Origin of the sequence: uncultured Brachybacterium sp. (genome assembly GCF_947500705.1) — a bacterium.
Lineage (GTDB): Bacteria > Actinomycetota > Actinomycetes > Actinomycetales > Dermabacteraceae > Brachybacterium.
In genome coordinates, this window is the sequence record NZ_CANMSY010000002.1 from 628,426 (window position 1) to 677,707 (window position 49,282).

The 49,282-nt window shown below is 70.4% G+C and carries 43 protein-coding genes and 1 pseudogene (1 of these 44 cut by a window edge); 23 read left to right on the top strand and 21 right to left on the bottom strand.

Translation table 11 applies throughout. The annotated features are described in order from the left end of the window. Positions 1 to 263 carry the 3' portion of a formylglycine-generating enzyme family protein gene (locus tag Q0937_RS05950; RefSeq protein ID WP_299300803.1) on the top strand. The gene continues 595 nt to the left of window position 1, outside the view, so the window shows 263 of its 858 coding nt (coding positions 596-858); the start codon falls outside the window, past its left edge; it ends in the stop codon at positions 261 to 263. A 221-nt stretch (positions 264 to 484) separates the two neighbouring features. On the opposite strand, the gene Q0937_RS05955 is transcribed toward Q0937_RS05950, so the two are convergent. The 3 genes from Q0937_RS05955 to Q0937_RS05965 form a co-directional block, all read right to left on the bottom strand. Next, complete coding sequence (locus Q0937_RS05955; RefSeq protein ID WP_299300805.1) at positions 485 to 1,768, bottom strand: alpha/beta fold hydrolase; 1,284 nt, start codon at positions 1,766 to 1,768, stop codon at positions 485 to 487. Next, positions 1,765 to 2,853, bottom strand: a complete 1,089-nt coding sequence (locus tag Q0937_RS05960) for a LacI family DNA-binding transcriptional regulator (protein ID WP_299300807.1) — start codon at positions 2,851 to 2,853, stop codon at positions 1,765 to 1,767. The genes Q0937_RS05955 and Q0937_RS05960 overlap by 4 nt, the downstream gene beginning before the upstream one ends. Before the next feature lie 144 nt (positions 2,854 to 2,997). Next, positions 2,998 to 3,744 carry a GAP family protein gene (locus tag Q0937_RS05965; RefSeq protein ID WP_299300810.1) on the bottom strand — a complete coding sequence of 249 codons (747 nt, stop codon included), beginning with the start codon at positions 3,742 to 3,744 and terminating at the stop codon, positions 2,998 to 3,000. A 103-nt stretch (positions 3,745 to 3,847) separates the two neighbouring features. Here Q0937_RS05965 and Q0937_RS05970 point away from each other — a divergent pair, with 103 nt between their 5' ends. The 4 genes from Q0937_RS05970 (at position 3,848) to Q0937_RS05985 (ending at position 8,256) form a co-directional block, all read left to right on the top strand. Then, positions 3,848 to 5,206 carry a sensor histidine kinase gene (locus Q0937_RS05970; RefSeq protein ID WP_299300812.1) on the top strand — a complete coding sequence of 453 codons (1,359 nt, stop codon included), beginning with the start codon at positions 3,848 to 3,850 and terminating at the stop codon, positions 5,204 to 5,206. Further along, positions 5,203 to 5,964, top strand: a complete 762-nt coding sequence (locus Q0937_RS05975) for a response regulator transcription factor (protein WP_299300817.1) — start codon at positions 5,203 to 5,205, stop codon at positions 5,962 to 5,964. Before Q0937_RS05970 ends, Q0937_RS05975 begins: the two co-directional genes overlap by 4 nt. 248 nt (positions 5,965 to 6,212) lie before the next feature. Continuing rightward, positions 6,213 to 7,784: a DHA2 family efflux MFS transporter permease subunit gene (locus Q0937_RS05980; RefSeq protein ID WP_299300820.1), complete on the top strand. Its 1,572-nt coding sequence runs from the start codon at positions 6,213 to 6,215 to the stop codon at positions 7,782 to 7,784. A 4-nt stretch (positions 7,785 to 7,788) separates the two neighbouring features. After that, on the top strand, positions 7,789 to 8,256 hold the full coding sequence (locus tag Q0937_RS05985; RefSeq protein ID WP_299300823.1) for an ATP-binding protein: 468 nt from the start codon (positions 7,789 to 7,791) through the stop codon (positions 8,254 to 8,256). Positions 8,257 to 8,281: 25 nt separating this feature from the next. On the opposite strand, the gene Q0937_RS05990 is transcribed toward Q0937_RS05985, so the two are convergent. The 8 genes and pseudogenes from Q0937_RS05990 to Q0937_RS06030 form a co-directional block, all read right to left on the bottom strand. Then, positions 8,282 to 9,274, bottom strand: coding sequence for a TRC40/GET3/ArsA family transport-energizing ATPase (locus Q0937_RS05990; RefSeq protein WP_299300826.1), 993 nt, complete (start codon positions 9,272 to 9,274; stop codon positions 8,282 to 8,284). Then, the gene (locus Q0937_RS05995; protein WP_299300829.1) at positions 9,265 to 9,549 is read right to left on the bottom strand and encodes a cory-CC-star protein; all 285 of its coding nucleotides are present in this window, start codon (positions 9,547 to 9,549) and stop codon (positions 9,265 to 9,267) included. Before Q0937_RS05995 ends, Q0937_RS05990 begins: the two co-directional genes overlap by 10 nt. Before the next feature lie 56 nt (positions 9,550 to 9,605). Beyond that, positions 9,606 to 11,324, bottom strand: coding sequence for a carbon starvation protein A (locus Q0937_RS06000; protein WP_299300832.1), 1,719 nt, complete (start codon positions 11,322 to 11,324; stop codon positions 9,606 to 9,608). Positions 11,325 to 11,471: 147 nt separating this feature from the next. Beyond that, on the bottom strand, positions 11,472 to 12,938 hold the full coding sequence (locus Q0937_RS06005; RefSeq protein WP_299300835.1) for a DUF1990 domain-containing protein: 1,467 nt from the start codon (positions 12,936 to 12,938) through the stop codon (positions 11,472 to 11,474). 48 nt (positions 12,939 to 12,986) lie between these two features. Then, the gene (locus Q0937_RS06010; protein ID WP_363323207.1) at positions 12,987 to 13,664 is read right to left on the bottom strand and encodes a DUF5701 family protein; all 678 of its coding nucleotides are present in this window, start codon (positions 13,662 to 13,664) and stop codon (positions 12,987 to 12,989) included. 32 nt (positions 13,665 to 13,696) lie between these two features. Then, positions 13,697 to 14,245, bottom strand: a pseudogene (locus Q0937_RS17985) (VOC family protein). Further along, positions 14,211 to 14,996 carry an endonuclease/exonuclease/phosphatase family protein gene (locus Q0937_RS06025; protein WP_299300843.1) on the bottom strand — a complete coding sequence of 262 codons (786 nt, stop codon included), beginning with the start codon at positions 14,994 to 14,996 and terminating at the stop codon, positions 14,211 to 14,213. Before Q0937_RS06025 ends, Q0937_RS17985 begins: the two are co-directional and overlap by 35 nt. Before the next feature lie 252 nt (positions 14,997 to 15,248). Next, positions 15,249 to 16,343 (bottom strand): 3-deoxy-7-phosphoheptulonate synthase, encoded by a 1,095-nt coding sequence (locus Q0937_RS06030; protein ID WP_299300846.1) that lies wholly within the window; start codon positions 16,341 to 16,343, stop codon positions 15,249 to 15,251. Positions 16,344 to 16,761: 418 nt separating this feature from the next. On the opposite strand from Q0937_RS06030, the gene Q0937_RS06035 reads away from it, so the two are divergent. The 3 genes from Q0937_RS06035 (at position 16,762) to Q0937_RS06045 (ending at position 19,963) form a co-directional block, all read left to right on the top strand. After that, entirely contained in the window at positions 16,762 to 18,705 is a 1,944-nt protein-coding gene (locus tag Q0937_RS06035; protein WP_299300849.1) for an aconitate hydratase, read from the top strand. A gap of 145 nt (positions 18,706 to 18,850) precedes the next feature. Next, the gene (locus Q0937_RS06040; protein ID WP_299300852.1) at positions 18,851 to 19,063 is read left to right on the top strand and encodes a CsbD family protein; all 213 of its coding nucleotides are present in this window, start codon (positions 18,851 to 18,853) and stop codon (positions 19,061 to 19,063) included. 243 nt (positions 19,064 to 19,306) lie between these two features. Then, entirely contained in the window at positions 19,307 to 19,963 is a 657-nt protein-coding gene (locus Q0937_RS06045) for a dihydrofolate reductase family protein (RefSeq protein WP_299300855.1), read from the top strand. Positions 19,964 to 20,422: 459 nt separating this feature from the next. Here Q0937_RS06045 and Q0937_RS06050 read toward each other — a convergent pair whose 3' ends face one another. Both Q0937_RS06050 and Q0937_RS06055 read right to left on the bottom strand, forming a co-directional pair. After that, on the bottom strand, positions 20,423 to 21,943 hold the full coding sequence (locus tag Q0937_RS06050) for a hypothetical protein (protein WP_299300858.1): 1,521 nt from the start codon (positions 21,941 to 21,943) through the stop codon (positions 20,423 to 20,425). Positions 21,944 to 22,033: 90 nt separating this feature from the next. After that, positions 22,034 to 23,227: a MalY/PatB family protein gene (locus tag Q0937_RS06055; RefSeq protein ID WP_299300861.1), complete on the bottom strand. Its 1,194-nt coding sequence runs from the start codon at positions 23,225 to 23,227 to the stop codon at positions 22,034 to 22,036. A 284-nt stretch (positions 23,228 to 23,511) separates the two neighbouring features. Between Q0937_RS06055 and Q0937_RS06060 the strand changes: the two genes are divergently transcribed. Next, complete coding sequence (locus Q0937_RS06060; protein ID WP_299300994.1) at positions 23,512 to 24,915, top strand: FAD-binding oxidoreductase; 1,404 nt, start codon at positions 23,512 to 23,514, stop codon at positions 24,913 to 24,915. Positions 24,916 to 24,929: 14 nt separating this feature from the next. On the opposite strand, the gene Q0937_RS06065 is transcribed toward Q0937_RS06060, so the two are convergent. Next, the gene (locus tag Q0937_RS06065) at positions 24,930 to 25,460 is read right to left on the bottom strand and encodes a Dps family protein (protein ID WP_299300864.1); all 531 of its coding nucleotides are present in this window, start codon (positions 25,458 to 25,460) and stop codon (positions 24,930 to 24,932) included. Between the two features lie 291 nt (positions 25,461 to 25,751). Here Q0937_RS06065 and Q0937_RS06070 point away from each other — a divergent pair, with 291 nt between their 5' ends. Both Q0937_RS06070 and Q0937_RS06075 read left to right on the top strand, forming a co-directional pair. After that, positions 25,752 to 26,066 (top strand): MGMT family protein, encoded by a 315-nt coding sequence (locus Q0937_RS06070; protein WP_299300867.1) that lies wholly within the window; start codon positions 25,752 to 25,754, stop codon positions 26,064 to 26,066. Between the two features lie 27 nt (positions 26,067 to 26,093). Beyond that, a complete protein-coding gene (locus Q0937_RS06075; protein WP_299300870.1) occupies positions 26,094 to 26,867 on the top strand; it encodes a pyrimidine reductase family protein in 774 nt (257 codons plus the stop codon). A 323-nt stretch (positions 26,868 to 27,190) separates the two neighbouring features. On the opposite strand, the gene Q0937_RS06080 is transcribed toward Q0937_RS06075, so the two are convergent. Then, a complete protein-coding gene (locus Q0937_RS06080) occupies positions 27,191 to 27,841 on the bottom strand; it encodes a VOC family protein (protein WP_299300873.1) in 651 nt (216 codons plus the stop codon). Between the two features lie 223 nt (positions 27,842 to 28,064). Between Q0937_RS06080 and Q0937_RS06085 the strand changes: the two genes are divergently transcribed. Further along, positions 28,065 to 28,670 carry a flavin reductase family protein gene (locus Q0937_RS06085; RefSeq protein WP_299300875.1) on the top strand — a complete coding sequence of 202 codons (606 nt, stop codon included), beginning with the start codon at positions 28,065 to 28,067 and terminating at the stop codon, positions 28,668 to 28,670. Between the two features lie 55 nt (positions 28,671 to 28,725). Here Q0937_RS06085 and Q0937_RS06090 read toward each other — a convergent pair whose 3' ends face one another. The 4 genes from Q0937_RS06090 to Q0937_RS06105 all read right to left on the bottom strand — a co-directional run bounded on the left by Q0937_RS06090 (position 28,726) and on the right by Q0937_RS06105 (position 32,699). Next, positions 28,726 to 29,688, bottom strand: coding sequence for a sucrase ferredoxin (locus Q0937_RS06090; protein ID WP_299300878.1), 963 nt, complete (start codon positions 29,686 to 29,688; stop codon positions 28,726 to 28,728). A gap of 13 nt (positions 29,689 to 29,701) precedes the next feature. Continuing rightward, positions 29,702 to 30,934, bottom strand: coding sequence for a cupin domain-containing protein (locus tag Q0937_RS06095; RefSeq protein WP_299300881.1), 1,233 nt, complete (start codon positions 30,932 to 30,934; stop codon positions 29,702 to 29,704). Beyond that, positions 30,931 to 31,182: a BatC protein gene (locus tag Q0937_RS06100; protein WP_299300884.1), complete on the bottom strand. Its 252-nt coding sequence runs from the start codon at positions 31,180 to 31,182 to the stop codon at positions 30,931 to 30,933. The genes Q0937_RS06095 and Q0937_RS06100 overlap by 4 nt, the downstream gene beginning before the upstream one ends. Positions 31,183 to 31,388: 206 nt before the next feature. Further along, complete coding sequence (locus Q0937_RS06105) at positions 31,389 to 32,699, bottom strand: ABC transporter substrate-binding protein (protein WP_299300887.1); 1,311 nt, start codon at positions 32,697 to 32,699, stop codon at positions 31,389 to 31,391. 349 nt (positions 32,700 to 33,048) lie between these two features. On the opposite strand from Q0937_RS06105, the gene Q0937_RS06110 reads away from it, so the two are divergent. The 6 genes from Q0937_RS06110 (at position 33,049) to Q0937_RS06135 (ending at position 40,066) form a co-directional block, all read left to right on the top strand. Continuing rightward, a complete protein-coding gene (locus Q0937_RS06110) occupies positions 33,049 to 34,062 on the top strand; it encodes a LacI family DNA-binding transcriptional regulator (protein ID WP_299300889.1) in 1,014 nt (337 codons plus the stop codon). Further along, positions 34,062 to 35,075: a sugar ABC transporter permease gene (locus Q0937_RS06115; RefSeq protein ID WP_299300892.1), complete on the top strand. Its 1,014-nt coding sequence runs from the start codon at positions 34,062 to 34,064 to the stop codon at positions 35,073 to 35,075. The genes Q0937_RS06110 and Q0937_RS06115 overlap by 1 nt, the downstream gene beginning before the upstream one ends. Next, positions 35,075 to 36,016: a carbohydrate ABC transporter permease gene (locus Q0937_RS06120; RefSeq protein ID WP_299300895.1), complete on the top strand. Its 942-nt coding sequence runs from the start codon at positions 35,075 to 35,077 to the stop codon at positions 36,014 to 36,016. Before Q0937_RS06115 ends, Q0937_RS06120 begins: the two co-directional genes overlap by 1 nt. Positions 36,017 to 36,084: 68 nt before the next feature. Continuing rightward, a complete protein-coding gene (locus Q0937_RS06125) occupies positions 36,085 to 37,671 on the top strand; it encodes an extracellular solute-binding protein (RefSeq protein ID WP_299300898.1) in 1,587 nt (528 codons plus the stop codon). Positions 37,672 to 37,757: 86 nt separating this feature from the next. Beyond that, positions 37,758 to 39,131: a glycoside hydrolase family 32 protein gene (locus Q0937_RS06130; protein ID WP_299300901.1), complete on the top strand. Its 1,374-nt coding sequence runs from the start codon at positions 37,758 to 37,760 to the stop codon at positions 39,129 to 39,131. Then, on the top strand, positions 39,128 to 40,066 hold the full coding sequence (locus tag Q0937_RS06135; protein ID WP_299300902.1) for a carbohydrate kinase: 939 nt from the start codon (positions 39,128 to 39,130) through the stop codon (positions 40,064 to 40,066). Before Q0937_RS06130 ends, Q0937_RS06135 begins: the two co-directional genes overlap by 4 nt. Positions 40,067 to 40,332: 266 nt before the next feature. On the opposite strand, the gene Q0937_RS06140 is transcribed toward Q0937_RS06135, so the two are convergent. Further along, entirely contained in the window at positions 40,333 to 43,773 is a 3,441-nt protein-coding gene (locus tag Q0937_RS06140; RefSeq protein ID WP_299300905.1) for a DEAD/DEAH box helicase, read from the bottom strand. Positions 43,774 to 43,981: 208 nt separating this feature from the next. Here Q0937_RS06140 and Q0937_RS06145 point away from each other — a divergent pair, with 208 nt between their 5' ends. Beyond that, on the top strand, positions 43,982 to 44,257 hold the full coding sequence (locus Q0937_RS06145; RefSeq protein WP_299300908.1) for a hypothetical protein: 276 nt from the start codon (positions 43,982 to 43,984) through the stop codon (positions 44,255 to 44,257). A gap of 81 nt (positions 44,258 to 44,338) precedes the next feature. Here the strand turns inward: Q0937_RS06145 and Q0937_RS06150 are convergent, their stop codons facing one another. Next, positions 44,339 to 45,523: a Fic family protein gene (locus Q0937_RS06150; protein WP_299300911.1), complete on the bottom strand. Its 1,185-nt coding sequence runs from the start codon at positions 45,521 to 45,523 to the stop codon at positions 44,339 to 44,341. 583 nt (positions 45,524 to 46,106) lie between these two features. Between Q0937_RS06150 and Q0937_RS06155 the strand changes: the two genes are divergently transcribed. The 4 genes from Q0937_RS06155 to Q0937_RS06170 all read left to right on the top strand — a co-directional run. Beyond that, entirely contained in the window at positions 46,107 to 46,346 is a 240-nt protein-coding gene (locus Q0937_RS06155; RefSeq protein WP_299300914.1) for a type II toxin-antitoxin system ParD family antitoxin, read from the top strand. Further along, positions 46,343 to 46,663 carry a type II toxin-antitoxin system RelE/ParE family toxin gene (locus Q0937_RS06160; RefSeq protein WP_299300917.1) on the top strand — a complete coding sequence of 107 codons (321 nt, stop codon included), beginning with the start codon at positions 46,343 to 46,345 and terminating at the stop codon, positions 46,661 to 46,663. Before Q0937_RS06155 ends, Q0937_RS06160 begins: the two co-directional genes overlap by 4 nt. A 190-nt stretch (positions 46,664 to 46,853) precedes the next feature. Next, a complete protein-coding gene (locus Q0937_RS06165) occupies positions 46,854 to 48,473 on the top strand; it encodes a competence protein CoiA family protein (RefSeq protein WP_299300920.1) in 1,620 nt (539 codons plus the stop codon). Between the two features lie 147 nt (positions 48,474 to 48,620). Next, a partial coding sequence (locus Q0937_RS06170) for a transposase (protein WP_299300923.1) occupies positions 48,621 to 49,282 on the top strand: 662 nt, incomplete at its 3' end.

A 49,282-nucleotide genomic window follows, 5' to 3' on the forward strand; every position in this document is an offset into this window, starting at 1 on the left:
TCCTGGGGACCGCGCCCGTGCGGTCCTTCCCGCCCAACGGCTTCGGCCTGTACGAGGTGGCGGGGAATGTGTGGGAGTGGTGCTCCGACCGCTGGGAGTCGGGCCAGACGGCGTCGCTCACCGGCGATGTGCGGGTGATGCGCGGCGGCTCCTACCTGTGCCACGACTCGTACTGCAACCGCTACCGGGTCGCCGCCCGCTCCTCGACCGCCGCCGAGGACGCGAGCGGGAACAAGGGATTCCGCCTCGCGGTCGACGCCTGAGCCGAGCGCACCGGCCCCGCCGAGGCAGGCCGTCCCTCCACCCGGCGCCGCCGGAATGCGCCGCCGGAATGCGCCGCCGGCGTGCGACGTGACGCGAAAGGTTCCATGCTGGAGGAACTTTTCTCGTCCCCGCCCGCGGGGCGCCCCAGCGGCGCGCGTCCGGCAGGGAGGGGTGCGGTCACGCGCCGGCCGGGGTCCAGCGCCCGCCAGGGCGACCGCGCTCAGGCCGCGCGGCGCCCCGTGGCGAGGTCGAGCAGGTGGTCCAGCACCGCGTCGCCGCCGGCCCGCAGGCCGTTGTGCTCGTACTCGCTGGTGACCCAGGGGCGCAGACCGGGCAGCAGCGCCGCCGTGGCCATCGAGTACTCCCGCGGCACATAGGCGTCGTCGTAGTAGACCGCGGCGGCACCCGGGACGGCGCAGCTGCGCAGGGCGTCCTGGTCATAGAGCTGCGGCCAGTCGTGCTCGGCCAGCAGATCCGCGGCCTCTGCCCACATCTCCAGCTCCGGGTCCTCGGCGAAGAGGTCGCGGTGGATGTGCTCCCCGCCCAGCAGGGTCGGGTCCTCGCGCACCTCGGCCGGCATCATGCGGTCCGCCGCCCAGCGGGTGGCGGTGCCGTCGGCCCAGCAGCTCTCGTGTATCACCGCATAGAGCGGGTTCCGGCCGCCGAAGGGCAGCGCGGCGCCGAGATCATGGGCGAAGGCCGGCGAGGCGGGGTCGAGGTCCAGCAGGTAGTGGAGCCGTTCCGCCCCCTGGGAGGCGCCGAGCAGGTGGCCGAGCCGGCGCAGCCGCTCCACCCCCACCCGCTGCCCGTCCGGGAGGCGGAGGCGCCCGGCCTCCGCAGCATCGGCGAGGCGGCGGAAGCGGTCGCGGTCCCCGGGGAAGCGGGCCCAGTAGCGCTCGCTGCGCCCGATCATGCCCTGCCAGGTGGTCGCATAGACGTCGTCCATATCTGGGCCCACCGTCGGCAGTCCGCCGGTGAACAGCGCCTTCTCCACGCTGCCGGCGGCGGCGCTGAGGTAGCGCAGGGTGGTGAAGCCGCCGAAGGACTGCCCCAGCAGCGACCAGGCCCGGACCCCGAGCTGCTCGCGCAGCGCCTCGGCGTCGGCCACGATCGCGTCGGCCCGGAAGTGGCTGAGATAGTGCGCCTGCTGCGCGGCGGTGGCATCGGCCAGGGTGGCGGCGCCCGGGATCGCTCCCTCGGGCAGCGCGGTGTCGGGGCCGACGGGGGTGGAGCGGCCGGTGCCGCGCTGGTCGAGCATCACCACGCGGTGCTCGCGCAGGGCGCGGGGCAGCCAGGGCGTGGAGCCGGGTGAGAGCGGGCGGGGCGCCTCGGAGCCGGGGCCGCCCTGCAGGTAGACGAGATAGGGGCGATCCTCGCCGCCATCCTCGGCGATCACCCGGGCGAACACCTCGAGCTGTGCGCCGGTGGGATCGGCGTGGTCCAGCGGGACGCTCAGGGTCACATCTCGCAACTGCAGGCCGGGCAGGGTCCAGGTGGCGCTCATAGCTCTCGTTCGTCGTCGCGGGTGGTGGCGCCGGGAAAATACTGCCAGTCGAAGGTGTACAGGGCGCCGGGGCGGTCCTCGCGGTCGATCGCACGGTCGATGATGATCGCGGAGAGCCGTGCGAACACGTCGTCGACGCCGTAGTAGCTGATGGGGCAGAAGTACTCGGAGTCCGCCGGGATATCGCCGATGGCGAGGAATTCGAGGTCCTCGGGTATGGCCAGGCCTCTCCGGGAGGCGGCGACCTGGAGCGCGACCGCCTGGTATCCGGTGAAGCAGATGACCGCCTCCGGGCGGTCCGGGCCGCTCAGCCAGTCGAGGGCGGAGACGTAGGTGTCGCGGTAGCCCTCGGGGCTGACGCGCACCAGGGAGTCGCTCGGGCCGTCGCCGTGCTCGCGCGCTGCGGCGAAGAAGGCGGCCGTGCGCGGATGGGCGAGGGTGCCGCCGGGGCGGTCCCCGAGGTCGGGGGCGAGCAGCTGGACTCGATCATGGCGGGCACGCAGCCGAGCGTAGGCGTGGCCGATCGCACGGTTCGGCGAGGACGCGACGACGTCGAAGTCCTCCGGCTCCATGATGGTGCTGAACGCCACGATCCCGGTGTTGGTGGAGGCTGCGAGGCGCTGCACCAGCCCCGGACCCTTCTCGATGAAGTCGATGTTGGTCAGCAGCGCGGCGTCGGCGGAGGCGCCCAGCAGGTAATCGAACCAGCGCTCGTCGGCGAGCACCAGCGTGGAGAGATCGTGGGGCAGGGCGCCCTGGCGGACCTGCGCGGTCAGCTGCACGCCCCAGGGGTCATCGAGCAGGCCGAGGGCGAGCACGATGCCGCCGCCCCGCCCGGTGCGCATGGCCTGGGCGTGACGATTGGGAACGTAGCCCAGCTCGTCCGCGGCCGCACGCACCTTGGCCTTGGTGGCGGCCGAGCCCGCCGAACGGGAGCCGCCGCGGCCCGAGAGCACGAAGGAGGCGGTCGCGAGCGAGACCCCCGCGGTCCGGGCGACGTCGGCCAGGGTCACGGGGCTGCGGGGCACGGGAGACCCGGATCCGGCCGCTGCCTCGGCCCGGAACTCGCGCGCGGAGCGCGTCATCGGATTCTCCCCTCGCGATGCATCTCGCGGGAGGCCCGCGACAGGTGACAGATGCCCGGAGTCTACCGGCCGGTCGTCACACTCGGGAGCGCGCCCAGGCACGGCGCGCCGCACTGCCGGCCACCACCTGCTGAGGACCTCGGGTCAGGCCCCACCGCCGGTGAGCCAGCTGAGCGCCGGGCCGATCGTGTTGAGCAGGATGATCACGCCGATGATGCCGACGACCCAGGAGAAGGCGCTGGTCGCATTCTTCACCGCCCAGTCGTGGGCGCGGTCCAGGAAGGCATCGGCCCGATCTCCGAGCGCGGCGCGGATGCCGCACAGCACCACGCCCGGCACGATCATCACCGCGCAGTAGGCCACCAGGATGAGGCCGCCGCCGGCGAGCCCCACACCGCTCTCGGCGATGATCCCCATCGCCGCGAGGTAGGGGATCATCGAAGCCGCTTCCATCAGCCCGGCGGTGAGGGCGAGGCCGATCAGCAGTCCGGGGCGGCCGGAGGCGCGGCGCGCCCGCTGGGTCCACTTCCGGGCGGAGGCCTCGGGGTCACCGCCGCGCTTGGCGACCGCCTTGGGATCGATGCGGAAGGAGTAGACCACCAGCAGCGCCCCGATCAGGGCGAGCACCACCAGCACCGGCGGCGAGGCCAGCAGATGCCCGAAGGACTCGATCAGCGGCAACAGCCCGGCCAGCAGCGCGATGCCCAGCACCAGGTAGAACACCCCGATCACCACCAGGAACAGCAGGGTGCGGCCGGCGACGCGGCGTGCCCCGCCCTCCCCCACCACCAGCAGGATCACCGGGATCACGAGCGTGCCCATCGAGGTCGAGTCCACCAGGGCGAGCACCAGCAGGCCCAGCGGGCCCGCGACATCCATCAGTGAGTCCATGGGTTCCATGGTGGCGCGGGCAGCCCGGCACGATCCTCCTCCCTTGGGAGGAAGTGCGTCGGGCACGCACGAGCTGCGGAGCACGGCCACGTAGCCTCGCACCATGACCAGTGCCCCGGCCCCGCTCAGCAGCTCGCCCTCGCGCGCGGCCCCGCTGCTGTTCGCGACGGAGCCCCACGGGGCCGAGAGCCTCGGGCAGCCGCCGATCGGGGTGCGGGACGTGCTGGTCGTCGCGGTCTACGCGGTGATCGCCCTGCTGCTGGCGGCCTCCGGCACGGAGAACTCCGGGTTCCTGATGCAGGAGCGGGCCTGGCCCATGGAGGTCTCGGCGGCACTGATGCTGGTGGCCTGCGGGAGTCTGCTCTGGCGCCGCCGGCGACCGATGGTGACGCTCGTCGTCGCCGGGCCCCTGAGCGTCGCGGAGATCCTGATGGGCGGGCAGATCTCCGCGTACTTCCTGCTGTTCGAGGCGCTGTTCGACCCGGTCATGCACGGCAGCCGCCCGCTCGCGGTGCGGACCACCTGGGCCGCGATCGTGCTCGGGGCGGCCGGGATGCTGGGCGTCCTCTTCTCCGGCCTACCCGGCGAGGCGGTGTTCATGCTCGCGGTGCTCATCGTCCTCATGGTGACCACCCCGCTGCTGTGGGCCTGGGAGGTGCGTCATCATCGCGACGCCCGGCGGACCGCCGAGCAGCTCGCGGGTCTCGAGCACGAGCTCGCCGCCACCCGCGCCGCCCATGCGGTGGAGACCGAGCGACGCACCATCGCGCACGACCTGCACGATGTGATCGCCGGGCACCTCAGCGCCGTCTCCCTGCACACCAACCTCGCCTCCTCCCTCGAGGACCCGGCCGCCCGCGATCGCTCCCTGGCCACCGCCCGGGACTCCGCCCATGCCGCGCTCCGGGACCTGCGCTCGATGATCGGGATGCTCTCCACCACCGAAGCCGGGGCCCAGCCCGAGGTCACCCTGGACTGGCCCTCGCTCACCGCCCGCCTCCACGGCCGCGACCCGGAGGCGCAGGTCAGCATCGATCCCGCAGTCGAGAGCCCGACCCTGGTCGACCCCGCGGTGCAGGCCGCGCTGCTGCGGATCGGCGCCGAGGCCGTCACCAATGCGGTGCGCCACGGGGAAGCTCCGATCACGCTGGACGTCCGGGTGGAGGCCGCGGCCGTGGTGCTCGAGCTGCGCAACCGCCGGTCGGAGGCGTCGATGCCGGGCACCGGCGTGGGCCGTGGCGCGCTCTGCCATCGAGCTGCCGCCGTGGGTGGCAGTGCGAGCTCGGAACCTGTCACCGCCGGAGGGCCGGGAACGGACTCCGCCTCCTGGCGGGTGCTCGCGCGGCTGCCGGCGCGGGCCGCGGTCCCCGCCGCAGCGCCACTCGGCGAGCAATCACCCGACGCTGACGAGACCTCTTCCCGCACCACCCCCGATACCGTCTCCGAGGAGCCCCGCCCGTGACCACCCCGACCGCTCCCGACACGAGCACCCCACCGGCCCCGATCCGGGTGCTGGTCGCCGATGACCACCCCGCTGTGCGCTCGGGGCTGGTGGCGCTGCTGGACTCCGCTGCGGACATCACCGTGGTCGCCGAGGCGGCCGACGGGGAGGCTGCGGTGGTCGCGGCCCGTGAGCACCGCCCGGACGTGGTGCTCACCGACGTGCGGATGCCGGGCGCGACCGGTATCGAGATCACCCCGTGCCTGCGGGAGACCGGTGCGAACGTGCTGGTGATCTCCGGCTTCGACCTTGATGACTATGTGCTCGGCGCGCTCGCGGCCGGGGCCGACGGGTACCTCGTGAAGACCGAGGACCCGCAGCGGATCCTCGCCGCGGTGCGGGACGTGCACCGCGGTGATGCGGTGCTCTCTGCCGCCGCGACCCGGGCCGTGGTCGGGGCGCTGCGCGGGCGCGGGGTGGAAGCCGCGAGGGCGGGAGTGGGAGAGGGAGCAGGAGTCGTTCCCGCGGGAACGTCCGAGGCATCGCTGGGGTACGCCCCGGGCCGCACCGCAGGCTCCGTCGGCCCCACCCCGAGCTTCACCGGCCGCGAGGAGGACGTGCTCACGCTGGTCGCCCAGGGGCTCACCAACCAGCAGATCGCGAGCACGCTGTTCGTCGAGATCACCACCGTCAAGTCGCACCTCTCCCATGCCCTGACGAAGCTGCAGCTGGACTCTCGCGTCCAGGCCGCGCTGTGGTGGCAGCAGCACCGAGGCTGAACTCGCCCGCCAGCCCCCCACAGCCCACCACTCCGCGACGTTGACGCGGCAGGGCCCAGGGCGCGTCATATATCACCGTGACGAGAAGGGCGTCGGCGTGGAAGGATCTCACTGGTCGCGGATGGTGTTCCGTCGGCCGTACCGAAGGGTGACCTGACTGCTCCGCCCCCGCGCCCCCGCTCGGGTGCGTGCGGACGTGCGGGTTCCGGCCCTTCGGCCCCTCGATGAAGAAAGCTTCTCCTGCTCTCATGACCACGCAGACCCCCACCCCCACCGGAGAGTTCCCCGCGGTCCAGTCCCCCGGCATCGTCGCGGGAGGCTCCTGCGCCGCCGAGGCCGAGTTCGCCACGCGCGACGGCGCCGACGACCCCCGCACCTCCGTGGTCGACGGACACGCGCCCAAGGATGTCAAGGTCGCGCCGAGCATCGCGGTCTTGGTGGTCTCCGCCTTCGTGATGATCCTCAACGAGACCCTGCTGTCGGTGGCGCTGCCCACCCTGATGGAGGACCTCTCGATCACCGCAGTCACCGCGCAGTGGCTCTCCACCGGGTTCATGCTCACGATGGCCGTGGTCATCCCGACCACCGGCTTCCTCATGAAGCGTCTGTCGGTGCGGCACGTGTTCCTGGTCGCGATGCTGCTGTTCCTGGCGGGCACCGCGATCGCGATGCTCGCCCCCACCTTCCCGGTGCTGCTGGGCGGCCGCGTGATCCAGGCCGCGGGCACCGCGATGGTGCTGCCGCTGCTGATGACCACCATCCTGGCGCTGGTGCCGATCACGTCACGAGGCCTGGTGATGGGCCTGGTGGGTGTGGTCATCTCCGCAGCGCCCGCGCTCGGTCCCTCCACCTCCGGGTTCATCCTCGAGCACGGCACCTGGCATCACCTGTTCCTGCTGATGCTGCCGATCATCGTGATCGCCCTGGTCATCGGGCTGCTCTTCATGCGCAACTACACCGAGCCGGAGAAGGTGCGCCTCGACGTGCTCTCGGTGATCCTCTCGGCGATCGGCTTCGGCGGCCTGATCTACGCGCTGGCCTCGATCAGCCAGATCGTCTCGGGCACCAGCCGTCTGGTCCCGCTGCTGGCGGCCGGGATCGGCGTGCTCGCCCTGACGGTGTTCACCCTCCGCCAGCTGCGGATGCTCTCCCGCGGCGACGAACCGCTGCTGGACCTGCGCCCGCTGAAGGTGCGCACCTTCACCGTCTCGGTGATCGTGATCCTGATCGGCTTCGCGACGATGCTCGGCACCGTGGTGGCGCTCCCGCTGTACATGACCGGCGCGCTCGAGATGACCACGCTGGAGATCGGCCTGACCATGCTGCCCGGTGCGGCGGCTTCGGGCCTGCTCGGCCCGCTCATCGGCGCCCTGTACGACCGGGTCGGTCCGCGACCGATCGTGGTGCCGGGCATGGCGCTGATGGCCCTGGTGAGCTGGCTGGAGGTGTTCCTGCTCGATGGGGACGCCACCCAGGGCCTGATCATCGCGCTGAACGTCCCGCTGGGCATCGGCATGGCGATGGTGATGACCCCGCTGCTGACGCTGTCGCTCGGGTCTCTGCCGCGCTCGCTGTACGGCCACGGCTCGGCGATCCTCAACACCCTCCAGCAGCTCGCCGGAGCGCTCGGCACCGCGGTGTTCATCGCGCTGCTGACCCTCGGTGCGGCCGTCGCCGCAGGGTCCGGTGTCTCGGCGCAGGCCGCTCAGGCCAGCGGCGTCTCCTGGTCGTTCGTCTTCGGCGGCGTGATCACCACCGTCGCGACCGTGCTGGCGTTCACGCTGAAGGCGACCACCGCCCAGGACGAGCTCTCCGCCTGACGCGATGAGCAGGGTGATCTTCATGTGCGGGCCGGCGGGCTCAGGCAAGTCGACCGTCGCGCGCGGCTTCGAGGCCGGCGGGATGGTGCGGCTGTCCGTGGACACCGTGGCGTGGTCGCGGGGGTATCGCACGATGCCGCTGCCGGACGAGGTGCAGGCGGAGATCGTCGACGAGCTGCAGCAGCGGCTGGTGGCCTGCGTCGCGGCGGGGCAGGACGTGGTGCTGGACCTGTCGTTCTGGTCGCGGGCGATGAGGGATCGGTGGCGGGAGCTGCTCGCCCCGTCGGGCGTCATCCCGGAGATCGTGCGGGTGGTCGTATCCCGGGAGACGGCGCTCGCCCGGGTCGCGGCGCGGGCCGTGGGCCACAGCGACGATTTCCGCCTGCCGCGCGAGATCGCGGAGATCTACTACGACCACTTCGAGCCGCCGACGGACGATGAGGGCCCCCTCACCGTGGTCCGTGCGGACTGACACAGAGGACCGATGACGGTGCGCGTCAGAGCAGCGCCGCGAACCGCTCCAGGGCGGCCGGGCCCACCACGTCCTCCTCCCCCAGCGGCACCTCCTGGAGCGGCACGTGGGGCAGGGCGGCACGGAGGGTCGCCAGGTGCTCCTCCTCCAGCGCCCGGCGCCTCTCGAGGAACTCCCCGCGGCCGGCCGGGGAGCGCTTGTTGACGATCAGGGCGCCGATGTCGACGCCGGTGCGGGTGAGCTCCTCGTGCAACTCGATGGTCTCCAGCACGGGCAGGCGTTCAGCGGCCAGCACGATCGCGAAGGACGAGAGCTCGGCGTCCACGAGCACCTCGCGGAGCCCGGCGAGGCGGTCGCGGCGGCGCAGCAGGATGGAGCGGATCTCGTCGTCCCGCTCCTCGATCGGGTCGCGTGGGGCGGTGCTGCCCAGGAGCGTCTTTCCGCGGTCGCCGTCCAGCCCGCGCATCGCGGCGCCGAGCTTCGCGGACTTGTCTCGGCGCTTCAGCAGCCCATCGGTCCAGGCGGTCATCACCTCCGGCAGGGCCATCAGCCGCGCGGTGTGCCCGGAGGGGGCGGTGTCGAAGACGACCAGGTCATACTCCCGGAGCCCGGTCTCCACGAGCTCCGTCATCCGCTCCAGCACCGCGGCCTCGTGCGTGCCCGGGGAGCGGCGCGAGAGGTCCATGTGCTTGTCGACCTCGCCGGCGAGATTCTCGGGCATGAGGCGCTTCAGGGTGTGGGCGACGTCCTTCAGATGACGGTCGGTGGTGGCGTCGGGGTCGATCTCCAGGCCCATCAAGAGCCCGCCTGCGCCGTCGCCGAGCGGGGTGGCGCGGTCGCCGATCTTCTGGCCCCAGAGGTGGCCGAGGTTGTGGGCGGGGTCGGTGGAGACCACGAGCGCGCGTCGGCCCCCGCGGGCGGCGGCGAGAGCCACGGCGGAGGCGACGGTGGTCTTGCCGACGCCGCCCTTCCCGCCCAGGAACAGCACGCGGCGCTCGGCGGCGAGGGTCAGCAGCATCGGTAGTTCTCCAGCGGTGAGCGCTCCATGCCCATGCGGCGATGCCAGTCATGGAAGCTGTCGTAGAGCACGGGCAGCAGCTCGGCGGTGTAGTACGCGGCGGGATTCGGGACGCCCAGCATCTCGCTCATCACGAGCATCCGGAACAGGTCGTCCTCGTCGCGCCTCGCGCGGGCGAAGGTGCGCCGGTAGGGGGCGACGTAGAACTCGTGGAGGCCGTCGCTGAAGGCGCGCCAGCGCTGGGCGAGCCGGACACGGGTGCGTGCGGGAGCCACCCCGCCGGCGGGCCTGTCCGGGGACCCGCCGACGGGAGTGCGTGGGGAGGTCGGAGTCACTCGCGGGCGCCGCCGTCGGCCGAGACGGCGTTCCGTTCGTCCTCGTCGTCCACATCGGGTTCGGGCTCCGCCCCGTGAGCGCGCTTCAGGGCGATCGCGGATTCGACGATCACCCACACGGCGGCGACCACGATGATCACGTCCATGATCAGCAGCAGCCAGTTGCCCTCGCGATAGAAGGTGCCCAGCTGGATGATCGCGGCGTACACGCTGACGAACAGGACGAACAGCAGCGGGATCATGATCGGCAGCACCGGGCGACGCTTGCGCATCAGCATCACTGCGAGGATCGCGAGGGTCAGCCCGGCGAGGATCTGGTTGGTGGTGCCGAACAGCGGCCAGATGATCATGCCGCCGGCCCCGTCGGCCCCTGCGCTGAAGGCCAGGCCCAGGCACACGGCCAGCACGATCAGGGTCGCCACCAGCGTCCCCAGCTTCACGCCGACGATCTGCCCGATCTCCTGGACCACGAAGCGCTGCAGGCGCACCCCGGTGTCCATCGTGGTGGCGGCGAAGAGCACCGCCATGGTGGCCAGGATCGTCGCCGAGAGCGAGGTGGGGATGCCGAGGCCCTGATTGAGGATCGAACCGCCACCCGTCACGAAGGCGGCGACGCCGCCCTCGTTGAACGCGGAGTACACGGCTTCCCAGTCCGCGAGGGTGCGGAACCCGGCGGTGGTGGCGATGATCGCGCCGAGGGCCAGCAGGCCCTCTCCGACCGCGCCGAAGTAGCCCACGAAGCGGGCGTCGGTCTCCTTGTCCAGCTGCTTCGAGGAGGTGCCGGAGGAAACCACGCCGTGGAAACCGGAGACGGCGCCGCAGGCGATGGTCACGAACAGCAGCGGCATGATGCCGGGGGTGCCGTCGGGGACGTTCGCGTTGAGCGCGGGGGCGACCACCTCGGGGCGGAAGATCAGCACCGCGCCGTAGAGCAGGCCCAGTCCGATGAACAGCTGCAGGCCGTTGATGTAGTCGCGCGGCTGCAGCAGCACCCACACCGGCAGCACCGAAGCGATCGCGGCGTAGACGAACAGCACCACGATCCAGAACGCCCCGGCGGACAGGCCCAGCACGGTCTCCGGCAGCACCACCGGGAAACGGTCGCCCAGCAGGATCAAGCCGTACAGGGCGACCACGCCGATCACGGAGATGACCGGCAGGCTCCACTTCAGGCGGTAGATCGCCTGACCGATCAGCACGGCCACCACGAGCGCGCCCCAGGTGGGGAGCACGGCCGTCGGGGTGGAGACCAGCAGACCGGAGATGACCACCGCGAAGGCCGCGTTGACCATGAGCAGCAGCAGGAAGATGACCACCAGGAACAGGCGGCTGCCGCGCTTGCCGATGTAGCGCGCCGACAGGGTGCCGATCGACTGGCCGCGGTTGCGGACCGAGGCCCACAGGGCACCGAGGTCGTGCATGCCGGCGAAGAAGACGGTGCCGAGGGTGACCCACAGGAAGGCGGGCGCCCAGCCCCAGATCACGGCGACGGCGGGGCCGACGATGGGCGCGGCGCCGGCGACCGAGGTGAAGTGGTGTCCCCACAGGATGAACTTGTTGGTGGGGACGAAGTCGACGCCGTCCTGCAGCTCATGGGCAGGGGTGCGGAAGGAGGCGCTGAGCTTGTAGACGCGCCTACCGAGGAATCGGGAGTAGAGCAGATAGCCGGCGATCATCATGGCGATGCCGACCACTGCGAGGATCAGGGAGTTCATGGGGGCTCTCCTGTCGAGGGGCGGGGAAGGGACCACGGCGACAGGGGCGCAAGGGCGGCTGACGGGCGGAGCCGCCGGTCACCGGTCACGTCGTCATCGCACGCGATGGGACTCACGGTAACCGACCGGCGGGCTGCTGTGGTCGCGTCAGCCGGGCGGGTTGCGGAGCGCCCGGAGGTAGCGGCGCGTGATGAGCTCCTGGACGAGCCGGAAGACCGGCGCGCCGAGGCGGGCGTACCAGGCAGCGGGCCGGGAGACGACGTCGAGGTGGAAGCGCACGAGACCGGTCGCGGTGCGGGTGACGGTGAACTGCTCGATCCCGGATTCGGGATGGCCGGGCAGGGTGCCGTAGGCGAAGCCGGCGCGGTCCGGTTCGTCGATCACCCACAGCACGCGACAGGGCACGGTGAGCTGGAACGGCCGACGGCCGAGGTGCAGGCGCACCTCGGTGCCCTCCTGCAGCGGAGTGTGGGTGGCGCTGAGCTGCAGTCCGGCTCGCCGATGCACCACCCAGCTGCGCAGCGCCGAGGCGGCGCGCTCGAAGTCCATCCCGCTGACCACGGTGCTGCGATGGTCCCTGCGGTATCCGGCGGACGGATGCTCGAGGGCATCGAGGGGCGCGGTGAGGGGCAGCTGGGTCAAGGGGATGTACAGGGAGGAGGAGACGACGGCTTTCGAGCGTCCGGGGCGGAGGCGGTGGAGCCTGGCGGCGAGCGGCGGCGGAAAGGCGTCGATGACGGAGTCGAGCAGGAGCGTCCGATGGCCCTCGTGCATCATCTCGTCGGCCCACGCGGAGTCGTCGCGGTCGATCGCCGGGCTGAGGGGGCGGGGTGTCCAGCCGTCGGCCCAGGGCTGCGTGGTGAGGGTCAGGGAGAGGTCCGTCCCCTCCTCTCCGCTGCCGCCGCTCGCGCCGAAGGATGTGCGCTGACTGGACCAGTCCGGCGACAGATCGACTTCGAAGGAGCCGTCCACGATCGACAGGAGCGTGCGGTCGAGGTCCTCGAGCAGGTCGCGGGAGCCGGAGTCGCAGGCATCGCAGCCGCAGTCCGGCACTGTGCTCACGGCCACCGCCGGATCGCCGATCCCGACGACCAGCCCGAGGATCAGCGCGTCGCTGCCCGTGATGTCGATGCTGCCGGCCGCGTCCTCGGGTGCGGTGCGGGCGAGGACGAGCGGCAGTGCACCCGGCCGATGGGGGCGCAGCACTGTGGTGCGATGGAGCTCGAGACGCGGCGGGGCGGCCCAGCGGACACCCGCCCGGAGGTCGCCGCTCTCCATGTCCTCGCGGGTCGCCCAGGCCCGGGAGGTGAGCACCCGCGTCCAGGCTTCGGCCCGCGCCCAGAGGATCCCGAACTTGCCCGGGTCGAGGCAGCGGCTGTATTCCTCCTCGAGGCTGTCACGCTCCTCCCCGTCGGTTCCGAGATGGGGGTCCTCCCAGCTCGGGGTGTCCGCACCGGTTTCCGCGAAGGCCTCCTCCACGTCTGCCAGCAGCTGCAGGAGGCCATCGGTGAATGGCGGGCCGGCATCGGCCCACTCCTCGGAGGGGTCCTCGGCGATCTCGCACAGGGAGGCGTGATCGGCCTCCCACCAGGTGGGTGCGGGGGTCGTCGTCATGCCTGGAACCTACCGTGACCCGCGCCGGATCTCTCCCGGAATAACGCGTCAGCCGACGCTGATGCGCCCCGCGGCGGAGGCGATGCCGAGCCAGGTGTGGCGGTTGTTCCACCAGCACCAGCCGAGTTTCGGGGCGTCCTTGCGGTCCTTCCCATCGCGGCCGGTCCCGTTGGAGATCCAGAGCGCCGCAATGCGGGAGTCGAAGCTGCCGCTGGGCTTCTTCAGGCGTGAGCCGATGGTCATGAAGCAGTGGTTCCGCTCGAGGATCTCCGGCTGCTGGAGCACCAAGTGGAGGCCCTCGGTGAGCAGCAGCGGGGTGCGGCCGCGGGCGGTGAGCTCGGTGAGCGCCTCCGCCGGGGAGGCGTTCTCGAACTCATCCCCGCGATCCAGGCCCTCGACCAGGTAGAGCGTCTCGCCCGCCAGCTCGATCCCGGTGGGGGCGAACTGGTCCACGTCGGTCATGTCCTCGACCACGAAGCCGGGCTTCTCCCCGCGCCGCATCAACGGGGCGAGGGCCGATGCCGGCACGAGCGCCGGATCCAGTGCGAGCAGCGCATCGCTGCGCGCACCGCCGAGCTGCGCCGCGGCATCACGCAGCTGCTGCGCGGGCAGGCCTGCGAGGTCGTGGACGCCGAGATCGATCAGGCGCTGGGCCTGGGCGGTGAAGGTGGGCAGAGCGGTGGCGGTGATGGAGGCTCCTTCAGGGGCGCGGCGGGGAGGGAACAGTCCTCAACGGCGCCCGCCCCAGCGTTATTCCCTCACCACTGCGCGTCCCACGGCTCGCCGGGCCGGTAGCTGCCCACCGACCACTGATGCCCCTCGGGGTCCAGCACCTCGAAGCGGTAGTTGCCCCAGGGCGTCGTGGCGGGTGCCTGGACCACGGTGGCCCCGGCGTCACGGACCCGGGCGAAGAGGGCATCGACCTCGGCCTCGCTGTCGAGGGACAGCACCGGGGCGCGGCCGGTGGAGCCCTCGACCAGGGGCGAGGCGGTCTAACCGTCGGCCGCGGCCTGGACCATCAGCACAGCGTCATCGAGGCGCAGCTCGGCATGGTCGAGGCTGCCCTCCTCAGCGCCGTAGCTGTTCACGAGCTCCATGCCGAACGCGTCGGTCAGCCAGGCCACGGCGGCGGCCGGGTCGCGGTACAGGGTGAACAGGGACAGGGTGGCGGGCATCGGGGCTCCTCGACTCGGGGGCTCCAGCAGTGGCGGGAGCATCCCCCACGCTAGGAGAGGCCGAGGACGGTTCCTGTCCGCGAAGAGCTGCTCGGTCTCAGCGCAGGGCGACCAGGGCCTGCACCGGCGCATGGTCGGAGGGGAAGGCGCCGTGGCGATCGGTGGAGATGTTGATCGCGGCCTCGAGGATCATGAACTCCTCGGTGGCCAGCACCCAGTCGATGCGGTCGCCGCCCTCGACGGGCTCCTCGTAGCCGGGGAACGTGCCCCAGGCCGGGGTGAGCTGCTCCTGTGCGGCGTCCCAGGTGTCGAGGGTGGGGCCAGCGGTGACCAGCGTGGAGTACGCCCCCGAATCGTGGGCCGCGGAGTTGAAATCGCCGGTGACCAGGGCAGGCAGTTGATCCAGTTCGCCGCCCTCGAACAGGTCGATCATGGCCTGAGCGCTCTCGATCCGGGCCGGCTCGGACTCGTGGTCGAAGTGGGTGTTGATCATCGCGAACTCGCGCCCGGTGGCCAGGTCCTCCATCCGCGCCCACACCACGATGCGGTTGACGTTGTTGCCCCAGGTGGCCGAGCCGATCTGGTCCGGGGTGTCGGAGAGCCAGAACTGGTCCCACGCCGTCACCCGCAGGCGCTCGGGATCGTAGAAGATCGCGGAGTGCTCCCCGGTGCTGCCGCCGTCACGGCCGTAGCCGATCATCTCGTGGCCTGGCAGCGCCTCGCGGATCGCGGCCAGCTGACCGTAGACGGCCTCCTGGACGCCGAGCAGCGTGGGCCGCTCCCGCTCGAGCAGATCGATCATGATCGGCCGACGGCTCGGCCAGTGGTCGGGATCCCCCATCTGGGTGGAGTCGGAGTTGTCGTAGCGGATGTTGAACGCCATCACGTGCAGGCGGTCGCGGCGGCTCCCCCGGCGGCGACGGTGCCGAGGCCGATCAGAGAGCGTCGGGCGAGGAAAGGGGACATCGGCACATCTCCTGGGGACGGGGTCATGTGTGCCCTGCCGACCCTAAACCGCAGTGCCCAGGCCCGACAGTCCCCGTCGCGGGTGTCTCCGCGATGTTCATCGGCGCGGCATGCGGTGCTCATGTGCGACCCGGGGCAGATTCCTCGCAGCGGCACTCCCCCGCGGCCCTCATGCGATCGCACGGCGACGCCGCACCCCGTCGGCGAGCGCACGCAGCACGCCCTCCGTGGCCTCCCAGCCCATGCACTTGTCGGTGACCGACTGGCCGCGCACCAGCGCGGCAGGGCCTGCGTCGACGTCGAGCTGCTGGGCTCCGGCGATCAGGTTGCTCTCGAGCATCACCCCTGCGACGGCAGCGCCGTCCACGGCGATCTGGTCGGCGAGCATCGTGGCGACCTCGGCCTGGCGCAGATGGTCCTTGTTGCTGTTGGCGTGGCTGGCGTCGATCACCAGGCGCGGGCTGAGACCCCGAGAGACGAGGCGCTCGGTGGCGGCGCGCACCGGACCGGGGCCCCAGTTCGGCCCGTCGGCGCCGCCGCGCAGGATCAGATGGGCATCCGGGTTGCCGGTGGTGGAGACGAGGCTCGCCCTCCCGTCGGCCCCGATGCCGAGGAAGGACTGCGGTGCGGAGGCGGCCGTGATCGCATCGAGCGCGACCTGGATCCCGCCGTCGGTGCCGTTCTTGAAGCCGATCGGCATCGACAACCCGGAGGCGAGCTGGCGGTGAATCTGAGATTCGGTGGTGCGGGCTCCGATCGCGCCCCAGCTGATGAGATCGGCGATGTACTGGGGGCTGATCGGTTCGAGGAACTCGGTCGCGGTGGGCAGGCCGAGCGCGGTCACCTCGCGCAGGAAGGTCCGGGCCCTGCGCAGACCGGTCGCGATGTCGTGCGAGCCGTCCAGGTGCGGGTCGTTGATCAGACCCTTCCAGCCCACGGTGGTGCGCGGCTTCTCGAAGTAGGTGCGCATCACCAGCAGCAGCTCCTCCCCCACCTCGTGCTGGATCGTGACAAGGCGGCGCGCGTAGTCGAGCCCGGCCTCCGGGTCATGGATCGAGCAGGGGCCGGCGACGACCAACAGGCGGTCGTCGGTGCCCGCCAGCACGGCGCGCACCTGGTCGCGGTGGCTCTCGACCTCGGCGGCATGGGCGGCATCGAGCGGGAGCTCGGCCAGGAGCTCGGCCGGGGTGGGCAACGGGGTGTAGCTCGCGACGTGCCGCTCAGGGGAGGCGACGGGGGCGGGGGCTGCGGCGAGAAGAGTCATGGGTCCTGTCCTTCATGGGGGCGGACCCGATGCTCAGAGCCCGCCGGGAAATGGCGAAGGGCAGAGCGTGTGCTCTGCCCTTGTCGGCTCTGGAGAGGTTGGGGACGCTACACGGCCGCCGGCCCCTCCAGGGCCGACATCGCATAGGTAAACCAACGGTTCTGCATGCGCTGAGAGTACACGCCGCGCCATGGGGTGCACATCGGTGTCCGTCAGCCGCCTACGCCGATTGTGCGCTGGGGACCGATGTCGGCCCGTCGCATCGGTCCACAGCGCACAATCGCGGGAATCCTGCGCGCCTCGCGGGGTCGGGCATGGCGCCGGCGAGCCATGGCGTTCTGCGGGCCGTCGGCCTACGGTAGAAGGAGGTCCGCCGACGGGCCTCGACGGCGGGCCGCTCTCCGAGGAGGACAGTGCCATGCCCCGCAACGTCGCCCAGAAGCTGATCGCCGCCCATCTGGTGGAGGGGTCGCTCGAGCCCGGAGCCGAGATCGGCCTGCGGGTGGACCAGACCCTCACCCAGGACGCCACCGGCACCATGGTGATGCTCGAGCTGGAGGCGATGGGCCTGGATCGAGTGCGCACGGAGCTGTCGGTGCAGTACGTCGACCACAACCTGCTGCAGACCGACGAGAAGAACCCCGACGACCACCTGTTCCTTCAGTCCGCGGCCGAGCGCTTCGGGCTGTGGTTCTCCAAGGCCGGCAACGGGGTCTCCCACCCCGTCCATCAGGCGCACTTCGGCCGTCCGGGCGCACTGCTGATCGGATCGGACTCCCACACCTGCGCCGCCGGCGCGCTGGGCATGCTCGCGATCGGCGTGGGCGGGCTCGAGGTCGCGATGGCGATGGCCGGCCAGCCGCTGTATGTCACGCTGCCGCAGATCTGGGGCGTGGAGCTCACGGGAGTCCTGCCGGACTGGGTCAGCGCGAAGGACGTCGTGCTGGAGATGCTGCGCCGCCACGGAGTCAGCGGCGGCGTGGGCCGGATCATCGAGTACCACGGCTCGGGACTCGCCCAGCTCGACGCGATGGACCGGCACGTCATCGCCAACATGGGCGCCGAGCTCGGAGCGACCGCCACAGTGTTCCCGGCCGACGACGCCGCCCGCACCTACCTCGAGGCCGTCGGCCGCGCCGAGCAGTTCGAGCCCTGGGAGGCCGACGAGGGCGCGACCTACGACCTGACCGAGCACATCGACCTGGCCGCGCTCGAGCCGCTGATCGCCCGGCCCTCCTCCCCCGGCAACGTGGTGCCGGTGGCGGAGGTGGCCGGAGAGCCTGTGAATCAGGTGGTCGTCGGCTCTTCGGCGAACCCGGGCCTGCGGGACTTCGCCGTGGTCGCCGAGATCCTCGATGGCCATCAGGCCCATTCACGCGTGTCCGTGGACATCAACCCCACCTCGCGGGAGGTGCTGGCGGATCTGATCTCGGGCGGCTGGCTGGGGGCGTTGGTCGCCTCCGGCGCCCGGATCCACCAGTCCGGCTGCATGGGCTGCATCGGGATGGGGCAGGCCCCCGCGAGCGGGCGCAACTCCCTGCGCACCATGCCGCGCAACTTCCCCGGCCGCTCCGGCACCGAGGAGGACGCGGTGTGGCTGTGCTCCCCGGAGACCGCGGCGGCCGCGGCGCTGACCGGGAGGATCACCGATCCGCGCACCCTCGAGGGCAGCCACGACCTCGCATACCCGCGGCCCACGCTGCCCGAGAGGTACGCGCAGGTCGGCGACATGCTGATCCCGCCGCTGCCCGAGGAGGAGGCCCGCTCCGTCGAGCTGGTGAAGGGGCCGAACATCTCCTCTCTGCCGGACTTCACTCCGATCGCGGACCGCCTGGCGCTGCCCGTGCTGCTGGCGATGGGCGATGACGTCTCGACCGACGAGATCCTGCCGGCCGGCTCGCAGGTGCTGCCCTTCCGCTCCAACATCCCGCGAATCGCGGACTTCGCCTTCACCCGGATCGACAAGAGCTATCCCGAGCGGGCAAGGGGCACCGAGGGCGGACACGTGGTGGTGGCCGGGAAGAACTACGGCCAGGGCTCCTCGCGCGAGCACGCGGTGATCGCCCCGCGCCACCTGGGGCTGCAGGCCGTGATCGCGGTGAGCTTCGCCCGGATCCACTGGCAGAACCTCGCGAACTTCGGGATCGTGCCGCTCGAGTTCGAGGACCCTGCGGATCTGGAGTCGATCGCGGTCGGTGATGAGGTGGTGCTCGAGGGCGTGCACGCGGCGCTCCGGGGCGGCCGCTCGCTGACCGCCACCGTCGGGGGCCGCGAGGTGCGTCTGGTCCACCGGCTCTCGGAGCGCCAGGTCAACATGGTGCTCGCCGGGGGACGGATCCCGCTGACGGCTCAGGGGGTGTGAGCCCTCGCCCGGCGGGTACCGGGCGTCGTCGCGACAGGCTCGCGGGACACGTCCGACCGGGAGGTCGGTGGTCCTCCGGCCCACGGATCTACACTCGCCACCACCGCGCGCCACCCGCGCGGACCCTCGACACAGGAGGTATGCGATGAGCACCGATGAGAAGTTCGAGAACGCGAAGGACAAGCTGAGCGGCCAGGCCAAGGAGGGCTTCGGCAAGGTCACCGGCGATAAGGAGACCGAGACCGAGGGTCAGGCCCAGCAGGGCAAGGCCGAGGCCAAGGACAAGCTCCAGGACGCCCGCGATTCCGTGAAGGGCGCCGCTGAGGGCGCATTCGGCGACAACGACAAGCGGGACTGATCCGGCGGGGCGACAGCCCGACCTGCAGGCAGTTCCCGGTGGCGGCTCCACGTGGTGGGGCCGCCACTGGCATGTCTGAAGGCCCTGCGTGCCGCCTTCAGCGCTGAGGGCGAGGATCACGGACCAGAGGCGTCACGCAGCAGTCGGCGAAGGCGTGCTTCTCTGCGTGTGCTCCACGAGGTGACAGGTGCCGCCCGCCAGGAGCAGGATGGGCGGTCCGGACCCCTCCGAGAGGACCCCGCCATGACGCAGCGCCTGCGCGTCCAGAACTTCACTGTCTCCCGCGACGGCATCGCCGCCGGTGCGGACCAGACGCTCGAGCAGCCCTTCGGTCACGACGTGAATCCGATGGAGCTGATGAGCTGGGCTGCGGGCACTGCGAGCTGGTCCAACCGCCTGGACTCCGGCGGCAGCCGGGGCTTCGAGGACCGCCTGACCCGCGACTTCACCCACGGCATCGGCGCCGAGATCATGGGCCGTCACAAGTTCGGCCCCAGATCCGGCCCCTGGCCCGACGAGACCTGGGAGGGCTGGTGGGGTGAGGAACCACCGTTCCACACCCCTGTCTTCGTGCTCACGAGCCATCCGCGCCCGCCGCTGGTCAAAGGCGAGACCACCTTCCACTTCCTCGACGCCACCCCGACCGAAGCGCTCGAGCAGGCGAAAGCGGCAGCGGGCGGACTGGATGTGCGGCTCGGCGGCGGCGTCACCACGTTGCGCGCCTTCCTCGCCGCAGACCTGATCGATGAGCTGCACGTGGCCATCGCACCGATCGCGCTGGGGACGGGCCTGAAGCTCTGGGACCGGCCGGAAGAGCTCGAAGATCGCTTCCACCTGGAGCAGATCACCGCCGGCAGCGGCGTGACGCACTGCTTCCTCTGGCGACGACGAGTCGCCTGAAACCACCACCGGAATTTAAAAGCACCACCGGAATTCTGTCTCTGGTGAGCTGTGCACACCGCATAGCCGTTCACCGCTCACAGGAGATAGAAATCGGGCGGCCTGCCCCACCTGGTGGCTGTCATGCGGGCAGCCTGCCCCGCCTGGTGGCCTGCGGGTGGGCAGCGGGCTCCGTTCATGCACCGGTCATCTCGGCGTTCTCCTCCCCCGCCACGGTCACGGCCCACCACCGGCCCGGACATCGTGCCCGGGCTGCGGCTGGAGGAGGTGAGCATGGCGGACCAGGCGGCGACCTTCGCCGCGCTGCTGGGAACAGAGATCCCTCAGGCCGACGGAGCACCGGTGCAGGAGCTGTTGCGCATCGGGGAGGCAGGCATTCCGGCAGCTCGACATGAGCTCGAGCGAGCTACTCGCTGGAGCTCTGCCCCTGCGGCGGAGCACAATACGTCCGGCGGGCACTCACCCCGGCCCGTCGAGCTCCTCCAGCATCTCCAGCGCGCCGAAGGCCTCGACGATCACCTCGACGGTGCCGTGGAAGCGGAGGTCCTCCCCGTCCGGGGAGATCTCCCGGACCAGCAGCCCGTAGGTCGCGAGCGTCGCCAGGTCCCGCTCGGTCTGCCAGTACCGCTGGATCTCGTCCATGTCGGGGTCACCGCCGAGGTCCGCCGGGACCAGGTCACGGTCGAGCGCGACGCGGATCGTGGCCGGGAGTGCGAGTCCGCCGGGCGAGATGGTGTGCATCAGAGCCGCGAAGGTGTCAGGGCCGCCGAACAGGCCACCCTCCTCGGGCTCCTGCTGCAGGGTGTCGAGGATCAGCAGCATGAGCAGCGCCCGGGAGAAGCGGACGAAGGCCGCAGGGTCCTCCGTCTGCGGGACCGCCGGCGTCAGCCCGTGCCCCGGCGTGACCCGGGTGCTGCTCAGCTCCAGCCAGCCGCCGCTGACCAGGGCATTCCAGGGGCCGACGATCGGACCGACCTGCCACATCGTGGTGAGCTTCTGCTCGCCGAGGTCGAGCTGCCATGCCTCGACCAGGGCGCGGACATCGGCCATCCGCAGCGCGCCGGTGGAGGTGATCCGGCGGCCCTCCCCCACGTGCTCGAGCAGCCGCACGGCGCCGCGCACCAGGGGGATCTCGGCGTAGACGGCAGCCGCTCCGGCCGGGTCCTCGCCGACGTCGACGGAGCTCTCCAGGGCCCCTCGCGACAGCCCGTCCTGCGGGAGGAACCAGGGCCAGCCGAGCGCCTCCGCACCGGCGGAGGCCGCAGGGTCCGTGCTCACCGGTTCCGGTGCCGGGGCATGGGAGAAGAAGGCGGAGCCGCTGCCGGCTCCGAGCGCTGGGCTGCGAGCACCGGGGACGTAGGGACGGGAGGGGTTCCGCAGCTGCCCGGTGTCGCTGAGCTCATGGCGTTCTACCACGGTGAGCTCTGTGTTGTACCAGGTCATGAACTCTTCCAGGGTCTCGGCGTCGTCGAGCTCGACGCCGAGGGTCTGGGCGTAGGTGAGGATGTTCCCGGAGAAGGTACGACGGGAGGGGTCGTCGGCCGCTTCGAGCGTCGTGAACTCCAGATCCGTCAGGAGCGCCCGGGCGTCATCGGCCGTGAGCCCTTCGGGGTGTCGGCGGCCGGTCTCCTGCAGGAAGCCGAGGAACTGTCCGAGCGCCGGGCCCTGCGCCATGACCATCTCCCGCGGCTGGACCACCTTCCGGGGCACCACCTCGGTGAGCAGCACTTCGATAAGCTCCTCGGTCCAGTAGGTGGGGTCGGGGCTGTCCAGCTGCTCCGCCTTCAGGCGCAGCAGCTGCTCGACATGGGACGCTTCCGAGTCGGCCTTCTCCACGGCGATGTCAGCCCGGCGCGACAGCACGAACTGTGCGAGCAGCGCCTCGACATCCCGCTCCCAGCGGCGATCGCCGGTGGTGTGCCGGTCGCGGCTGAGACCTGTCTGGTGATGGTCTCGTCGTGTTCTGCGCTTCTTCGGCATGTCTCCATGATGACCGATGACGGCCGGAGGGTCACCGCGCGACAGGGAGCGCACGACGCACTCTCCCCATAGGCACACTCCGCGCAGGAATCAGGTGATGACGAACTCGTCGCCGCTCTGCTCCGGCTCGAGCGCCCGGGCGATTCGGGTGATCGCCTCGATGAGCAGCGGCTGCGGCATCGCGTAGATCAGCCGCACGTGCCCGGTCCCGGCGGCGCCGCAGTCGGTCCCGTCGGTGCATTCCACGCGGGCGTGCTCGAGCAGGTGGTCGTGGAGGGAGCCGGTGATGCCGTAGGCCCCCAGGTCGAGCCAGGCGACGTAGGTGCCTTCCATCGAGCTCAGCCGGGCCCGGGGCAGCAGGGTGCGGACCAGCTCGGTGAGGGTGTCGCGGTTGCGGCGCAGGTAGGTGACGATGTCCTCCAGCCAGTCCTCCGCCTCGGAGTAGGCGGCGGAGGTGGCGGCCAGGCCCAGGTTCGCGGCGCCGTGGCGGGCGAAGTGACCGACGGCGGTGAAGTGGTCGCGGTCGGCCTCATTGCTGGTGATCAGGTGTGCGCACTTCAGGCCCGGCAGGTTGAACGCCTTCGACGCGGAGACGGCGGTGATCGTGTGACCCGCGGCGGCCTCGCTGAGCGAGGCGTACGGGAGGTGCCGGCCCTCGAGCACGAGCGGCATCCAGATCTCGTCGGAGAACACGCGCCCGCCCCTGCGGTCCACCAGGTCGATCAGCGGCTCCATCTCCTCACGGGTGAAGACCCTGCCGGTGGGGTTGTGGGGGTTGCACAGCACCAGCAGCTCGCCGCCCGCGTCGAACGCGGCCTCGAGCGCGGCGAGGTCGTAGCGGTGGCGGCCAGAGTCGTCGCGGAGCATCTCGACCTCGATCACCTCGCGTCCCGTCAGCGGCGGGACCTCGAGGAACGGCATATAGGACGGGGTGGGCACGATGATCTTCGAATCCGCGCGCAGGAAGGTCCCGATCACGGCTTGGAAGATCGAGATGACGTCCGGCATCTCGTGGATGTGCGAGGGATCCACGGCCCAGCCGGTCTGCCGCTGCAGGAAGGCTGCGGTGGCCTCTCTCAGCTCGGTGGCGAGCCGGGCGGGCAGGTAGCCGAACGCTCCCCGCTCCACCTCGGTGTGCAGGCGCTCGGTGACCGCCGCGGGAACCCCGAAGTCCATCTCGGCGACGAACGCACCGATCACGTCGCCGCCCCGAGCCCAGCGGGTGGCGCCGGCGGCGACGAGATCGTCCTGGGTGATGGCGTCGAGCTGCTCGATGCTGGGCACGGGTCCTCCTTCGTGACGGCGTGCGCGGGCGGTGCTATGGGTGCTCGTGAGCCTATCCAGCTCCCGCGCATCCCGAGAGCGGCAGCCGCGGCCAGCCGAGCGGTCGGTCCATTGCTCCCCCGTACCGGCAGGAGTACGGTCAGGAGCAGGATTCACGCAGTCCACGGCGGTTGCCGCGGGTGGTTCCGGTCCGGCTGGCCGGCCACCAGGATGAGGACGTCCGCGTTTCACCCGCCCAGGTCGTGGGCGAGGCTCGCCCACCGGTGCAGGGAGCTCTGGCAGTGATGATCGACGGATATCGGGTTCCCGAGGCGAGGCCGGCGCTGCTGCGCCTGCGCGACCGCCTCGAGGGCGACTTCATAGAACCCGGCGACGAGGCGTATGACGAGGCCCGCGCGGTCTGGAACGGGATGATCGACAAGTACCCGCTGGCGATCGTCCGCGCCGCGTCCGTGGCCGACGTGGCCCCCGTGCTGGAGACCGCCCGGGAGACCGGGCTGCCGCTCGCGGTGCGCGGCGGCGGGCACAGCATCGCGGGCCTCGGCACCATCGATGACGGGATCGTGCTGGATCTCGGCGGCCTGCGGGAGGTGACCGTGGACCCGGAGCACCGCCTGGTGACGGCGGGACCCGGCGCTCGGGCCGCCGACGTCGACGCGGCGACCGCCCCACACCGCCTGGCGGTGCCGCTCGGCACGGTGTCCACCCCCGGGATCGCCGGGATGACGCTGGGCGGCGGCGTGGGGTGGCTGGTGCGACGGGCCGGGCTGGCGCTGGACCGGCTGGTGAGCGCCGAGGTGATCACCGCTGCCGGCGCGCACCTGACCGCGAGCACGAGCGAGAACCCGGATCTGTTCTGGGGCCTGCGCGGAGGCGGAGGCAACTTCGGTGTGGTCACCTCCTTCACCTACCGGGCGGTGCCGCTGCCGGAGACGGTGCTCGGCGCGACCCTCTTCTACCAACCCGCCCGCTGGCGGCGGGCGCTCGCGGCGTTCGAGCGCTGGAGCCGCGGCCTGCCCGATACGCTCACCACGATTCTCACGGTGATGGTCATGCCCGAGGACCTGGGCATGGGCGACGAGGCGTGGCTGATGATCCGCTGCGCCTATGTGGGCGATGACGTGAGGGCGGGGACCCTGCTGCTGGACCGCCTGCGCCGGGCCGCCCCGCCGGACGACCAGACCTCGGGCCCGATCTCCTGGCCGCAGTGGCAGAGCGCCATGGACGGGCTGTACCCGGACGGCGCCCGGGGGTTCTGGCGCAATGCGTCCTTCTCCCGGATGGACGAGGATGCGTTGGATGCGCTCACCGCGATCGCCTCGGCGATCCCTGGCAGGGGCACCGCCGTGGACATCCACCACCTCGGCGGGGCCTTCGCGCGCGTGCCCGAGGACTCCACCGCCTTCCCCACTCGCAGCTCCCGCTTCTGGATGGCCATCAACGGGTTCTGGCAGGACGCGGAGGAGGATGCTCGCCTCACCGCCTTCGCCGAGCAGGCCCAGGCGGTGATGGACCAGCTCAGCGAGCACGGCGAGTACGTGAACTTCCGGGCCCGCGAGTTCGCCCATCCCCTCCCCGACTACTCCCGCCGCATCTACGGCGAGGAGACCTACCGCCGGCTGCAGCGGGTCAAGCAGCACTACGACCCCGGGAATCTGTTCCGCGGGAACTACAACGTGGCGCCGTAGGGGCAGGCGCGACCTCAGCTCGTCTTCGGGGTGCGGGTCTCCGCGCTGATGAACCAGGCCTGCTGCTCGAGCTGCTCGAGGATGCCGTGCAAGATGTCTGCCGAGGTGGGGTCGGCGTCGTCGACCTCGTCGTGGACGTCGCGCATGGTGCCGACGACGCTCTCGATCGCCTTGACCACGAGGTCGATCGCGTCATGGGTGAGCACCTCGCCCTGCGGGAACTCGGGCAGCGAGCTCTGCTCGGCCACGACGGCCGGGCGGGCGTCGGGGGTGGCGTGGAGGGCACGCATGCGCTCGGCGACCTGGTCGCCGCTCTCGCGGGCGATGGCGACGACCTCATCGAGATTCAGATGGAGGTCGCGGAAGTTCGGTCCCACGATGTTCCAGTGCGCCTGCTTGCCCACCAGGTGCAGCGCGGTGAGGTCCACGAGGACGGCCTGGAGATTCTTGGCGAGAGCTGCGGGGGCGAGGAAGCCGCTCTCGGCGTTCTCGCGCTTGGTGCGCTTCGCGCCGGCGGGGGCGGGGACCTTGACGGTGTCGTTCATGGGAACTCCTCCAGGTGGATCAGGTCGGGGAATGGATCATGTCGGGACACTGCCCGGACTGCCTTCCACGTTATGGAGCACGGGAAGGTACAGCAACTAACCGGGCCGAACGGTAGAACCGCGATGAAGGAGGGCTGGGGCCCCGCCAAGCCGGCCCCGACCCTCAGCGGAATGACCGACGCAGCCCGTGGGCGCCGCGGTGGGCATACAGTTCCAGGAGGAGCCTGCTGCGGCCACGCCCTGGTCGGGATGCTCGGCAGCCATGGAGAAGGTCGTGGAAGGGACGGTGCCGTGGAGGATCCCGCCGCTGCCGTTCACGGTGTCGCCCTCACGATCCCGCCGGGCGAGGTGATGACCTACGGGGAGATCGCCTTCGCGACCGGTCTGCACCCGCGCCAGGTGGGGCGGATCGTCGGCCTCCTCTCCGAGTCCATCCCCTGGTGGCGGATCATCCGCGCCGACGGCGCACCCCCGACCTGCCATGACGGGACCGCGCCGTCCCTGCTCGCCGCGGAGCAGGTCCCCTTCCGCGGGGCCCGGGTGGATCTGCGTGCGCTGCGCCAGCACCACGCCGCTCCCCCGCGAACCCCGCAGTCCCCGGCCTGAGCCGCCCGATCCGACAGGAGATTCCCGATGGTCTCGATCCAGTCGCTCTGGCCCACCCCGGGCGTGGAGCTCACCGATGAGCAGCTGCTGGAGCTCTACGCGCCGCCCGTCGGCCCCTGGCTGCGGATGAACTTCGTCGCCAGCCTTGATGGCGCCATCACCCGCGACGGGCTCTCGGGTGGGCTCGGTGATGAGGCTGATCATCGCGTCTTCGAGCTGTTGCGGCGGTGGGCGGACGTGGTGCTCCTCGGGGCCGGGACCGCGCGCACGGAGGGCTACGGCGCGATGCGGCTGCCCGAGGCGGCGGAGCGCTGGCGGGTGGAGCAGGGCCTCGCCCCGCAGCCCGTCTTCGCGCTGGTGACGCGGCGCCTGGATCTCGACCCGGCCTCACCGATCTTCACCGACGCCCCGGTGACGCCGCTGCTCTTCACCGTGTTCGACGCGCCGGCGGAACGTCGGGCGGCCCTGTCCGAGGTGGCGGAGATCGTCAATGCCGGCGAGACGGTCCTGGATCCGGCGATCGTCCGAGCGCAGCTCGAGGCCCGGGGCCATACGCGGATCCATTCCGAGGGCGGGCCCACACTGTTCGGGGCGTTCCTGGAGGCGGGCGTCGTGGACGAGCTCTGCCTCACCCTCGCCCCGACCCTCGAGGCGGGCTCCGCCATGCGCATCACGCAGGCGCCGCAGTCGGCGCCCACCGCGATGGAGCTCGCCGGGGTGCTGCGCGGCGGCGACGAGCTGCTGCTGCGGTACACGAAAAGCGCGGACGCAGGTCCGGACGCACAGGGCGCCACGGGCTGAGTCCGCTGGGCGGGTAAGTGGCCTGCGGACCCGCCCTCGCGGGGAGGCGCCCCGGGCAGGATCTGCTCGGGCTCGGGCAGCTCGAGGCTGACGTCGACCGTCCAGCGTTCCTGGCGCCGGTCGTAGCGTCCCGCGATCGCGGCATGCAGACTCAGATGCTGACCGCGCTCGGCCAGGTCGGACAGCAGCGGCGCAAAGCGGTTCGCGTTCTGGCGGGCGAGGACGCCGACATGCCGCCCCTGGATCCATACCGAGACGGCGCGGCCCGGGTCGTGGGGGTTCAGCGGGTCGAGACTGAGTGCGGCGGAGCGCTCGACCTCGCCTCAGATCGTGATCTCGCGACCGTCCTCGGTGCGCAGCTCGAGCACGAACCGGGAGCCCTGCGCCTGTCGGATCGCGGCGACGCCGTCGCCGAGGCCGAGGGCGTCGGTGGACTTCTGCTGCGGGCCGGGGTTGACCTCGATGCGCTCGAAGGAGACCAGCTCGATCGAGGGCAGGTCGCCGAGGCCCGGGTGTTCGGTGGTGCCCCAGTCGATGAGGAAGGGGACGCCGTAGTTGCGCGGGGCCGCGGCCTGGGTGAGCCGCCACTGCAGCTCGGTGCCGTCGGCGGTGCGGCGGGAGAGGTCCTCGACGTCCCCGGGGTCGAAGCCGGCGGCGCGGGCGCGCTCGACGACCTGGTCGATCCCCTCGGGGTGCACGGCATAGGTGATGAGGGTGGGCTTCTTCAGCCGGTTGATGCTGAAGGTCTTCGGCAGCTCCTCGCCCTCCCGCTCGGGGTCCGGGCCGATCAGCTCGATGTAGTGCGGGCGCGGCTCGCCGTTGACGGTGAGGGCCACGAGCGCGTTGGCGGTGCCGGTGGGGTGGGTGCCGCCGGGGGCGGCGGTGATCCCGGTCAGATCGCGGAACCAGTCCACGCTCTCGGCCAGGTCGGGGCCGGCGATGACGATGTGGTCGAGCAGGCGGGGGATGCTCATGAGCGCTCCTTGGGAGGGTCTGTGGGAAGGTCAGGATCTCGGGATCGCCGAGGAGTGCAGGATGCGGCGGGCTCCGCCGGAGAGGGCACCACCACTGCTGGTGCCGACGTTACCTTCTCCGCACTGACGATGCCTCCGCTCCCGCTGTCCTCACCGCTCGAGCCCGCACCGTCGCCCTGCCCCCAGGGCGAGGTCGGCTGGTCGTTCGCGACACAATGAGCCGATGACTCATTTCTATCGGCCCTCTGAGGGGCACCGCCTGCCCCACGACCCGTTCAATGCGATCGTCGGGCCGCGTCCGATCGGCTGGATCGGCACGCTGGACGCCGAGGGCCGCCGCAACCTCGCGCCGTACTCGTTCTTCAATGCGCTGAACTATCTCCCGCCGCTCGTCGGGTTCTCCAGCAACGCGTGGAAGGACACGGTCGCGAACTGCCAGGACACGGGCGAGTTCACCTGGAACCTGGTCACGCGCCCTCTGGCCGCGCAGATGAACGCCTCCGCGACCACCGCCGCGGTCGACGAGTTCGACGCCGCGGGGCTCGAGGCCGCCGCGTCGAGAGAGATCGCCGCGCCCCGGGTGGCCGCGTCCCCGGTGACCTTCGAATGCCGCGTCACCCAGATCATCGACCTCCGGACAGCTTCCGGGGATGCCTCCGGCTCCTGGTTCGTGGTCGGCGAGGTCGTGGGCGTCCATATCGAGGAGTCGCTGCTGGTCGAAGGGGTCTACGACACCGCCGCGGCGGAGCCGGTGCTGCGGGCCGGCGGGCCGAGCGCGTACTTCGGGATCGACCCGGCCCAGAAGTTCGACATGCGCCGGCCGGACTGAGACCGCGGCGCGGCCCGGTGCCGCGGGGGCCGGACGGTCCGTCCGCGCGCCGTGGTCACCGCTGGCGAGGAGCGTGGGCGCCCGCGGGGACGATCTCCATCGAGACCGCCTCGAAGCGGCGCACCGGGAAGGGCACCCGGGCGCCGCAGGTGCTCAGCAGCGGCTCGGTCCAGCGCTCCTGCAGGCCCACCACGATCTCGTCGAGGCCGTGGCGCAGGCGGACCGTGGTCGGCTCATCGCCGGCGCCGGGGGTCTCCGCGAGCAGCGTGACCGCCTCCACGCGCTGCTCGCCGAGCTGCGAGCGGGCGTGCTCCTCTGCCGCCTGGACGGCGAGGCTCATCGCGCTGCGGCCGCGGAAGTGCTCGGGCACCAGCAGTCCGCGCTGGTAGGCGGCGGCGATGTCCGGAGCGTCCTCAGCAGGGACCCGGCCGTAGTACAGACCGTGAGGGAGCAGGATCATGGTGGCGGCGAACCGGTCCCCGCCCAGATGCGAGCACTCCCAGGTCTCCTCGGGGTAGGCCTCGGCGAGCGCTGCGGCGACGGGCCGGCCGCGCACCGCACAGCAGCGGTCGTGCCGGGCATGGGTGCACACCAGGAAGGCGGGGCGCTCGGACGGCTCCCCGGCCGAGCCGTCCAGCGGCAGCTCCAGCAGCTCCGCGGGATCCTCGACGGTGCCCCAGCGCATCTCCTCCCGGCCGGGCCGGGTCTCGGCGATCGCCCAGCGCATCGTCGTGCGCTCGCGTCTCTCGTCGGCGCGGAGCCCGAAGCGGCGGATCGCCACCGGGCGCAGACCGGCGGCCTCGGCGCGTCGCGCGATCGCGCGACCGAGCTCCCGGTCCAGAGCGGAGTCCAGGAAGGCGTGCGGTCCCCAGGGGCTGTCGATCTCGACCAGCAGCCAGCGTCGGCCCAGCCCGCCGGTGGCGCCGAGGGCATCGCCGCGTTCGCGCGAGCGGTCGCTGCAGGGCGCCCAGTCCGGGGCTGTGGGCACGGGTGCGGAGGCGGGTGCCGGCGGCGTCATCGAGCAGCGCGCCTCACTGCGGCACCACCACGCCCTCGCGCAGCAGGCGCCGGGAGACCACGAGGGAGGAGTCGGCGTCCAGGCCCGGCAGGGCACCGGCGCTCTGGGGGGCCTCGCGCAGGGCCCGGACGGCCGGAGCCGCCTCTGCGGGCAGCGTGATGGTGCTGGTGCGCAGGTGGAGGCGGATCTCGTGCTCGTCCTCCTCGATCCGTGCGGTGAGCGCCTCCCGCCAGGTCAGCAGCACGTCAGCGCCCAGCTGCGCCATCGCGTCGATGGTCGCCAGCGGGCGGACGGGCTCGGGCCGGGTCGCCTCCGCATGCGCGCGATGCATCGCGCGGGCGACGTCCTCGACTCTCGTCCGGTCCAGCAGGGCATGGGCAGCGGCGAGCGTGGCGCGTAGGTCCTCGGCGAGCGAGGCGGGGTCGGCGTGGTCCACCCCCAGGGCCAGGGAGCGGCGCAGCTCGGGGTCCTCGCCGGCGCGCTCGAGGAGCGTGCGCAGTAGGTCGTGGCGGGTGGTGGCGCGCAGGCCGATGGTGAGGTGGATGGACGTGCCGCCCTCGGCGACGGCGGAGTGCAGCCAGCCGCGCGGCAGGTAGAGCACATCGCCCGGCTCGAAGACCTGGTCGATGTGCGGCGCCCGGCGGGCGGCCTCGGCGACCGCCTCGCGGTGCTCGGTCCACGGCTGATCGGCGAGCGGATGGGGGTGGACGGGCTCGTGGATCCTCCAGCGCTTCGCACCGGCGATCTGCAGGACGAACACGTCGTGGGTGTCGTAGTGGGGGTCGAAGCCGCGCGAGGAGGCCGGGGTGACGTAGGCGTTGACCTGTGCGGGGTGGCCCAGGTCGGTGACCAGGTCGCGGGCGAACTCCCCGATCGGGGCCCAGGTGCGGTGCAGGCCCTGCAGCACCAGGGTCGCGCCGGCGGCGAACTGCTGCAGCACCTTCGCGGAGTCCAGCTGGTCGCCCACCTCGGCGCCGGTCCCACCGGAGGAGGTGAACAGCGAGGGGCTGAGCACGGTGCCCTCGACGGCCATGCGCACGAAGGGGGTGCGCAGGGCGCGGTGCGCGATCAGCTCATCGACCGCCTCGGCGCTGAAGAGATCCTCGAAGCCGCCCGGGCTGCGGGTCAGCAAGGGCCGTTCGCCCCAGTGCTCGCGCGTGAACTGCTCCCCCGACATGCCGGTCAGGCGCCGGAGCGCGGGGCGGTCCTCCACCCCGCGCTCCGGCTGCGATGCCGTCTCGCTCATGCGGTGCCGTCGGCGCCGCCGTCGTGACCCTGCGGATTCGCGCCGCCGTCGGCCGGGCCCTCACCGCCTGCGGTGCCGTCGGCGCCGCCGTCATGACCCTCGGGGTTGGCGCCGCCGTCCGCGGGGCCCTCGCCGCCGGCGGTGCCGTCGGCGCCGCCGTCATGGCCCTGCGGGTTCGCGCCGCCGTCGGCCGGGCCTTCTCCGCCCGACGGGCCGGTGGTGCTGATGTCCTCGTCCTTGATGCTCATGGTGTCCTCCTCGGACGTCGGTTGCCGGCGCTGTGCCGCCGGTCACGACCGTACCGCGCCCGGGTGCCGTGCACGAGGGCTTCGGGGCGACGCGACCGCTCGGTCACCAGGTCGGTGGCGGTGCAGGGCGGCGGCAGGCGGGACGCCGCGCGGCGCAGGACCGGTGCTCGCCATGGAGCGGGCGGGGTCGCGCGGGCCGGGTGAGCTCATAGGCCACCGGAGATCTCGTCCACGAGACCCTGGCCCGCCTCGGCGGGTGTGGAGCGCCCGGCGAGCACATCCTGGCCCCACCGGATCAGGACGTCCTCGAAGCTGCTGGCGCCCTGCGGCGTCAGGGGCGGAGGCGGGCCCTGCTCCGAGGCGGTGGCCGCGAGGTACTCGACCGCCTTGCGGTCCGAGGGCGTCAGCTGCTCCTCGATCGCGGCCCGGACGGCGGTGTTCGCCGGCACGCCGCGCTCGGTGCCGGTGATCCGGCCGGCCTCGGGGTCGTTGACCAGGAAGTCGACGAGATCTCGCGACAGCTCGGGAGCGGTCCCGTCGGCCATGACGACCCAGTACATCGAGGCCTGGTGGGCCAGCTGCGCCTCCGCGGCCGCTCCGGCGAGCGAGGGCAGGCGCAGCAGCTCGACGCTCTGCCCGGTGGCGTCGTCGAAGGCGGTGACCTGATTGGAGGAGTAGATCGCCAGGGCGGTGCGGCCGGTGGCGAAGAGGCGCTGGTCCACCGGCGCGGAGACGTCCTCGACCGACAGCTCGGCAGTCGGGGTGGCGCCGGCCTCCATCGCCTCCTGGGCTAGGGCGAAGAAGGCGGTGGCGACATCGGCGTCGAACCCGAGTCCGGTGTCATCGAAGGTCTCCGCCCCGGACTGCCGCACCCACACCCGGAACGCCGCATCGCGCCCGCTGGGATCCGTCAGCCCGAAGGAGCCCTCGGGGAGCTTCGCGGAGAGCTCCGCTCCGAGCGCGATCATCTCGTCCCAGGTCCACGTGGTGTCATCGGGCAGCTCCATGCCCGCCAGCTCGAAGACGGCGGGATTCGCCATCACCACCGGCGCGATGGTGCCCGCGTTGACCGCGAACAGAGATCCGTCGACCTCTCCCACCTCGGCGGCGCCCTCATCGAAGCCGCCGACGTCGAAGCCGAGCTCCGTCAGGTTCGCCAGCGCCCCTCGTTCGACGTACTCCAGCAGGTACTTCTCGTCCATCTGGACCACGTCCGGGGGCGTGCGGGCGGCCACCTGGGTGGCCAGTTTGTCCCAGTACCCGCCCCACTCGCCCGGTTCCCCCACGATCTCGAGCCCGTCCTGGCGGGCGGCGAAGACGTTCAGCGCCGCGGTGGTGCGCTCGGTGCGCACCTGATTGCCCCACCAGACCACGCGCTGCGAGGCAGCGGACTCCTCCCCCGCCGTGCGACCGGGGCCGCAGGCTCCGAGCAGGGCGAGCGGCGGCGCCACCAGGCCGGCAGCGAGCAGTCGTCGGCGTGTGGTTCCCGGAGTCTCTGATCGGTTCGCGCAGTGCATGATGACCTCTTCCTGCCGGGGTGGGGTCTGGTGCTCTCGAACCGCCGGTCTGGCCGTCGGGGCACGCGAACCCTCGGTGTAGATAGCTTAGCTAAGCACAACACGGGCAGGAGGACGCTGCTGTGCGCGAAGGGATGATGCCGGGCCGCGGCAGGGGCCCACGGCGGGCTCCGCCACGCGCCGGACCGCATGGCCGGACTCGCTTCCACCACCCAGAGGAATTCCCCCGGGGCGTGGCCACCGCTTGACAGATGGAGCGGCGTCGATCATTCTCTCCGTCATACGAATAACGTCAGCGCGGACCGCAGCGGTCCAGGGCGCCGACCGACGAGATCCGGAGGCAGGAACCATGGCCCAGCGCCCGACCATGCACGACGTCGCCGCAGTCGCCGGCGTCTCCCAGGCCGTGGTGTCCATCGTGCTCAGCGGCTCGTACTCGGGACGCGCGTCGGAGACCACCGCCCAGCGGGTGCGGGATGCCGCCTCGGAGCTCGACTATCGCCCCAATCTTCAGGCGAAGAGCCTCAAGACAGGGGTGGCCGAGATCATCGGGCTGGTCGGCGACGAGGTCGCCACCGCCCCCTTCTCGGGCATGCTGATCAAGGGCGCCCAGGACCGCGCCTGGCAGGACCGCCACATGCTGATGACCATCGACACGGGTGGCGATGACGCTCTCGAGCGCGCGGCGGTCGAGACGATGCTCTCGCACCGGGTCCGCGGGGTCATCTACACCGCCATGTACCACCGTGAGGTGGAGATTCCGGCAGCCGCCCTCATCACGCGCGTGGTCTGCCTGAACGCCCGAGACCTCGCGGGCAGAGTCCCGAGCGTCACTCCGGACGAGGTCACCGGTGGCTACGAGGCGACGAAGGTGCTGCTCGACGCCGGGCACACCCGCATCGCGATGATCAACATCCACGACGTGCTGCCGGCGGCTCGCGGGCGCCGCGAAGGATATGAACGAGCGCTGTCCGAGGCGGGCATCGAGCCCGATCCGGCGCTCGCCTACCGGGGCGAAGGCATCCAGCGCTCCGGCTTCGAGGCCGTCAGGCACCTGATGAGCCTCGCCACGCCCCCGACGGCCATCTTCTGCGGGAACGACCGCAGCGCCCTCGGCGCCTATCAGGCCCTGGCCGAGCTCCACCTCCGAGTTCCCGAGGACGTCTCGATCGTGGGCTTCGACGACCAGGATCTGCTGCGTGACTTCTTCCATCCGCCGCTGACCACTGTGCGCCTGCCCTTCGCCGAGATGGGCGAGCGTGCGGCCGCCCTGATCCTCGACGCCGACGCTCCGGCAGAGGTCCATCTGGTCCACTGTCCCGTCATCCCCCGCAAGTCCGTTGCCCCGCCGAAAGGACGATGATGTCGCATTCGCCCACCGCCCCCGATGTCGGAACCGCACTCCTGGTCGCTGCTGACCAGGGCACCGCGGCCACCGCTTCGCCGCCCGAGCCGCCTCCCCCGCGCGCGAGACGGCGCCTGCTCCTTCGCATCTTCCATGCCTGGCAGTTATACGTATTACTAGCTCCGGCTCTGATCTATCTCGTCGTGTTCAAGTACTGGCCGATGTACGGGGCCCAGATCGCCTTCCGCGACTACAACCCCGTCGACGGCTTCTTCTGGAGCCCCTGGGTGGGGCTGGATCACTTCGTCGCCTTCGTGACCTCGTTCCAGTTCGAGCGGCTCGTCGCGAACACCCTGACGATCAACACCGTCGGGCTGCTGGTGGCGTTCCCCGTCCCCATCATCCTCGCGCTCATCGTGAACCAGCTGCCCAGCGAGCGGTTCAAGCGGATGACGCAGACGATCCTCTACGCCCCGTCGTTCATCTCGGTGGTGGTGATCGTGGGCATGATCCATCTGCTGTTCTCCCCCAGCTCCGGCATGGTCAACCACGGGATCTCGCTGCTGGGCGGCGACCCGATCTTCTTCATGGGATCTCCCGAATGGTTCCGTCCCCTCTACATCGGGTCCGACATCTGGCAGAACGCCGGCTTCTCGATGATCATCTACCTCGCGGCGCTGACGGCCATCGATCCGTCGCTGCACGAGGCCGCCCGGATGGACGGGGCGAACCGCTTTCAGCGGATCCGCCACATCGATGTTCCCGGCATCCTGCCGGTGATCACGATCCTGTTCATCCTCGCGGTGGGGAACATCTTCAACCTCGGGTTCGAGAAGGTCTATCTCATGCAGACGGATCTCAACCTCCCCACGTCCGAGGTCATCAACACCTACGTGTACAAGACCGGTCTGCAGAACGCCCAGTTCAGCTATTCCGCAGCTATCGGGCTCTTCAACTCCGTCCTCAATCTTCTTCTTCTGCTGACCTTCAACTGGGTCGCGAAGAAGGCCAACCAATCGAGCCTGTGGTGATGAACATGTCGAGCACCCTGTCCCCCACGAAGAACTCCCTGCGCCGGGAACCCTTCCACCGGCGCATGGCCGATCCCCTGTTCGGTCTCGTCACCTACGGCCTGATCGCCGTGGCGATCGTCCTGATCGTCTACCCGCTCTACTTCATCGTGATCGCCTCGATCTCCGATCCGAACCTGGTGCAGCAGGGGAAGGTCATCCTCTTCCCCCGGGGCATCACCTTCGACGGCTACCTGACCATCTTTGACACCTCGACGATCGTGCGCGGGTTCGCGAACTCCGTGCTCTACACCGTGGTGGGCACCGCGCTCAGCGTGACCATGATCCTCACCGGCGCCTACGCGCTGAGCAGGAAGGACATGCCCGGGCGCAACCTGTTCATGATCCTGTTCGTCATCACGATGTTCTTCGACGGCGGCATGATCGCCCGCTACCTCGTGGTCAAGGAGCTGGGCATGCTCAACACCATGTGGGCCGTGGTGCTGCCGGGAGCCGTCGGGGTCTGGAACCTGATCATCGCCCGCACGTTCCTCCAGCAGAACCTCTCCCCCGAGCTGCGGGAGGCCGCGCAGCTCGACGGCGCCTCCGACTTCCGCTTCTTCTTCGGGATCGCGATCCCGCTGTCCAAGCCGCTCATCGTCCTGATGGTGATGATCCATCTCGTCGCGAACTGGAATGCGTTCTTCGACGCGATGATCTATCTGAACGACGAATCGAAGTACCCGCTGCAGCTCATCCTCCGAAATGTGCTCATCCAATCCCAGGCCTCCGCCTCCGGAATGGACATGGCCTCGATGGACAGCACCGCCGCCGCGCAGAAGATGGGCGAGCTGCTCAAGTACTCGATGATCGTCGTCTCCACGATCCCCCTCCTCATCGCCTTCCCCTTCCTCCAGCGCCACTTCATCAAGGGCGCCACCCTCGGCGCCCTGAAGAGCTGACACTCCCCACGCTTCCCCAGCCATACCTCCCCATTCACACTGCATCACCGTTACGAAGGAGTACCGCCATGCTTTCTCGCCGTCATTTCACCCTGTCCGCCACCGCCCTCGGCGTCACGATGCTGGGGATCTCCGGTTGCTCCCGGCCCTCGGAGCGCACCACCGAGGACCTCTCCTCCGAGGCCGGCCTGACCGACTCGGGCCTGCCGATCGTGACCGAAGAGCTGACTCTCGCCTTCGGCGGCGCAAAGTCTCCGCTCGCACCGGACTACGAGGCGATGGAGCTGGTCAAGACCTGGAAGGCCGACTCCGGCATCGAGATCACCTGGAACAACGAGCCCGACGAGGTCTGGGGGGAGAAGAAGAACCTGCTGCTGGCCAGCGGCGAACTCCCGGACGCCCTGTTCAACTCCGGGCTCTCCGATGCGGAGGTCGCCAAGTACGGCGCCAACGGCACCCTGATCGCCCTCGAGGACCTGATCGAGGAGCACGCTCCCACCCTCGCGGGGATCCTGGCAGAGCGCCCGGACATCAAAGCCGCGATCACCGCGTCGGACGGGCACATCTACACCCTGCCGTCGGTCGAGGAGATGGGCCTGGTCGAGTTCCCCAGCATGCTCTTCCTGAACACCGACTGGCTCGAGGAGTTCGGGCTGGAGATGCCCACGACCGTCGAGGAATACCATCAGGTGCTCCTCGCCTTCAAGGAGAACGGGCCGGCCGGCACCCTCCCGCTGTCCTTCCTCGACACCGGCGCCATCGCCGACCTGATCGCCGCGATCGGTGGGCAGCCCGACAACGCCGACCACCGCATCGTGGAGGATGGGAAGGTCGTCTACACCGCGAACAAGGACGGCTTCCGCGATGCGATCGCCGAGCTGCACACCTGGTACGGCGAGGGGCTCATCGACCAGGAGTCGTTCTCCCAGGACTACGTCAAGTTCGTCTCCAAGGGCAAGGCGGATCCGCAGACCCTGGGCTCGTTCTACTTCTGGGAGATCCCGGAGGTCGTGGGCCCGGAGCGCGCGGACCAGTACGCCATCGTGCCGATCTTCCCGGGCCCCGACGGTGTCCAGCGCGCCTGCGTCGCCAACAACCAGGAGATCAACCGCGGCGCGTTCGCGATCACCCGCACCAACGAGTACGCCGCGGCGACCTTGCGCTGGGCGGACATGCTCTTCGATCCGGTCATGAGCGCGCAGGCCAACTGGGGCCCGATCGGCGTCTCCCAGCAGCTGAACGCCGACGGCATGCTCGAGCAGATCCCCGTGGGTGAGGGCGAGACCGAGCAAGAGCGCCGGGTGAAGTGCGCCCCCGGTGGGCCGAAGATCATCACCGCGAAGGACTTCGAGACGGTGGTGCTGGCCGAGCCCCGCGCCGCGGAGCGGCAGGCCCAGATCGCGGAGTTCTTTGAGCCCCACCGCGCCAACGAGAAGTACCCGCCGGTCATGCTGTCGGTCGAGGAGCTGGACCGGATCAGCACCATCGAGGCCGATATCTCGACTCTGGTCACCGAGAAGATCGCGACCTGGGTCGTCAAGGGCGGCATCGAGGAGGAGTGGGACGGCTACGTCGCCCAGCTGGACACGATCGGCCTCCCCGAGGTCGTCGAGGTCTACCAGACCGCCTACGACCGCTTCTCCGAGAACGCCTGACTACCCGGCGCCCGTTCACCACCGACCCCTCCATTTCATCGAGAGAGATCATGAATTCGACTTCCCCGCCCGTTGTTCTCACTGACGTGCACCGCCCCAGGTTCCATCTGACGGCCGAGGCCACCTGGATGAACGACCCCAACGGCCTCATCCGGCACGACGGCGCATGGCATGCCTTCTTCCAGAACAATCCGCTCGGCAGCACCTGGGGCAACATGTCCTGGGGCCACGCCGTGTCGGACGATCTGGCGACCTGGACCAACCTGCCCGTCGCGCTCCCCTTCTCCGACACGGAGCTGATCTTCTCCGGGAGCATCGTCCACGACGCGAAGAACACCTCGGGCCTGGGTACGTCAGGCGGCGACGGACCGCTCGTCGCGTTCTACACGAGCGCCTTCACGCCGTCCCATCCCACCACGCCCGGCATCCAGGCCCAGTCGATCGCCTTCTCCCAGGACGGCGGTGCGACGTGGACCTTCTACGCCGACAACCCCGTTCTCACGCGCGACTCGGAGAACTTCCGCGACCCGAAGGTGTTCTTCCACCGCGAGAGCGGCCGCTGGGTCATGGTCACCGTCGAGGCCCTCGACCACAGCGTCCACGTCCATGTGTCCGATGATCTGCTGGCGTGGGAGTCGGCCTCCGTGTTCACCCACCCGGGCCTGGACGGCGGCATCTGGGAATGCCCCGACCTGCTGCGGGTACCGACTCCCGGAGGCGGCGAGGACTCGTGGGTCCTCGTGCTCAGCACCAACCCCGGCGGCCCGGCCGGCGGCTCCGGGACCTACACCCTGGTGGGGCACTTCGATGGTCGCCGCTTCACGGCCGACGCACCCCCGCAGCCGCTGGACCTCGGCCCGGACTGCTATGCGGCCGTCTCCTTCTCCGGCGTCGACGGTGATCCCGTGCTGCTGGGCTGGATGAACAACTGGGCCTACGCCGAGCAGACCCCGACGGCACCGTGGCGCTCCGCGATGACCCTTCCCCGCACGCTCCATCTGGAACCCGCCTCCGACGGCAGCCTCCAGGTGATCCAGCACCTCGTCACCCCCGAGGAGATCCGGACTCTCGATCTCGAGGTGCCGGCGACTTCCGCCGTGCTCGCGGAGCTCGATGCGGAGGAGCCGTTCAGGCTGCGCGGCGTGCTCGCCACCGGGTCCGCGCACCGGCTCGTGCTCCGTTTCGGCGACGGCGGGCGAGACCGGGACCTCGTCCTCGCCGTCGACTCCACAGGGCGCGTCTCCCTGGATCGGAGCAGCGCGCATCAGGAGCCGTTCGCCCCGGAGCACACGCACTCCCTGCCCTACGCCCCCGCGAGGGCCGGTGACTCGATCTCCTTCGACCTCGTCGTCGACCGCTCCTGCGTGGACCTGGAGCTGGACGGCGGCCGCGCTCTGATCTCCCAGCAGATCTTCCCGGGCGCCCGGACGGTCACCGTCTTCACCGAGCCCGCTGCATGAGCACGACTGCCGCTCTCGTCATCGGGGAGGCTCTGACCGACATCGTCCGCGAGGCGGACGGCACCGTGCGCTCCCGACCCGGGGGCAGCCCCGCGAACGTCGCCGTGGGCCTCGCACGGCTCGGAGTCCCCACCGAGCTGCTCAGCTGCCTGGGGTCCGACGCGAACGGCGATTCCCTGCGTGTTCATCTCGAGCAGTCGGGGGTGATGCTGCGCGCGGGCGGTGCTGAGCCCCCGACCCGGACGTCGACCGCCGAAGCACAAATCGGCCCGGACGGCGCGGCGACCTACCGTTTCGACATCGACTGGAACCCCGGGGAGATCCAGCTCGAGCCCGTACGGCTCGTCCACACCGGCTCCCTGGCCACGGCGATCGAGCCCGGAGCAGGGGCCGTGGAATCAGCACTCGCCGCCGCGCACCCGGGCACCCTGATCTCCTTCGACCCGAACGTCCGCCCGACGCTCGGCCTGCCCCGGGACGAAGTGCGCCGACGGGTCGAGCGCATCGCTGGCCTCGCGCATCTGGTCAAGATGAGCGATGAGGATCTCGAGTGGCTGTACCCCGCGGAACCCTTCGGCGATGTCGCGGCCCGAATGCACGAGTCCGGAGTGGCTCTGTTCATCGTGACCCGAGGCGCCCAGGGCTGCACGCTCAGCACTCCTCGCTGGACCTCCGAGATCCCGGCGATGCCGGTCACCGTGGCCGACACCATCGGGGCGGGCGACGCCTTCATGTCAGGCCTGCTCTACGCGATCCTCACCGCCGACGGCGACCAGGCGCTCCGCTCCGGTGACATCCCCCGGGAAGCCGCGGAGGCCTGGGCTGCGACTGCGCTGCGCAGTGCCGCGATCACGGTGGGGCGGCGCGGGGCGCAGCCGCCGTTTGCGGCGGACCTGGGCGTGGGGCCGGGGGTGGACGTGATCGCCGACTTCTGACGCCAGGGCCGCTCGAACCCCGTCCGGAAGTCCTGCCCGATACCTCCGTCCAGAGTGACGGGGAGGGCGAACCCGGGGACCTGCCAGGCCCAGCATCCATGATCGGACGAGGAGTCATGGTGACGGGCCCGCATCCTCCATCACCCCCGCCGAATCATCGGCGATCGCGCGACCGACCGGTCCCTGAGGCTCGCGGAGACAGTCGGAATCCGCGTCCAGCATGGCGTCATGGTCAGTCCATTGCGTCCGCCGGTGCACTGCAGCGTTCACCCCTCGCCGGCGAGCAGCTCCCGCACGTCGTCAGCGGTGAGGGTGCCGTTGAAGGCCTGGTCCCCATCGGTCAGCGCATTGAACAACGCGGCCTTGCGCTCCTGCAGGGCCAGCACCTTCTCCTCGATGGTGTTCTCGGCGACCATGCGGTACACCATGACGCTGCGCGTCTGCCCGATGCGGTGGGCACGGTCGACCGCCTGTGCCTCCGCGGCGGGGTTCCACCAGGGATCCAGCAGGAACACGTAGTCGGCCTCGGTGAGGGTGAGGCCGAACCCGCCGGCCTTCAGACTGATCAGGAACGCCGGCTGGTCGCCGCTGCGGAAGGAGTCGATCACGCCGGCGCGATCTCGGGTGGAGCCGTCGAGGTAGGCGTAGCGCACGCCCCGGTCCTCGAGTGCCTGGCCCACTCGCGCCAGGTGCGAGGTGAACTGGCTGAAGATGATCACCCGGTGCTGCTCGGCCAGGATCTCGTCGAGGTGCTCCAGCAGCGCGTCCAGCTTCGAGGAGGGCACCTTCGCGTGCTCCTCGGCGACGATCGCCGGGTCCAGAGCCAGCATCCGCAGCAGTGTGAGGGAGCGGAACACGACGAACCGGTTCCGGTCCATGTCCTCCAGCAGGCGCAGCATCTTCTGCCGTTCGCGCTGCAGCACGCGATCATACAGACGCCGATGGGCGGGCTGCAGGGGGACCCTCACCACCTGCTCCTGCTTCGGGGGCAGGTCCGACGCCACCGCGTCCTTGCCGCGGCGCAGCGTGAACGGGCGGATCCGTCGCCGGAGCCGGCCCATGCGTTCCTCGGAAAGCCGGCGCCCCTCCTCACCGGCCTCGGCACGCTCGATGGGCGTGAGGTATTCCTGCCGGAAGCGCTGCCAGGAGGGGAACAGGCCCTGCGCGGTGAGGGACAGGATCGCCCAGACGTCCGAGAGCGAGTTCTCCATCGGGGTGCCGGTGATCGCCAGGCGGAACGGGGCGCGGATGCGGCGGGCAGCCCGGTGCGCCTTGGTCGCGCGGTTCTTGACGAACTGCGCCTCGTCCAGGATCAGGCCGTCCCAGTCCGGGGCGGTGCAGTCCTCCTCGTTGATCCGCAGCAGGGTGTAGCTGGTGACGACGATGTCCGCGCCGGCTGCGGCCTCGGCGACCGTGCTGCCGCGTCGAGCGGTGGTCGAGTCCAGGATGCGCACGTCCAGCTGCGGGGCGAACCGTTCGGCCTCGGACTTCCACACCGACAGCACCGAGGAGGGCGCGATGACCAGGAACGGCGGCGCGTCAGGGCGGAGGGTGCGGGCGCGCATGATCAGGGCGAGGGTCTGCAGGGTCTTGCCCAGTCCCATGTCGTCGGCGAGGATCCCGCCCAGATGGTGGTCGTAGAGGAAGGACAGCCACGCGAAACCCTCGTGCTGGTAGGGGCGCAGCGTCGCCTGCAGTCCTGCCGGCACTTCCGGCACCGGGATCTGCTCGAGGGCTTTGAGGGCGCCGACGCTCTCGCGCCACGCCATGGTGTCGAGTGCTTCGTCGGCGAGGTCCTCGAGCTCGTCCCACAGGCTCACCTGGTACCGGCTGATGCGCTGGGAGTCGGGCTCCCAGTCGTCCATCGTCCCGGCCTCCTGGATCAGCGTCCGGAGCCGGTCGAAGGTGGGATGGTCCAGCCGGAAGTAGGTGCCGTCGGGAAGCAGCACGGAGGGCTCCTCCCGGGTCAGGGCGGTGAAGACAGCGGTGAAGGGCACCGGGTGGCCGCCGATGGTGACCTCGAACCCGAGGTCGAACCAGTCGTTGTCCTGCGGGTCCGTGGATTCCGTCTGGGAGATGCGCAGCGACGGATCTCCCCGCAGCTCGGCGTAGCGCGGTCGGGTGCCGATCTCGCGGACGTCGACGTGCTCGAGCGTCTGCAGCGCAGGCAGCACCTGGTCGACGAAGGCAGCGGCATCGACACCGGCGAGCTGCTGCTCGGCCCGGGCGGCCGCGTCCTCCCAGTGCTCGCGCACGGACTCCAGCACCGCGCCCTCATGGACGGCATCGCGCGGCCCGCTCAGCTCGCGGCCGAGGGGGACTCTTCGGCGGGGAGCATCGTAGGCCCACGCCCAGTGCAGCTCGGCCCGGTCCTCGGGCAGGTGCCGCACCTCCAGCTCGAGCCGCGCCCGGGCCGGCTCTGGGAACTCGACCGAGGCGTCCGTGCTGGTCACCTCGATGACGGAGCGGAGCTGCGGGGCGACGTCGCGGAGGAACTCCTCGGCATCGGGTGCCGGGATCCGCAGCGTGTCCTCGTGCTCCAGCAGCCGGCGCACGGTCTCGGGCATGGGCTTCGCGGCGGGATGGAGCACCACCTGCACGCTGGTGGCGCGGGGAGCCGTCCTGACGTCGATGAACCCGCCAGGGCCGGCGGGGCGCAGATCGGTGCGCGGCACGCCGTCGATCTCGGCGATCGCGGAGACGAGGAGATCACCGCCGTCGGCCTGGACCTCGAGGTGCACGTGGGCCGGGTCCTGCCAGGTGACCTCCGCGATGATGCCCATGCCGACCAGCGGAACACCTGCGCGGACTGCCTGACCCAGCAGCTCCCAGCCGTCGCGGGAGCGCAGATCGTCCAGGAGCAGCCGCTCGTCGGAGTAGCCGCCGTACGGCTGGTCGAGGGCTGCCGCCCGCGCGAGCCGGCCCAGCAGCTCGGCGTGCTCCGCGGGGAACTCGGAGTGGGCTGTCGGGTACTGGGAGGTCGAGTACTGGAACGCCCTCCAGGACAGGCCGCCTTTGATCCATGGCTTCGCGGTCCCCGCGCGCAGGGGCAGCAGCCCGACACTGAGCAGTGCCCCCTTCTCCACACTCGCGGTCGTCGCGGGGACCGAGGAGTACCGCGAGACAGCGTGCCCGCGCGCGCCGGCCCGGAGCTCGACCCCGAGCGCCAACGCCGTGGTCTCACGGCTCGCGGCGACATCGATCAGCGGTGCCAGGGTGCGGCGCCACGGTGCAGGGGATGGTGGCGGCGAGATCTCGCGGGATCGCGGTGCACGGGCTGCTTGGTCGAGAGCGTCGCCGAGACCGTCGTCGGAAGCGCGCAGCAGCCCACTGCGCATCGCCTCGGTGGTCACGGTGTACATGAGAGCCGCGGCGTGCTTGCAGGCCGTGCCCACCGGGCACGTGCACCACGAGTGGACCGGCTCTCGGGCCGTCAGCCCCAGCGCTGTCGAGGGGCCCGCCGCTGCGGTCCGAGCGCGGTTCTCCCGCAGGGTGACCTGGGTGCGGTACGGCTGAGCGCGGGTCCCGCGCACCTCGCCCTCCAGGGTGAGCGTGCCCGCCCGGGTGGAGGTGGCGGACTCCTCCCAGGCCACCCTCCCGACGGCGCCCGAGCGGCTGTAGCGCTTGCCCCGCTGGGCGGCGGTCGTTCCGGCGAAGCGGATGATGTCCTGCTCGCTCACGTACGGCATGGAGGACTCAGCGCTCATAGCAGCATGGTGGCACGGAGGGCGAGCATCGGAGCAGCCATGTTCACTGTGCTCGGTGGGACACGCTCGTCACCCCGCGAAGGCTCCGCATTCCGGTCCGGGGCCGGTCGGTGGTGCGAGCCGGAGGATCCGGTCCCTGTCCGGTGCCGGGCCCACGATCGAAGGATCTTCGTCGGGTTCGCCAGCACCCGCCACCGGAGTGGTCCTCATGCCTGCTCAGAGTCGTTCAGCTCATCTCGTCCCCCGCATCGTTCAGCGCCCGATCACGCCGAGGAGCACGTGCACGACGATCTCCCACGACCACGACCAGCACTGGGACGGCATGTTCAGCTGGTACCGCTGCGATGACGGCTCCGAGCTGCTGACCACCGAGGACATCGCCGACACCTTCGAACACGGCGAGACCTGGACGGTGCAGCGCTCGACGGACAAGGGCGAGCCCGAGTCGACGGCCGTCCTCTCGGCGGTCTACGCCGGGCGGTGAGGCGCGGCAGGGCCGGCACGAAGGGGAGCTGCAGAGGGGCAGCTCGGGCCCGAGGTCTGATCGCGATGTGCTCGGCGCGAGTCAGCTCGCGTCGTCGATCACCCGGAGCACGTCATCCGCCTGGAAGACCTCCGACCGCCGGTACCTCCCCGTGCCCGGCACGAGGATTCCCCGCGCGGCCAGGGTGTCCACCGTCCGGTGCGCAGCGACGCGGGAGACGCCGAGCCGCTCGGCGACGAACTTCGCGGTGATGACCGGCTGCTCCCGCAAGATCGGGAGGATGCGACGTGCAGACGAGTCGGCACGCAGACCGGCCGCCTTCTCAGCGAGGGTCGCGTCGAGCAGCCGGACCGCATCCTGGATGCGCTCCATCCGCTCGCACGCCTCGCCTGATATCGCCACGAAGAACGCCACCCATGCGTTCAGCGCCTCGACGGCGTCCTCCGGCTGATCGGTACGGACGGCGCTGAGACGCTGCACGTACTCCCGTTCCCGCACGCGGATCGCCGTGGAGACCGGGAGGAGGCCCGAACGCACCACTCCCCCGCGCTCGAGAACGGCATGGACCAGCGCCCTGCCGGCGCGCCCGTTGCCGTCCTCGAACGGGTGGATGGATTCGAACTGCAGATGCGCGATGGCGGCGAGCAGCAGAGGATGCTCTCCCGAGCCGTTCAGCCAGTCCAGGAGATCCTCGACGAGGGCGGGGACCAGGCCCGGAGGCGGGGCGACATAGTCGGCTCGGAGCCTGTCCCGCCCGCCGATCCACACGTCGACGGCTCGCAACCCCTCGGCGGCTCCGACCACGCCGAGGGCACGATGGATCTCCTCGACGTCGTCGACGCCCCAGAGGCCTCGCTCTGCGAGCTGCTCGATGGCGGTGCGCGTCGCCTGGACGTTGCGGGCCACGCTCAGCGCCTCGTGATTGCGCAGGTGATCCTGCTGTTCCCCGAGCTGGGCATAGGAGACATCGCGCCCCGAGGCGGCGACCCGCTCGATCCAGGAGGAGGCGATGGACTCCGAGCGGAGGAGGAGGGGGTATATCCCTGTTCGAGTCGCCTCATCGACCTGCGCCGAGGCGGCGGTGACGAGGCCCGAGGCCTCCAGCGCCTCCTCGCGGACCTCTCGGTCGAGGAGAGCGCCGATGTCCTGACCGGCGAGCTTCGCAGGCACGAAGTAGGAGAAGACGCCCCCTCGCCGGGCGGAGGCGGTGGCGCCACGGTAGTCGGGCGCCTGGTGGCCTTTCAGCCACGTGCCATGGATACCCATATCCCGTCCTCAGTTAACTTTATCAATCTAAGGTTAACTGAAGCCGATCCTGGATGAGAGATGGTGGCCCCGCTCCAGCGCAGCGGCGGTGATCAGTCGCGGCAGCAGTGAGGTGTCGATCCCCGCGGCATGGGCGACGGCGGGTGACCAGTCGCGGGTGCGAGCGTCGAGCAGACCCGTCGCCGCGGCGGTGGTCAGGTCACAACGCAGGCCAGCGCCGAGGAGGTGGGCGAGGCGGCCGGCAGGCCCGAAGGTGATGCCCCGTGCGGCACTGGGCGGCGATCTCTGTCTCAGGAGGAAGCACTGCAGCGATCGCGGTCCGTGAGGCGCGGACCCAGTCGGCGGGATCCTGCTCCGTGCCGCCGGCCAGCGGCCCGTGTCCGCACTCCGGAAACCGAGCTGAACCCCGAGGGTCACACCGTGCCGATCACCCAGGGCTCGGAGAAGAAGCGGTACCGCCCACCGCCGCTCCCCGCGCAGGCGCGCGACGTACGCGACGTACGCGACGTACGCGACGTACGCGACGCTGCCGACGACCTGTCCATACCATGGCAAGGTTTGCCATAACGGCTAGGATGGTCTCATGGCAACGATGAATGTGTCCCTTCCCGACGGGCTCAAGGAGTTCGTCGAGGCACAAGTTGATGAGCATGGCTACGGGACCAGCAGCGAGTTTGTCCGCAGCCTGATCCGGCGCGAGCAGGAGCGCACCGCGTTGCGCGCCCTGCTCGTGGACGGCATGAGCTCCGGGCCGGGCTCCGAGATGGACGACTCGTACTTCGCACGGATGCGTGACCGCATCCACGGCTCCGACCCGGCATGAGCTCACGCCGGGTCGTCACCACGAGGCGAGCCGATGAGGATATCGAGGCCGCCGTTGACCACTACCTCGACGAGGGCGCCGCCGAGGCCGCGTTGGCCTTCGTCGACGCCCTGGAGGATGCCAAGGTCCTGATCAGCGGATTTCCACAGTTGGGCTCCACCCGCCTCGCCTCGGAGACGGGCATCCCCGAGATGCGCACCATCGCTCTGCGGAGGTTCCCCTACCTGGCCTTCTACACCGACGACGCCGATGCTGTCCGCGTCCACCGGGTGCTGCATACCTCGCGCGACATCCCCTCGCGGTTCTCGAGCGACTGACGCACGCGGCCCGCTCATCGGACCTTGACAGGGGTGCGAGAAGCACTCAGGTAGGTGCAGACGTCTGCCACCGCGCATGGGAGACAAGGTATGCGGGGGCTACTGGAGTCACGGAACGCGAATCCCCGGAACAACGCGCCCACCGCTACTGACATCGCCGAGTGTCGTAGGGCTGCGAGAGACTACCTCCATGTTCAGCGAACACCAGGCAGAACTAGAGCGTTTCCAGCAAGGCGAACCGATGATGCTCGTCGCGCGGGACGCAGACGACAACGATGCCGTCATCGAGTTTCCGCGCGATCTAGTGAACCGAGTGGCCTCGCAGGACGAGAAGGCCTCGTTCAAGGCGACTCACCAGAACCTTCGATGCTCCGTCAGGTTCTGCGACGCTGAGGTTTTCGCGCACTTCCGCACGACGAAGCGATCCGGGTTTGCCCACGCACCGGGTACTTCAAAGCATGCGGCCGAGTCCATCTGGCACCAGATGGCGAAGGCGGACATCGTCTACTGGGCGAAGCGACACGACAACGTCGCCGACGCGGACCAGGAGGTCACTGCAGACGACCGTTCCAGACGCCCGGACGTCGTGGTCACTTTGGTCGACGGAAGAAGGATCGCTATCGAGATCCAATACTCAGCACTGTCCGTGAACGACTACGAGGCACGGGACACGCAGCTTCAACAGAACTTCGATGCACGAGTTTGGATTCTCGGGCATCTCCCGCCTCACCTAAGGGTTCGCCAGAGTGGTATTGCACTCGATGCGCTTGCCGGGGCGATCGTCAGCAAAGGGCAGTTCCCTCTCTGGATCAACCCGGGGATGGCCAGCAAAAGCGAGAAGCCTCAAATCTCTCCATCCCAGATCCTGACTACTTGGTCTGGTCGGGATGTGCATGGACCGTACCTACGAGCTGGCGAGAACACATCATTCTGGTCACTGTCGTCTCTCGACGAATGCACCTTGGACTCCAGATACGGAATCCTCACACCACATTGCAGAAAGCTACTCGAAGCCCGCGAGCGGCGAGGCATCGCTCAACGAGCGGCGAGCGAGGTTCGAGAAAAAGAAGTGCGTGAACACACCGAGAAGCAGAAAAGGCTCGTCGCAAAGACTCGCGATAGGTGGGAGCGTTCACCGGAAAAAGAGTGGGTCATGGACTGGTTGATCGGCGAGTTCGGCCCTGACTACTCGCTATCGCTCGGCGCGACGGGAGTCGCCGACGAGAAGCTCGCAGCAGCGCTGGACGTGACATGCGAGCACTGGAAGACGTTTATCCTCCGCCACGTCAATCAGGCTGAAGGATGGGTGTCCTGGAAAGAGCTCTGCCGCGCCCTGAGAAGTCTGGCCAGCGCAGGTAGCCGTCCCAATCTCACCAATGAGGACTGGAGGACATTGGAGCGCTTCGTGCGCTCCCTACGCAAGAAGGGACTCATCAGATTGAAGGCCGGGTCTGGCCGGCCGGAAGTCGCACCACTGCACTGGACACCTCCCAGCTCTGCGCCATTCGTTCCCGCCATGTGGGGCGCTCGGGCATCTGGGGAACAGTCGCGGGAAGTCCCGGGCGAGGCGAATGCAGAGGAGAGCGCTGGCGGCGCCGATATCGACGCGGATCGCGACCCGGAACCGCCCGTTCAGGAGGCCCAGCGACCCAATCCTCCCGTTCCCCCGGCAGACGAGGAATCAGTTCCTGATCTGCCCCGCGAACGACATTCCCCTGCTGCCTCTGCCATGGAGGGATCCGAGAGCATGAGACGGAACCATCGAGGCGTGTTCGGGTGGATCGCTCGTCTGTTCGGCCACTCGGAGTGAGTGAGCTCGCCTCCTGAGCACCATGAGGAGTTGAGTCCCACATAGTGGTGTAGCGCGGTGGCCCCGTGATCGTCTCTGACGAGGACGCGGCCACCGTGTGATCCTTCGAGTCAACCTTCCACAGAATCCTCGAACGGAGTCATCACGATGACCGCTCCTCATATTGTCGACCCTCACGGCCTGCTCGGTGAAGCCCTGGCCGAAGCCTCCCCGGATCTGATGCGCACGATGCTGCAAAGGATCATCAACGAGCTGCTGTCCGCGGACGCTGACGCGGTCGCCGGCGCGGAATACGGCCGACCCAGCCCCGAGCGGGTCGCTCAGCGCAACGGCTACCGCCACCGCGACCTCGACACCCGCGTCGGCACGATCGACGTCGCCGTCCCCAAGCTCCGCACCGGCACCTACTTCCCCGAGTGGCTGCTCGAGCGCCGCAAACGCGCCGAATCCGCCCTGATCACCGTGGTCGCGGACTGCTACCTCGCCGGCGTCTCCACCCGCCGAATGGCTCCCCGGATGCACGCTTCGCGCACATCGCATCCGGGGCCCCAGCTCGTCAAGACCCTCGGCATCAACAGCCTCTCGAAGTCCCAGGTCAGCCGCATGGCAGCCGATCTGGACGAGCACGTCGAGCAGTTCCGCCACCGCCCCCTGGACGAGGCCGGGCCGTTCACGTTCGTCTCCGCCGACGCACTGACGATGAAGGTCCGCGAGGGCGGACGAGTCATCAACGCCGTCGTCCTGCTCGCCACCGGCGTCAACGGCGACGGCCACCGCGAAGTCCTCGGCATCCGGGTCGCGACCAGCGA

Coding starts and splice junctions, on each gene's coding strand:
- Q0937_RS05955 (WP_299300805.1), bottom strand. CDS start 1,768: ATGAGCGCCACCTGGACCCTGCCCGGCCTGCAGTTGCGAGATGTGACC.
- Q0937_RS05960 (WP_299300807.1), bottom strand. CDS start 2,853: ATGACGCGCTCCGCGCGCGAGTTCCGGGCCGAGGCAGCGGCCGGATCC.
- Q0937_RS05965 (WP_299300810.1), bottom strand. CDS start 3,744: ATGGACTCACTGATGGATGTCGCGGGCCCGCTGGGCCTGCTGGTGCTC.
- Q0937_RS05970 (WP_299300812.1), top strand. CDS start 3,848: ATGACCAGTGCCCCGGCCCCGCTCAGCAGCTCGCCCTCGCGCGCGGCC.
- Q0937_RS05980 (WP_299300820.1), top strand. CDS start 6,213: ATGACCACGCAGACCCCCACCCCCACCGGAGAGTTCCCCGCGGTCCAG.
- Q0937_RS05985 (WP_299300823.1), top strand. CDS start 7,789: ATGAGCAGGGTGATCTTCATGTGCGGGCCGGCGGGCTCAGGCAAGTCG.
- Q0937_RS05990 (WP_299300826.1), bottom strand. CDS start 9,274: ATGCTGCTGACCCTCGCCGCCGAGCGCCGCGTGCTGTTCCTGGGCGGG.
- Q0937_RS06000 (WP_299300832.1), bottom strand. CDS start 11,324: ATGAACTCCCTGATCCTCGCAGTGGTCGGCATCGCCATGATGATCGCC.
- Q0937_RS06005 (WP_299300835.1), bottom strand. CDS start 12,938: ATGACGACGACCCCCGCACCCACCTGGTGGGAGGCCGATCACGCCTCC.
- Q0937_RS06025 (WP_299300843.1), bottom strand. CDS start 14,996: ATGGCGTTCAACATCCGCTACGACAACTCCGACTCCACCCAGATGGGG.
- Q0937_RS06030 (WP_299300846.1), bottom strand. CDS start 16,343: ATGACTCTTCTCGCCGCAGCCCCCGCCCCCGTCGCCTCCCCTGAGCGG.
- Q0937_RS06035 (WP_299300849.1), top strand. CDS start 16,762: ATGCCCCGCAACGTCGCCCAGAAGCTGATCGCCGCCCATCTGGTGGAG.
- Q0937_RS06040 (WP_299300852.1), top strand. CDS start 18,851: ATGAGCACCGATGAGAAGTTCGAGAACGCGAAGGACAAGCTGAGCGGC.
- Q0937_RS06045 (WP_299300855.1), top strand. CDS start 19,307: ATGACGCAGCGCCTGCGCGTCCAGAACTTCACTGTCTCCCGCGACGGC.
- Q0937_RS06050 (WP_299300858.1), bottom strand. CDS start 21,943: ATGCCGAAGAAGCGCAGAACACGACGAGACCATCACCAGACAGGTCTC.
- Q0937_RS06060 (WP_299300994.1), top strand. CDS start 23,512: ATGATCGACGGATATCGGGTTCCCGAGGCGAGGCCGGCGCTGCTGCGC.
- Q0937_RS06065 (WP_299300864.1), bottom strand. CDS start 25,460: ATGAACGACACCGTCAAGGTCCCCGCCCCCGCCGGCGCGAAGCGCACC.
- Q0937_RS06075 (WP_299300870.1), top strand. CDS start 26,094: ATGGTCTCGATCCAGTCGCTCTGGCCCACCCCGGGCGTGGAGCTCACC.
- Q0937_RS06080 (WP_299300873.1), bottom strand. CDS start 27,841: ATGAGCATCCCCCGCCTGCTCGACCACATCGTCATCGCCGGCCCCGAC.
- Q0937_RS06085 (WP_299300875.1), top strand. CDS start 28,065: ATGACTCATTTCTATCGGCCCTCTGAGGGGCACCGCCTGCCCCACGAC.
- Q0937_RS06090 (WP_299300878.1), bottom strand. CDS start 29,688: ATGACGCCGCCGGCACCCGCCTCCGCACCCGTGCCCACAGCCCCGGAC.
- Q0937_RS06095 (WP_299300881.1), bottom strand. CDS start 30,934: ATGAGCGAGACGGCATCGCAGCCGGAGCGCGGGGTGGAGGACCGCCCC.
- Q0937_RS06100 (WP_299300884.1), bottom strand. CDS start 31,182: ATGAGCATCAAGGACGAGGACATCAGCACCACCGGCCCGTCGGGCGGA.
- Q0937_RS06105 (WP_299300887.1), bottom strand. CDS start 32,699: ATGCACTGCGCGAACCGATCAGAGACTCCGGGAACCACACGCCGACGA.
- Q0937_RS06110 (WP_299300889.1), top strand. CDS start 33,049: ATGGCCCAGCGCCCGACCATGCACGACGTCGCCGCAGTCGCCGGCGTC.
- Q0937_RS06115 (WP_299300892.1), top strand. CDS start 34,062: ATGTCGCATTCGCCCACCGCCCCCGATGTCGGAACCGCACTCCTGGTC.
- Q0937_RS06120 (WP_299300895.1), top strand. CDS start 35,075: ATGAACATGTCGAGCACCCTGTCCCCCACGAAGAACTCCCTGCGCCGG.
- Q0937_RS06125 (WP_299300898.1), top strand. CDS start 36,085: ATGCTTTCTCGCCGTCATTTCACCCTGTCCGCCACCGCCCTCGGCGTC.
- Q0937_RS06135 (WP_299300902.1), top strand. CDS start 39,128: ATGAGCACGACTGCCGCTCTCGTCATCGGGGAGGCTCTGACCGACATC.
- Q0937_RS06140 (WP_299300905.1), bottom strand. CDS start 43,773: ATGAGCGCTGAGTCCTCCATGCCGTACGTGAGCGAGCAGGACATCATC.
- Q0937_RS06145 (WP_299300908.1), top strand. CDS start 43,982: ATGCCTGCTCAGAGTCGTTCAGCTCATCTCGTCCCCCGCATCGTTCAG.
- Q0937_RS06150 (WP_299300911.1), bottom strand. CDS start 45,523: ATGGGTATCCATGGCACGTGGCTGAAAGGCCACCAGGCGCCCGACTAC.
- Q0937_RS06155 (WP_299300914.1), top strand. CDS start 46,107: ATGGCAACGATGAATGTGTCCCTTCCCGACGGGCTCAAGGAGTTCGTC.
- Q0937_RS06160 (WP_299300917.1), top strand. CDS start 46,343: ATGAGCTCACGCCGGGTCGTCACCACGAGGCGAGCCGATGAGGATATC.
- Q0937_RS06165 (WP_299300920.1), top strand. CDS start 46,854: ATGTTCAGCGAACACCAGGCAGAACTAGAGCGTTTCCAGCAAGGCGAA.